This window comes from Isoptericola sp. NPDC057653, from assembly GCF_042799955.1.
Lineage (GTDB): Bacteria > Actinomycetota > Actinomycetes > Actinomycetales > Cellulomonadaceae > Isoptericola.
Genome location: NZ_JBHVHP010000001.1, coordinates 934,658 through 989,111 on the forward strand (window position 1 = coordinate 934,658; position 54,454 = coordinate 989,111).

Annotated in this window: 51 protein-coding genes (1 of these 51 only partly in view); 22 read left to right on the top strand and 29 right to left on the bottom strand. The window is 73.7% G+C overall.

All coding sequences use genetic code 11. The annotated features are described in order from the left end of the window. Window positions 1-213: the 3' portion of an RbsD/FucU domain-containing protein gene (locus ACFU9A_RS04210; RefSeq protein WP_430574011.1), read on the top strand. Its footprint begins 237 nt before the window's first position; 213 of the gene's 450 nt are visible here — the last part of the coding sequence; the start codon falls outside the window, past its left edge; it ends in the stop codon at window positions 211-213. 36 nt (window positions 214-249) lie between these two features. Here the strand turns inward: ACFU9A_RS04210 and ACFU9A_RS04215 are convergent, their stop codons facing one another. After that, the gene (locus ACFU9A_RS04215) at window positions 250-723 is read right to left on the bottom strand and encodes a DUF4188 domain-containing protein (RefSeq protein ID WP_430574012.1); all 474 of its coding nucleotides are present in this window, start codon (window positions 721-723) and stop codon (window positions 250-252) included. Window positions 724-809: 86 nt separating this feature from the next. Between ACFU9A_RS04215 and ACFU9A_RS04220 the strand changes: the two genes are divergently transcribed. Together ACFU9A_RS04220 and ACFU9A_RS04225 are read left to right on the top strand one after the other, a co-directional pair. Beyond that, window positions 810-1,472, top strand: a complete 663-nt coding sequence (locus tag ACFU9A_RS04220; protein ID WP_430574013.1) for a MerR family transcriptional regulator — start codon at window positions 810-812, stop codon at window positions 1,470-1,472. 64 nt (window positions 1,473-1,536) lie between these two features. Continuing rightward, the gene (locus ACFU9A_RS04225; protein WP_430575337.1) at window positions 1,537-2,397 is read left to right on the top strand and encodes a phosphotransferase enzyme family protein; all 861 of its coding nucleotides are present in this window, start codon (window positions 1,537-1,539) and stop codon (window positions 2,395-2,397) included. Between the two features lie 3 nt (window positions 2,398-2,400). Here ACFU9A_RS04225 and ACFU9A_RS04230 read toward each other — a convergent pair whose 3' ends face one another. From ACFU9A_RS04230 to ACFU9A_RS04245, 4 genes are all read right to left on the bottom strand, one after another. Next, window positions 2,401-3,117: a FadR/GntR family transcriptional regulator gene (locus tag ACFU9A_RS04230; protein ID WP_430574014.1), complete on the bottom strand. Its 717-nt coding sequence runs from the start codon at window positions 3,115-3,117 to the stop codon at window positions 2,401-2,403. Between the two features lie 86 nt (window positions 3,118-3,203). Continuing rightward, a complete protein-coding gene (locus ACFU9A_RS04235; RefSeq protein WP_430575338.1) occupies window positions 3,204-3,830 on the bottom strand; it encodes a superoxide dismutase in 627 nt (208 codons plus the stop codon). 93 nt (window positions 3,831-3,923) lie between these two features. After that, window positions 3,924-5,246 carry an L-fuconate dehydratase gene (locus ACFU9A_RS04240; protein WP_430574015.1) on the bottom strand — a complete coding sequence of 441 codons (1,323 nt, stop codon included), beginning with the start codon at window positions 5,244-5,246 and terminating at the stop codon, window positions 3,924-3,926. Window positions 5,247-5,448: 202 nt separating this feature from the next. Beyond that, a complete protein-coding gene (locus tag ACFU9A_RS04245; protein WP_430574016.1) occupies window positions 5,449-9,252 on the bottom strand; it encodes an Ig-like domain-containing protein in 3,804 nt (1,267 codons plus the stop codon). A gap of 170 nt (window positions 9,253-9,422) precedes the next feature. Here ACFU9A_RS04245 and ACFU9A_RS04250 point away from each other — a divergent pair, with 170 nt between their 5' ends. Next, window positions 9,423-10,067 (top strand): SGNH/GDSL hydrolase family protein, encoded by a 645-nt coding sequence (locus ACFU9A_RS04250; RefSeq protein ID WP_430574017.1) that lies wholly within the window; start codon window positions 9,423-9,425, stop codon window positions 10,065-10,067. Then, window positions 10,064-10,762 carry a GntR family transcriptional regulator gene (locus ACFU9A_RS04255; protein WP_430574018.1) on the top strand — a complete coding sequence of 233 codons (699 nt, stop codon included), beginning with the start codon at window positions 10,064-10,066 and terminating at the stop codon, window positions 10,760-10,762. Before ACFU9A_RS04250 ends, ACFU9A_RS04255 begins: the two co-directional genes overlap by 4 nt. Window positions 10,763-10,771: 9 nt before the next feature. Here the strand turns inward: ACFU9A_RS04255 and ACFU9A_RS04260 are convergent, their stop codons facing one another. The 10 genes from ACFU9A_RS04260 to ACFU9A_RS04305 all read right to left on the bottom strand — a co-directional run bounded on the left by ACFU9A_RS04260 (window position 10,772) and on the right by ACFU9A_RS04305 (window position 20,618). Further along, entirely contained in the window at window positions 10,772-11,329 is a 558-nt protein-coding gene (locus tag ACFU9A_RS04260; protein WP_430574019.1) for a GrpB family protein, read from the bottom strand. Then, entirely contained in the window at window positions 11,326-11,877 is a 552-nt protein-coding gene (locus ACFU9A_RS04265; protein WP_430574020.1) for a GNAT family N-acetyltransferase, read from the bottom strand. Before ACFU9A_RS04265 ends, ACFU9A_RS04260 begins: the two co-directional genes overlap by 4 nt. 114 nt (window positions 11,878-11,991) lie before the next feature. Then, complete coding sequence (locus ACFU9A_RS04270; protein ID WP_430574021.1) at window positions 11,992-12,576, bottom strand: hypothetical protein; 585 nt, start codon at window positions 12,574-12,576, stop codon at window positions 11,992-11,994. A gap of 36 nt (window positions 12,577-12,612) precedes the next feature. Continuing rightward, window positions 12,613-13,497: an amidohydrolase family protein gene (locus tag ACFU9A_RS04275; RefSeq protein WP_430574022.1), complete on the bottom strand. Its 885-nt coding sequence runs from the start codon at window positions 13,495-13,497 to the stop codon at window positions 12,613-12,615. A 53-nt stretch (window positions 13,498-13,550) separates the two neighbouring features. Further along, window positions 13,551-14,540: an aldo/keto reductase gene (locus tag ACFU9A_RS04280; RefSeq protein WP_430574023.1), complete on the bottom strand. Its 990-nt coding sequence runs from the start codon at window positions 14,538-14,540 to the stop codon at window positions 13,551-13,553. After that, the gene (locus ACFU9A_RS04285) at window positions 14,510-15,373 is read right to left on the bottom strand and encodes a ribonuclease activity regulator RraA (protein ID WP_430574024.1); all 864 of its coding nucleotides are present in this window, start codon (window positions 15,371-15,373) and stop codon (window positions 14,510-14,512) included. Before ACFU9A_RS04285 ends, ACFU9A_RS04280 begins: the two co-directional genes overlap by 31 nt. A 2-nt stretch (window positions 15,374-15,375) precedes the next feature. Next, window positions 15,376-17,370, bottom strand: a complete 1,995-nt coding sequence (locus ACFU9A_RS04290; protein WP_430574025.1) for a hypothetical protein — start codon at window positions 17,368-17,370, stop codon at window positions 15,376-15,378. 5 nt (window positions 17,371-17,375) lie between these two features. Continuing rightward, complete coding sequence (locus ACFU9A_RS04295; RefSeq protein WP_430574026.1) at window positions 17,376-18,329, bottom strand: carbohydrate ABC transporter permease; 954 nt, start codon at window positions 18,327-18,329, stop codon at window positions 17,376-17,378. Then, the gene (locus ACFU9A_RS04300; protein ID WP_430574027.1) at window positions 18,329-19,270 is read right to left on the bottom strand and encodes a carbohydrate ABC transporter permease; all 942 of its coding nucleotides are present in this window, start codon (window positions 19,268-19,270) and stop codon (window positions 18,329-18,331) included. Before ACFU9A_RS04300 ends, ACFU9A_RS04295 begins: the two co-directional genes overlap by 1 nt. A 79-nt stretch (window positions 19,271-19,349) precedes the next feature. Beyond that, the gene (locus tag ACFU9A_RS04305) at window positions 19,350-20,618 is read right to left on the bottom strand and encodes an ABC transporter substrate-binding protein (RefSeq protein WP_430574028.1); all 1,269 of its coding nucleotides are present in this window, start codon (window positions 20,616-20,618) and stop codon (window positions 19,350-19,352) included. 221 nt (window positions 20,619-20,839) lie between these two features. On the opposite strand from ACFU9A_RS04305, the gene ACFU9A_RS04310 reads away from it, so the two are divergent. Beyond that, complete coding sequence (locus tag ACFU9A_RS04310) at window positions 20,840-22,927, top strand: cytochrome c oxidase assembly protein (RefSeq protein ID WP_430574029.1); 2,088 nt, start codon at window positions 20,840-20,842, stop codon at window positions 22,925-22,927. Between the two features lie 33 nt (window positions 22,928-22,960). Here ACFU9A_RS04310 and ACFU9A_RS04315 read toward each other — a convergent pair whose 3' ends face one another. Beyond that, on the bottom strand, window positions 22,961-23,668 hold the full coding sequence (locus ACFU9A_RS04315) for a pyridoxamine 5'-phosphate oxidase family protein (RefSeq protein ID WP_430574030.1): 708 nt from the start codon (window positions 23,666-23,668) through the stop codon (window positions 22,961-22,963). A gap of 103 nt (window positions 23,669-23,771) precedes the next feature. Here ACFU9A_RS04315 and ACFU9A_RS04320 point away from each other — a divergent pair, with 103 nt between their 5' ends. After that, complete coding sequence (locus ACFU9A_RS04320; protein ID WP_430574031.1) at window positions 23,772-25,109, top strand: PLP-dependent aminotransferase family protein; 1,338 nt, start codon at window positions 23,772-23,774, stop codon at window positions 25,107-25,109. 68 nt (window positions 25,110-25,177) lie between these two features. Here the strand turns inward: ACFU9A_RS04320 and ACFU9A_RS04325 are convergent, their stop codons facing one another. Continuing rightward, window positions 25,178-26,395: an FAD-dependent oxidoreductase gene (locus ACFU9A_RS04325; RefSeq protein WP_430574032.1), complete on the bottom strand. Its 1,218-nt coding sequence runs from the start codon at window positions 26,393-26,395 to the stop codon at window positions 25,178-25,180. A gap of 192 nt (window positions 26,396-26,587) precedes the next feature. On the opposite strand from ACFU9A_RS04325, the gene ACFU9A_RS04330 reads away from it, so the two are divergent. Further along, window positions 26,588-28,690: a prolyl oligopeptidase family serine peptidase gene (locus tag ACFU9A_RS04330; protein ID WP_430574033.1), complete on the top strand. Its 2,103-nt coding sequence runs from the start codon at window positions 26,588-26,590 to the stop codon at window positions 28,688-28,690. A gap of 61 nt (window positions 28,691-28,751) precedes the next feature. Next, window positions 28,752-29,216 (top strand): SRPBCC family protein, encoded by a 465-nt coding sequence (locus ACFU9A_RS04335; protein WP_430574034.1) that lies wholly within the window; start codon window positions 28,752-28,754, stop codon window positions 29,214-29,216. 60 nt (window positions 29,217-29,276) lie between these two features. Here the strand turns inward: ACFU9A_RS04335 and ACFU9A_RS04340 are convergent, their stop codons facing one another. Continuing rightward, window positions 29,277-29,924, bottom strand: coding sequence for a TetR/AcrR family transcriptional regulator (locus ACFU9A_RS04340; protein ID WP_430574035.1), 648 nt, complete (start codon window positions 29,922-29,924; stop codon window positions 29,277-29,279). A 167-nt stretch (window positions 29,925-30,091) separates the two neighbouring features. Between ACFU9A_RS04340 and ACFU9A_RS04345 the strand changes: the two genes are divergently transcribed. After that, entirely contained in the window at window positions 30,092-32,995 is a 2,904-nt protein-coding gene (locus ACFU9A_RS04345) for an efflux RND transporter permease subunit (RefSeq protein ID WP_430574036.1), read from the top strand. After that, entirely contained in the window at window positions 32,992-35,211 is a 2,220-nt protein-coding gene (locus ACFU9A_RS04350; RefSeq protein ID WP_430574037.1) for a YhgE/Pip domain-containing protein, read from the top strand. The genes ACFU9A_RS04345 and ACFU9A_RS04350 overlap by 4 nt, the downstream gene beginning before the upstream one ends. Here the strand turns inward: ACFU9A_RS04350 and ACFU9A_RS04355 are convergent. Next, a complete protein-coding gene (locus ACFU9A_RS04355) occupies window positions 35,197-35,364 on the bottom strand; it encodes a hypothetical protein (protein WP_430574038.1) in 168 nt (55 codons plus the stop codon). The two genes, ACFU9A_RS04350 and ACFU9A_RS04355, sit on opposite strands and share 15 nt — an antisense overlap. A 101-nt stretch (window positions 35,365-35,465) precedes the next feature. On the opposite strand from ACFU9A_RS04355, the gene ACFU9A_RS04360 reads away from it, so the two are divergent. After that, window positions 35,466-36,494, top strand: coding sequence for a hypothetical protein (locus tag ACFU9A_RS04360; protein ID WP_430574039.1), 1,029 nt, complete (start codon window positions 35,466-35,468; stop codon window positions 36,492-36,494). 45 nt (window positions 36,495-36,539) lie between these two features. On the opposite strand, the gene ACFU9A_RS04365 is transcribed toward ACFU9A_RS04360, so the two are convergent. The 4 genes from ACFU9A_RS04365 to ACFU9A_RS04380 form a co-directional block, all read right to left on the bottom strand. After that, the gene (locus tag ACFU9A_RS04365) at window positions 36,540-37,001 is read right to left on the bottom strand and encodes a PTS glucose transporter subunit IIA (protein ID WP_430574040.1); all 462 of its coding nucleotides are present in this window, start codon (window positions 36,999-37,001) and stop codon (window positions 36,540-36,542) included. After that, window positions 37,001-37,231: a glucose PTS transporter subunit EIIB gene (locus ACFU9A_RS04370; protein ID WP_380326545.1), complete on the bottom strand. Its 231-nt coding sequence runs from the start codon at window positions 37,229-37,231 to the stop codon at window positions 37,001-37,003. Before ACFU9A_RS04370 ends, ACFU9A_RS04365 begins: the two co-directional genes overlap by 1 nt. Window positions 37,232-37,292: 61 nt before the next feature. After that, entirely contained in the window at window positions 37,293-37,544 is a 252-nt protein-coding gene (locus ACFU9A_RS04375) for a PTS transporter subunit EIIB (RefSeq protein ID WP_430574041.1), read from the bottom strand. Further along, on the bottom strand, window positions 37,541-38,350 hold the full coding sequence (locus ACFU9A_RS04380; RefSeq protein ID WP_430574042.1) for a GntR family transcriptional regulator: 810 nt from the start codon (window positions 38,348-38,350) through the stop codon (window positions 37,541-37,543). Before ACFU9A_RS04380 ends, ACFU9A_RS04375 begins: the two co-directional genes overlap by 4 nt. A 301-nt stretch (window positions 38,351-38,651) precedes the next feature. Here ACFU9A_RS04380 and ACFU9A_RS04385 point away from each other — a divergent pair, with 301 nt between their 5' ends. Beyond that, window positions 38,652-40,001 (top strand): PTS transporter subunit EIIC, encoded by a 1,350-nt coding sequence (locus tag ACFU9A_RS04385; protein ID WP_430574043.1) that lies wholly within the window; start codon window positions 38,652-38,654, stop codon window positions 39,999-40,001. Further along, window positions 40,001-41,674 (top strand): phosphoenolpyruvate--protein phosphotransferase, encoded by a 1,674-nt coding sequence (gene ptsP, locus ACFU9A_RS04390; RefSeq protein WP_430574044.1) that lies wholly within the window; start codon window positions 40,001-40,003, stop codon window positions 41,672-41,674. Before ACFU9A_RS04385 ends, ptsP begins: the two co-directional genes overlap by 1 nt. Window positions 41,675-41,728: 54 nt before the next feature. Here ptsP and ACFU9A_RS04395 read toward each other — a convergent pair whose 3' ends face one another. After that, window positions 41,729-42,937, bottom strand: coding sequence for an ROK family protein (locus tag ACFU9A_RS04395; RefSeq protein WP_430574045.1), 1,209 nt, complete (start codon window positions 42,935-42,937; stop codon window positions 41,729-41,731). A gap of 163 nt (window positions 42,938-43,100) precedes the next feature. Here ACFU9A_RS04395 and ACFU9A_RS04400 point away from each other — a divergent pair, with 163 nt between their 5' ends. Genes ACFU9A_RS04400 through ACFU9A_RS04420 form a run of 5 tightly spaced genes read left to right on the top strand, consistent with a single transcriptional unit; the run spans window position 43,101 to window position 48,474 of the window. Beyond that, window positions 43,101-44,096, top strand: a complete 996-nt coding sequence (locus tag ACFU9A_RS04400; protein ID WP_430574046.1) for a carbohydrate ABC transporter permease — start codon at window positions 43,101-43,103, stop codon at window positions 44,094-44,096. After that, complete coding sequence (locus tag ACFU9A_RS04405; RefSeq protein WP_430574047.1) at window positions 44,096-45,019, top strand: carbohydrate ABC transporter permease; 924 nt, start codon at window positions 44,096-44,098, stop codon at window positions 45,017-45,019. Before ACFU9A_RS04400 ends, ACFU9A_RS04405 begins: the two co-directional genes overlap by 1 nt. After that, window positions 45,016-46,389, top strand: a complete 1,374-nt coding sequence (locus tag ACFU9A_RS04410; protein ID WP_430574048.1) for a substrate-binding domain-containing protein — start codon at window positions 45,016-45,018, stop codon at window positions 46,387-46,389. Before ACFU9A_RS04405 ends, ACFU9A_RS04410 begins: the two co-directional genes overlap by 4 nt. A 57-nt stretch (window positions 46,390-46,446) precedes the next feature. Further along, entirely contained in the window at window positions 46,447-47,433 is a 987-nt protein-coding gene (locus ACFU9A_RS04415) for a Gfo/Idh/MocA family protein (protein ID WP_430574049.1), read from the top strand. A gap of 33 nt (window positions 47,434-47,466) precedes the next feature. Beyond that, window positions 47,467-48,474: a Gfo/Idh/MocA family protein gene (locus tag ACFU9A_RS04420; RefSeq protein WP_430574050.1), complete on the top strand. Its 1,008-nt coding sequence runs from the start codon at window positions 47,467-47,469 to the stop codon at window positions 48,472-48,474. Window positions 48,475-48,547: 73 nt separating this feature from the next. On the opposite strand, the gene ACFU9A_RS04425 is transcribed toward ACFU9A_RS04420, so the two are convergent. From ACFU9A_RS04425 to ACFU9A_RS04435, 3 genes are read right to left on the bottom strand one after another with little or no spacing between them, the layout of a single operon-like run. Beyond that, a complete protein-coding gene (locus ACFU9A_RS04425) occupies window positions 48,548-49,105 on the bottom strand; it encodes a vitamin K epoxide reductase family protein (protein WP_430574051.1) in 558 nt (185 codons plus the stop codon). A 59-nt stretch (window positions 49,106-49,164) separates the two neighbouring features. Next, the gene (locus ACFU9A_RS04430) at window positions 49,165-49,434 is read right to left on the bottom strand and encodes an HPr family phosphocarrier protein (RefSeq protein WP_430574052.1); all 270 of its coding nucleotides are present in this window, start codon (window positions 49,432-49,434) and stop codon (window positions 49,165-49,167) included. A gap of 32 nt (window positions 49,435-49,466) precedes the next feature. Beyond that, the gene (locus tag ACFU9A_RS04435; RefSeq protein ID WP_430574053.1) at window positions 49,467-50,267 is read right to left on the bottom strand and encodes a TetR/AcrR family transcriptional regulator C-terminal domain-containing protein; all 801 of its coding nucleotides are present in this window, start codon (window positions 50,265-50,267) and stop codon (window positions 49,467-49,469) included. 121 nt (window positions 50,268-50,388) lie between these two features. Here ACFU9A_RS04435 and ACFU9A_RS04440 point away from each other — a divergent pair, with 121 nt between their 5' ends. Together ACFU9A_RS04440 and ACFU9A_RS04445 are read left to right on the top strand one after the other, a co-directional pair. Next, entirely contained in the window at window positions 50,389-51,351 is a 963-nt protein-coding gene (locus ACFU9A_RS04440) for an ATP-binding cassette domain-containing protein (protein WP_430574054.1), read from the top strand. Further along, the gene (locus ACFU9A_RS04445; protein WP_430574055.1) at window positions 51,348-52,208 is read left to right on the top strand and encodes an ABC transporter permease; all 861 of its coding nucleotides are present in this window, start codon (window positions 51,348-51,350) and stop codon (window positions 52,206-52,208) included. Before ACFU9A_RS04440 ends, ACFU9A_RS04445 begins: the two co-directional genes overlap by 4 nt. Window positions 52,209-52,283: 75 nt before the next feature. On the opposite strand, the gene ACFU9A_RS04450 is transcribed toward ACFU9A_RS04445, so the two are convergent. Both ACFU9A_RS04450 and ACFU9A_RS04455 read right to left on the bottom strand, forming a co-directional pair. Next, window positions 52,284-53,123: an aldo/keto reductase gene (locus tag ACFU9A_RS04450; RefSeq protein WP_430574056.1), complete on the bottom strand. Its 840-nt coding sequence runs from the start codon at window positions 53,121-53,123 to the stop codon at window positions 52,284-52,286. A gap of 216 nt (window positions 53,124-53,339) precedes the next feature. Then, on the bottom strand, window positions 53,340-54,065 hold the full coding sequence (locus tag ACFU9A_RS04455; protein WP_430574057.1) for a cation diffusion facilitator family transporter: 726 nt from the start codon (window positions 54,063-54,065) through the stop codon (window positions 53,340-53,342). A gap of 78 nt (window positions 54,066-54,143) precedes the next feature. Between ACFU9A_RS04455 and ACFU9A_RS04460 the strand changes: the two genes are divergently transcribed. Further along, window positions 54,144-54,389, top strand: a complete 246-nt coding sequence (locus tag ACFU9A_RS04460; RefSeq protein WP_430574058.1) for a hypothetical protein — start codon at window positions 54,144-54,146, stop codon at window positions 54,387-54,389. Window positions 54,390-54,454 lie beyond the last annotated feature (65 nt).

A 54,454-nucleotide genomic window follows, 5' to 3' on the forward strand; every position in this document is an offset into this window, starting at 1 on the left:
GCGGGCGACGTCGTCGCCGCGGGCGAGGACATCCCCGCCCACACCGGCTACCGGGCGATGCTCGGGCCCGACGTCGGCTGGGACGAGCTGGACCGGTTCGCGTTCTACGACGCCGCCCGGTCCGACGACGTCGCCCTGCTCGTCGCCACCGGCGACCAGCGCGTGTACGCGAACCTGCTGCTCACCCTCGGGGTCCGCGCCCCGGAGGTGTAGCGCGCCGGGCCCGGTGGCGACGCCGTACCTCGGCCGCTACCGGGTCCGGTGCCGCAGACGCTCACGGGCGGTGCGTCCACGCCGCCCCGCGGCGACGACGCCGGTGGCCTTGGCCAGCCCGAACGGCGGCATGTCCGCGTAGAGGCTCTCGTGGCCGCCGGCGGGCACGGCGTACGTCTCGTGCCAGACCCCGACCGCGCCGGGGACGCGCCGGGCCTTGCGGTAGAAGGCGAGCCACGCCGGGCGGTGCCGGTGGTCGTCCGCGTTGGCGTAGCGGTAGATGTCCGCGACGCTGCGCCAGTACTGGACGACGGTGACCCCCCGGGTGCCCACCAGGGTGCGCGAGTGGAGGAGCCCCGAGGCGGGGTCGTCGTGGAGCTCCGCGAGCATCGGTCCCATGGCGGCCAGCGCCGGGACCCAGGCGTCGGGGCGCCAGGGCTTGTTGATCCGGGCGCCGATGAGGAAGACGGCGACGTCGTCCTCGTGCGCGTGCGTGGTCAGGGTGACCATGATGACTCCTTCGCATATTGGGGAGTCGAACTATCCAATATTGGATACTGCTACTCTCCAATGTCAAGAGGCGGAAGGGGTGCGGGATGCGGATCTCAGCGCTGGCCGACCGGACCGGGGTCGCGGTCGCGACGCTCAAGTACTACCTGCGGGAGGGGCTGCTGCACCCCGGCACGCCGACCTCGCGGACCCAGGCCGTGTACGACGACGAGCACGTGGAGCGGGTCCTCCTGGTGCGTGCGCTGATCGGGTCCGCGGGGCTGAGCCTGGCCGCCGTCCGCGAGGTGCTCGCGGTCCTCGACGACCCGCCCGGCTCGCGCCACGACCTGCTCGGCACCACCCAGCGGGCCCTGCTGCGGGAGGAGACGGGAGCCGGCGACGGCACAGGTGCGACACCCGCGGGCGAGGACGACGACGACCCCTGGACCGAGCAGGCGCTGGCGCTCGTCGCCGCCCAGGGATGGTTTCGCGACCCGATCCTGGTGCGGCGGCTCGCGAACCAGCTGCGCGCCGCCTCCGCCGCCGGGGTGGCGTGCGTCGACGAGCAGCTCGTCGCGCTGGCGGAGGCCGCCGACCTCATCGCGACGTCGGACCTGCGCACCGTGCCCGAGGACGCGGCCGGTGCGGCGCGCCAGGTGGTCGTCGGGACCCTGCTCACCGACCCGGTGATCCTCACGCTGCGGCGCTTCGCGCAGCAGCACGCGAGCGGGGGCGCCGCCGCCTCGGGCCGGGCGGGCGCCTCGCGCTGACGCGCGTCCACGACGAAAGAGCTGGGCGCCCGCGCGCCGCGATGCCAGGATCCTTCGTGTGGAGATGCCCGACCTGGCGCGTGCGACCGACGCCGCCATCGCGATCGCCGCGTCGCTGGGCCTGCCGGCCGACGACGCGATCGTGCTCCACAACTCCAACAAGCTCGCGCTGCGCCTGGAGCCGTGCGGGGTGATGGCGCGGGTCGCGCACGTGGGGGAGGAGGTCGCGGAGCTCGAGGTCGACGTCGCGCGACAGCTCGCCGACCGGGGGTCTCCCGTCGCAGCCCTGGCGCCGCCCCGGGACGGACCGGCGGTCCACGTCCGCGACGGGTTCGCGGTGACGCTGTGGGTGTACTACGAGCCGGCGGCGCCCGCCGTCGCGCCGGGCGCCTACGCCCGGGCGCTGGGGCGGCTGCACGCCGGGATGCGCGCCGTCGACGGGGCCTTTCCCCGGTTCACCGACCGGATCGCCGAGGCGGAACGGGTCGTCGCGGAGCCCGAGCTCTCCCCGGGGCTGCCCGACGACGAGCGCGCGTTCCTCGGCGGCAGGCTGCGGCGGCTGCACGAGGCGGTCGAGGGGACCGGGCGGGAGCAGCTGCTCCACGGCGAGCCCCATCCGGGCAACCTGCTGAGCACCCACGACGGCCCGCTGTTCATCGACCTCGAGACGTGCTGTCGCGGGCCCGTGGAGTTCGACCTCGCGCACGTCCCCACCCGGGTCGCCGAGCACTACCCGGGTGTCGACCGCGAGCTCCTCGACCGCTGCCGCGAGCTGGTGCTCGCGATGGTGGCGGCGTGGCGCTGGGAGAAGGGGGACCAGTTCCCCGACGGGCGGCGCTTCGGGGACGAGCTCCTCCGCGTGCTGCGGGCCGGCCCGCCGTGGCCCACCCTCGACGGGGTGGTCCCGCGGCCGGTCGGACCGTAGCGGTCAGTCCTCCGCGCCGTCCGCGTCGTCCGTGTCCTCCGCGCCCGGGAGCGTCTCCTCGACGTCCAGGAGGTGCGCGGCCATGCGGACCCGGGCGGCCTCGGCGTCGCCGGCGGCCAGCGCCCGCCAGATGGCCTCGTGGTCGCGCAGGGTGCGCTCCTCCACGCCGGCCTCGTGCCGGCTGCGCCAGCGGCGCTCGCGGACGGTGCGGCCCTCCAGCGCCTCGACGAGCGCCTCCAGCACGGGGTTGCCGGCCTGGGCGGCGACGATGCGGTGGAAGGCGACGTCGGCGGCCATGAACGCCTCGTGGTCCACGGTGCGCCGCGCGACGACGGCGGCCGTGTCGTCCAGCACGGCGCGGGCCTCGGCGACGGCCTCGGGGGTGATGCGGTGGGCCGCCAGGCCGGCGGCCTCGGTCTCGAGCACCCGCCGCACGGCGTGGAACGGGCGGGCGCTGGTGTCGCCGTGCAGGTCGACGACGAACTGCAGCGAGGACATCAGCCGCGCCGGGTCGAGGCTGGTGACGTAGGTGCCGTCGCCCTGCCGGGTGTCGAGGACGCCGAGCACGGTGAGCGCGCGCACGCCCTCCCGCAGGGACCCGCGGGAGACGCCGAGGCGGTCGGCGAGGTCCTTCTCCACGGGGAGCCGGTCGCCGGGGCCGAGCTCTCCGTCGACGATCATGCGGCGGACGCCGTCGACGACCTCATCGGTGCGGGACATGCCGTGGAGTATGGCGCAGTTCGCGCCGCGGCGCACCGATTCATCAGAGGAATCGGTGCGCCGCGGCGTCGAGCGACGGGCCTGCGTCAGGCGGGGACGATCAGGCCGGCGGTCTGGGTGCGGGCGCGCTGCAGGCGGGCGGCGACGTCCTGCCAGTTGGCGATGTTCCAGACGGCCTTGACGTAGTCGGCCTTGACGTTGAGGTAGTCGAGGTAGAAGGCGTGCTCCCACATGTCGAGCATGAACAGCGGGGTGATGCCGACGGGCACGTTGGCCTGCTGGTCGAAGAGCTGGAAGATCGCGAGGCGTCGGCCGATGGAGTCCCAGCCGAGGACGGCCCAGCCGGAGCCCTGGATGCCGGTGGCGACGGCGGCGAACTGGGCCTGGAAGGCGGCGAAGGTGCCGAAGGCGTCCTTGATGGCCTCGGCGAGCTCGCCCTCGGGCTCGCCGCCGCCCTCGGGGGACAGGTTGTGCCAGAAGACGGTGTGGTTGGTGTGGCCGCCGAGGTTGAACGCGAGGTTCTTCTCGTGCAGGTTCACCGCGGCGTTGTCGCCGGACTCGCGGGCCTCGGCGAGCTTGTCGAGGGCGGTGTTGGCGCCCGCGACGTAGGCCGCGTGGTGCTTGTCGTGGTGCAGCTCCATGATCTTGCCGCTGATGTGCGGCTCCAGGGCGCTGTAGTCGTACGGCAGGTCGGGCAGGGTGTAGACGGACATCTCGTTCCCTTCGGCGAAGCTGGTGTCGTTGCTGGTCACGCTACGACCTGAACCCTTGTTGAGGTCAACGTGTTCCTGCGGACGTGTCCCAGGTCACGACGCCCAGGCGGCGCCTTCCGGGTAGCGGAACTCGGCCACGGATCCCGGGTGCATCTGCGTGGAGTACCCCGGTGCGGTGGGCACGACGTACGACACGCCCTCGCCGAAGTCCCGCACCAGGCACGGGTCGGTGAAGTGCTCGTGCAGGTGGTCGACGAACTCGGTGATCCGCCCGTCCAGCGACCCGGAGACGGCCACGTAGTCGAGCACGGACACGTGCTGCACCATCTCGCACAGGCCGACTCCGCCGGCGTGCGGGCAGACGGGGACGCCGAACTTCGCGGCGAGCAGCAGCACCGAGACGATCTCGTTGACGCTGGCGAGGCGGCCGGTGTCGAGCTGGCAGTAGTCGGTGGCCCCGGCCTGGAAGAGCTGCTTGAACATCACGCGGTTGTGGCAGTGCTCGCCGGTGGCGACGCGCACGGGGGCGACGCCCTCGCGCACGGCGGCGTGGCCGAGGACGTCGTCGGGCGACGTGGGCTCCTCGATCCACAGCGGGTCGAACTGCTGGAGCGCCCGCACCCACTCGATCGCCTCCGGCACGTCCCACACCTGGTTGGCGTCGATCATCAGCGTGAGGTCCGGGCCGACGACCTCGCGCGCGATCCCGAGCCGGCGCACGTCGTCCTCGAGGCGGGCGCCGACCTTGAGCTTCACGTGCCGGTAGCCGGCGTCCACGGCCTCCTGGGTGAGGCGGCGCAGCTTGTCGTCGTCGTACCCGAGCCAGCCGGCCGACGTCGTGTACGCGGGGTAGCCGCGGCGCTCCAGGTGCGCGATCCGCTCGGCCTTGCCGGGCTCCGCGGCGCGCAGGATCTCCAGCGCCTCGTCGCGGGTGAGCGCGTCGGAGAGGTACCGCAGGTCGGCGACGTCGACCAGCTCCTCGGGCGTCATGTCCGCGAGCAGCCGCCACACGGGCTTGCCGGCGCGGCGCCCGGCGAGGTCCCACGCGGCGTTGAGGACGGCGGCGAGCGACAGGTGCACGACGCCCTTCTCCGGCCCGAGCCAGCGCAGCTGGCTGTCGGCGGTGAGCTCGCGGTACGTGGCGCCCATGTCGCCGACCACCTCGTCGACGTCGCGCCCGACGAGCAGGTCGGCCTGGTGGCGCGCGGCGAGGGCGACGACGTCGGTGCCGCGGCCGATGGTGAACGTCAGGCCGTGGCCGGCCAGCGGCGCGCCCTCGGTGTCCGTGCCGTCGGTGCGCAGGACGACGTACACGGCCGAGTAGTCGGCGTCGGCGTTCATGGCGTCCGAGCCGTCGGCGGTGCGGGACGTCGGGAAGCGGACGTCGGTGATCTCGACGTCGGTGATGGTGGGCATGCGCACCTCTTCGTGGCGACGGGAAACATCGGATGACTGATCGCCAAACTAGCGGGCGTACACGGGCACGGCAAGCCTCGTGCCATGCCGAAGGGGTCAGAGGTTGGAGGATTCAATCCGATCGCCCTCCCCTTCGAGCACGGGATCCGTACCGCCATCCGGGTGGTTGGCGGTACGGATCCCGTGCTCGAAGGGGACTCGGTCAGCTCGCGGGGGAGATGCTCATCTCGCCCGCGGGGCCCTGCCGGTAGACGGTGAAGTACCCGTCGGTGGCGAGGGCGTTGTCGGCCGTGTCGTCGAGGTAGCTCCACACCGGCTCGCCGTCGACGCGGAGCACCACGCGGATGCCGCCCTCCACGGCCACGGCACCGAACGTGACGTCGTGGGTCGAGTTGGGCTCGATCACCGTGTTGGGGAACGTGTCGATCATGAAGACGTCGGGCTTCCACCGCTGCATCTCGATGACGTCCTCCTTGATGACCACCAGGTAACCCGAGCTGCTGTTGGTCCACACCGGGGTGCCGGCGGTCTTGGACCGCACGGAGAACCCGAACCAGCCGCCGTTGTAGTCGCCCACGGAGGTCGTGAACCGCAGCAGCTCGTCGCCGAACTTCTTCGGCGCGAAGCCCCAGGCGCCGCGCGGCGCCAGGTGCGCGGCGCCGTCGGACACCGTCACGCCCTCGCCCGGTGCCCACGCCGCCGGGTCGAGGATCTCGGCGCCGAGGTCGGTCACCGGGTGCTCAGCCGCCTGCACCGTCACGGTGGACGTCGCGGCGAGCCCGGGCACCACGGTCGACGTGGCGGTGACGGTGGCCGTCCCCGCCGCGCGGCCGCGGACGGTGCCCTTGGCGTCGACGGTCGCGACGGACTCGTCGCTCGACGTCCACTCCAGGCCGGTGCGGGTGGCGTCCGCGGGCGTGAACGACGGGGCGATCACGCGGGTCTCGCCCGGCTCGATCGTCGCGGCCGACGGCGCCAGCGTCAGCCCGTCGGGGTCGACGCCCACCAGGGAGAACGACACGTCGTCGAAGTCCAGGGCGGTGAAGCCCTGCACGTAGAAGCCGACCTTGCCGGCTGCCTTCGGGGCCGGGTTGGCGCCCGCGACGACCTCCTCGCCGTCGACCAGCACGCGCACGCCGCCGGCCGTGACCACGACGCGCACGTCGTACTCGGTGGAGGGCTTCAGTCCCTCGCCCGCCGGGAGCTTCACCTCCTTGACCGTGCCCCACGCCGAGTCGAAGATCGTCCACGTGGACCCGGCCGCCGCGTGGCGGTACCGGACGAACCCGCCGGGCGTGGCGCCCGTGCGGTCGTAGACGAGCAGCTGCCCGCCCTCGGGCACGTCCGCCGGAGTCGTCACGGAGAAGTCGAGCGCGTACTCCGAGAGCTGGCGGTCGAGCTGGGAGTTCGCGCCGTTCTTGATGCGGTAGACGTGGTCGCCCGTGCCGTCGTCGACGATCGCGCGGTTCGGGTCCGTGGGCCAGCCGTTGCCGCCCGACTCGAAGTCCGTCGAGTGCAGCACGCCGTCGCCGGCCGCCACGGTGACGGCCATCTCGTCGCGGATGCCCGCGTCGGCCTTCGACTCGACCGTGACCGTGACCTCGCCCGGCGCGACGGCGGTGAGGATGCCGGTGGCGCTGACGGTCGCGACCTCGGGGTCGCTCGAGGTGTACGTGACGGCCTGCTGGGTGGCGTTCCACGGCACGGCCTGCGCGGCCACCGACACCTCGTCGCCGAGGGTCACGCCGAGCCGGTCGGTGGGCAGCACCAGCGACTCGAGCGCCACGGTGTCCGGCGTCTGCGACTGGCCGACGTGCCCGTCCGTGCCGATCTCGTCGAACGGGATGGCCTCGAAGCCCGGGACCTGGTCGAAGACGGGGGAGTCCGCGGTGAGCGTGTAGTCCCCGTTCGCCGCGTCGACGAACCCGGGGTCGGCGTCCGTGACCCAGTTGTCCCCGTAGTTGAGGAGCTTCTTGGTGTCCAGGGCCCCCTCGGCGTTGACGTCGGGGTTGCGGGTGCGGTTCGGGTTCCAGACGACGTTCTTGGCGAACGTGCTGTGGTCGGGGAAGTAGTGGTTGTCCTCGAAGAAGTGCCCCAGCTCGGGGTACTTGGTCAGGTACGGCGTGCCGACGAAGTCCTTGTTGTCGGCGAACACCTGCTTCCACTTCGGCATGTACACGCGGTCGACGGTGTTGCCCTCGCCGTCGCCCATCCACTGCGTGTAGTTGTCGTAGGGCACCTTGGTGTCGACGAACACGTTGTTCGTGGCGTCGATGTAGTCGGCCGAGCCGGACTTGATGGCGTCGTTGCCCATGTTCACGAAGACGTTCTGGCTGATCTCCAGGTCCCACGTGAAGTTGTCGGCGTAGATGCCCTCGATGCCGTCCTTGCCCACGCCGATGTCGTGGAAGTAGTTCTGCCGGAAGACGTGGCCGCGCTGCTGCGGCGTCTCGCCGGAGTTCATGTAGACGGCGCCCAGGTCCTGGAACGTCTTGCAGACGTCGTAGACCTCGTTCTGCTCGAACAGGTGGTCGTTGCCGTGCACGATGATGCCGGGGTGCGGCGCGTCGTTGATCTCGTTGCCGCGCGCGATGTTCCCGACGCCGTCGAACATGACGCCCGGGTTGTACGCCTTGTGGTAGTACGCGAAGTCGTGGATGTGGGAGTCCTCGACGCGGTTGCGGCCCGGGGAGAGCGTCGCCTTGTCGCCGCCCTGGAGCACGACGCCGACGCCGCCCACGTGGCGGATGTCGCTCGAGACGACGGCGTGGTCCGTGCCGCCGCGGTTCACCGGGATGCCGTCGTACGTGTACCGGCCGGGGGAGTTGATGAGCACGCCGCCGTCGGTGAAGTTCTGGACGTCGCTGTTCGAGACGGTCACGTGGCTGCCGCCGAGGATGACGGCGGCCGTGGCCCGCCCGTACTCCAGCACCAGGTCGTCGAACGTCACGTACGACGCCCCGTCCGTGCGGATCATCGGCTCGTCGAGCGTCGTGACGACGGGGGCGCCGCGCTGCGCGAGGAACGACGCGTTCGGCACCAGGTAGAGCATCCCGGCGTCGCGGTCGATGTAGTACTCGCCGGGCGCGTCGAGCTCCTCGAGCAGGTTCTGCGCGAAGTGGAAGTCCGGGTACCAGGTCTTCATCAGGCCGGACATCTCGCCGTAGCGCAGCGTGATGGTGCGCGCGTCCGTGTCGATCTTGTCGATCTTGTTGTAGGACCACTCCCAGCTCTGGCCGAAGATGCCGTCCAGCCAGACGTCCTTCGCCTGCGTCCAGTACTGGGGCCGGTCGTAGGAGTAGCTGAACGTGCCGCCACGCTCCTGCAGGTCGGCGTCGTTCTTGGTGGGGCCGGCGTCGACGATCTTGTTCATCTGGACGGTGTCCTTGGCCGCGCCGGCGTTGGGCCAGCGGGCCAGGGTCATGTCCTCGCCGTCCACGTACAGCTCCATGGGCGGCGTCGTGCTGACGTCGTTGGCCTTCCAGTAGCCGTGCCGGCTGAGCTGGCCGTAGTCGTCGATGCCGAGCGCGCCCAGGTCGATCTGCAGCACGTCGTCGCGGGCGGACGTCTCGATGATCCGGTCGAGCACGGCCTGGTCGGTGACGGCGGAGAAGCCGTCGTAGGGCAGCTCCTTGCCGCCCGTGATCGTGGCGGTCTCGCCCGGGTAGGAGGCGTAGGTGATGGGCGCGTCCTTGGTGCCCGAGTCCTCCGGGCCGAGGAGGAACGACTCCGAGCGCTCGTACGTGCCCTCGCGGAGGTACACGGTGACGCCCTTCTTGCGCTGTCCCTTCGACAGGTCGCGGATCGCGTCGCGCGCGCCCTCGAGGGTCGCCAGGGGGCGCTTCTGGTCGCCCTTGGCGCGGTCGTTCCCGCCGGGGGAGACGTAGAGGACGACGCCGGCCTTGGCCTGCGTGCCGGCGGTCGCGGGTGGGTCCGCGTGCGCCGTGGTCTGTGTCCCTGCGACGAGCAGGGACGTCAGCAGGAGTGCTGACAGGGGTCGCTTCATTGCGAGTGCTCCGACCTCTCGTGTGGTCACGGGTAGTCGGGGCGACGCGGGTGCGTCGGCCCGGATCGTCAAGCACCGGCAGGTTACATTAATCGATAATCGCTGACAATGATGTGGTGGCCGCCCCGAACCGCTACGGTCGGACCCGTCCGCCACTCGAAGGAGACCTCATGACCAGCAGCGGAACCCCCGGACGCCTCGTCTTCGTCGGGGACTCCATCACCGACGCCGGCCGCGACCGCGGCGACGCCACGTCGCTCGGCGACGGCTTCGTCGGCCTCGTCGCGCGCGCCCTGCCCGACGCCGAGGTGGTCAACGTCGGCATCGGCGGCGACCGCGCCGTCGACCTCGAGGCCCGGTGGGAGCGCGACGTCGCGCCGTCCGCCCCCGACGTCCTCACGGTGTACGTGGGGGTCAACGACACGTGGCGGCGCTTCGACGCCGGCGACCCGACGAGCGCCGAGTCGTTCGAGGCGACCTACCGGCGGCTGCTCGAGCGCGTGCCGGGCTCGCCGCGGCTCGTGCTGGTCGAGCCGTTCGTGCTGCCGGTGCGCGACGAGCAGCAGGCCTGGCTCGACGACCTGGCGGGCAAGCGGGACGTCGTGACGCGCCTGGCGGCCGAGACCGGGGCGGCCCTCGTGCCGCTGCACGGCCTGCTCACCCGGGCGGCCGAGGACGCCGGGGCGGCAGCGCTGGCACCCGACGGTGTCCACCCCACGCCCCCGGCGTCGCGGATCATCGCGGACGCCTGGCTGACCGCGTACGCTGGCGACGCACAAACGATTGTCGATAACCGGGTGGGGCAGCAGGGATGACGGACGCGCTCAGCTCGATCAGCGGCCTGGAGCGCGGGCTCCTGTCGGACCAGATCTACGACCTCGTGAAGTCGATGATCAAGACGTCGCAGCTGGCCCCGGGGGAGCAGCTCGTCGAGTCGCAGCTGGCCCGCCGCCTGCAGGTCAGCCAGGCGCCGGTGCGCGACGCCCTCAAGCGCCTCGCGCACGAGGGCCTGGTGACGCACGTGCGGCACCAGGGCAACTTCGTCGCGCAGTACTCCGAGGAGGAGGCGCAGCAGGCCAAGCAGGCCCGCGTGGCCGTCGAGGCGCTCGCCGGCCGGCTCGCCTGCGGACAGCTCGCCCCCGAGACCCGCTCCAGCCTGGAGAAGGTCATCGACGAGATGCACGGCGCGGTCGAGGCCCACGACCTGCCCGCGTTCCGCGAGCTCGACTTCGGCTTCCACCGCGCCGTCATCGAGGCCAGCGGCAACGGCTACCTGCCGCGCATGTGGGACATCATCGAGCCCAGCCTGCGGTCCATGCACCTGCTCGGCGACCCCGAGTTCACCGGCGACTGGCACCAGGTGGCCGACTGGCACCGCAGCCTGCTCGACGTGCTCGACGACGGCGACGCCGACGCCGCCTCCGCGCTCTTCGAGGCGCACGCGGCGGGCACGCTGCTCGACGCCGAGACCGGCGCGGACGCCGAGACCGCCGCCGACGAGGGTGCGTGACGGCCGACGCTAGACCCGCCAGCCCGTGGCGGAGGCCCACGCCTCCGCCCGGGCGGTGATCTCGGCGATCAGCTCGCCCTTCGCCTCGGCGTAGTGGTTCATGCTCGGCCACTCGCGGGCCGCGAGCTCGCGCTTGAGCGCGGCGTACGCGGCGCGGTCGCCGGCGTCGTGCCGCAGCCGGTCGCGGAACAGCAGGTGCAGCCGCTCCCAGTCGCTGCCCGCCGAGCAGACGTGGACGTGCACGCCCAGGTCGGGCGTGCGGACCAGGCGGTGGCCGGGCTCGCGCACGCGCAGCAGGTACCCCGCGGCGAGCAGGGCGGGGAGGTAGGCGTCCTCGTCCTCGACGTCCGGCACGCTGACGTCGATGTCGACGATCGGCTTCGCGGCGAGGCCGGGCACCGACGTCGAGCCCACGTGGTCGATCCGCACCGCGACCGGCCCGAGGGCGGCCGCGATGCGCTCGCGCTCCCGCGCGAACCGCGCGGGCCACGCGGGGTCCGGCTCGACGAGGACGATCTCGCGCCGCTCGACGCCGCCGACCAGCTCGACGTCCCGGTCGTCGCTCACGACCGCGCGAGCCACTCGGGCGCGAGCACGGACCAGATCTCGATGTCCTGCCGCACCCCGCGGTGCTCGTGGTGCTCGCGCAGCACGCCGTCGCGCTGCATCCCCAGCCGGCGGGCGACGGCGATGCTCGGCGCGTTGCCCGACGCCACCCACCACTCCACGCGGTGGATGTCGCGCTCCCGGACCGCCCAGTCGATGATGGCGGTGGCGGCCCGGGTCACCAGGCCGCGACCCGCGACGGCCGGCTCCAGCCAGCAGCCCGCCTCCGCCGTGCCCTGCGCGACGTCCATCGTGCGGAACAGGACGCCGCCCACCAGCGTGCCGTCCAGCCAGATCCCGTAGAGACGTCCGGTGTCGGTCGCCGCCTTCTGGGCGTACGCGGCGAGGAACGACCGGCTCGACTCGACGTCCGTGATCCGGTCGGGCAGGGGGACGAACCGACCCACGAACTCCCGGCCGCGGTCGATGGTCGCCAGCAGCTCCTCCGCGTGCCACGGCTCCAGCGGCCGCAGCTCCGCGCCGTCGTCCCCGAGGGACCTTGCGAACATCGTGCCTCCCTGGTCGCGGCCGGCCTCGCGCCGGCACGTCGGGATCCTCGCACGACCTCGTCCAGCACGACGTAACGATTTCTCGCCGTCCTGCCAGCACACGGCGATCAAGCGCTACGTCGACCGGCGCCTGCGTGCCAGCGGGACGAGGATCGCGTCCGCCAGCTCCGCGGCGGTCCGGTTCGACGCGTCGAGCGTGAGGTCGAACGGTTCCCCGTCGGCGACGTCGAGATGGCCGCGGGCGTTGCCCGGGTGGCGGCCGTGCGTCCGGCCTGCCTCGCGCGCCTCCACCACCGCGAGCGGGGCCGTGAGCCGCACCCACAGGACCGCGTAGCCGGCGAGGTCTCGGCGCCAGGCGGGCAGGATCGTCCGGTCGACCGGCATCTCGTCGAGGATGACGTCGTTCCCGGCGTCGAGCAGCGCCCGCACGGCTGCGCGCTGCCCGGCCAGCAGGTGTCGTCCGGCGTCGCCGTACCGGATCCGGGCGTGCGGGCTGCCGTCGTCGTCGACGGTGTCCTCGTACCAGAACCCGGGGCCGGGGCCTCGCGGGTGGCCGGTCCAGTGGTGGGGGAACATCGAGAAGAAGTGGTCGATCCCGACCACCAGGTGAGGGTCGGTCAGCCGTTCCTGGAGCTCGGCCGCCACCGCCGTCTTTCCGACGCTGGACGTGCCCACGAGCGCGACGACGTGACCCACCATGCTGCCGAGTGAACCACGCCGTAGGGGCACGAACCCCTAGGGCGCCCCGGTGCCGTAGAGCCGGTCGGCGGTACCGGACCAGACGGCGGCCGCGGCGTCGCCGTCGAGCGCGGGGAGCGCGCGGGCGGTGCGCTCGACGACGTCCGCGTACGGGGCGACGCGCGCGGACATCGGCCAGTCGCTGCCGAACAGCAGCCGGTCCGGGCCCAGCAGGTCGACGGCGGCGCGGGCGGCCGCGGCGACGCGCGCCGCCTCGTCGGGCGCGGCGCCCTCGGAGGTGGCCCGGTGCAGGCCGGACAGCTTGGCGTGCGCGCGGGGACGGGCGGCGAGGGCGGCGAGGCCGTCGCGCCAGGCCCGGTCGGGAGAGCCGGTGCCGAGGCCGAGGTGGCAGACGACGACGGCGAGGCCGGGGTGGCGGCCGGCGAGCGCCGCCACGGCGGGCAGCTGCTCCGGGCGGACGAGCGTCTCGAGCACCCGGCCGGACGCTGCCAGGCCCTCGCAGAGGGCGTCGAGCCCGTCGACGTCGGACAGGTCGGCCGCGCGGCCCGGGACGGCGAGCCGGACGCCGGCGACGGGGACGCCGCCGTCGATCACCGCCTGGGCCATGCCCGCCCAGGCGTCGGGGTCGTCGGGGCGGGCGTCGTACTGCAGCACCACCGGCCCGGGCAGCGGCCCGTGCGACGCGGCCTGCCGCGCGAGCCAGCGCGCCTCGCCCTCGGTGTCCGCGGCCTGCACGGCGACGGCGGCCCGCACCGGCACGGGGGAGGTGCCGACGGCGCGGGCGAGGTCGTCCGGGCCGACGCGCGCGGGCAGGCCGAGGTCGTCCCGGAACCACGAGATCCGCGTCTCCGTCGTGTCCCACAGGTGGACGTGCGCGTCGACGATCCCGCCCGCCGTCGTGCCGAACAGGCGGTGGTGCACGTTCTCAGGGTCGGGAACGTGCACCACCGCCTGTTCGGCGCCGGTCGGCGGGGTCACGGGCGGGTGGCGGGAGCGGGGGCGGCGATCGCGTCGAGCTCGGCCCACAGGGGGTCGGGCACGACGGCGTCGGCGGCGTCCGCGAAGACGTCCACCTCGGCGGGGGTGCGTGCGCCCACGACGACGGCCTCGACGCCGGGGACGCGCAGCGGGTAGCGGGCGGCGGCGGTCGGCAGGTCGACGCCGGCGGCCTCGCACGCGGCGGCCATGCGCAGCGCCCGGTCCACCTGGTCCGGGGACGCGGGGTGGTAGTCGAAGAACGGGGCGGCCACCGGGTCGGCGAGGACGCCGGAGTTGTAGACGCCGGCCGCGATCACCCCGACGCCGCGCTCACGGGCGGCGGGGAGGAGGTCGTCCAGGGCGGTGCGGTCCAGCAGGGTGACGCGCCCGGCGGGCATGACGACGTCCAGCACGCCGGCCGCCTCGCGCACGAACCGCGCGACGGGCTCCGTCCACACCATGCCCACGCCGACGGCGCGCACGACGCCCTGGTCGCGCAGCTCCAGCAGCGCGGGCAGCGCGCCGCGCAGGGCGGCGTCGACGTCCTCCGGGTCGTGCAGGTACAGCAGGTCGACGCGGTCGGTGCGCAGGCGCTCGAGGCTGCCCTCGAGCGACCGGAGCACGCCGTCGCGGCTGAGGTCGCCCACCGTGCCCGTGCCGGTGCCGCCGGTGGGGACGGGGACGCCGCCGGCGTCCACGATCGTCCGGCCGATCTTCGTCGCGAGGACGACGGAGTCGCGGTCGACGCCGGCCAGCGCGGCGCCGAGGCGCTGCTCGCTGACCCCGGCGCCGTAGTGCGGCGCGGTGTCGAAGAAGCGGACGCCGCGCTCGAGCGCGCGGCCGACCGTCGCCTCGGCGTCGCCCTGCGCGACCGGCGTGAACAGGTTGCCGATCGGCGCGCAGCCGAGGCCGAACGACGACGCGGCGACGGTGTCGGGCCCGTCGCCGGCCGGCGTCAGAGGGCGGAGCCCTGCGCGGAACGCCATGCCTCGAACTCCCCTCGCGTGTCGGGGGTCAGGGGGTAGTAGTCGCTCAGGCGGGCGCCCTCGTCGAGGCGCTGGCGGCTGAAGCCCTCCCACTCCTCGTGGTCCTGCGCGGAGGCGACCACCTGGTCCGCCATCGCGCGGGGCACGATGACGGGGCCGTCGTCGTCCGCGACCACGAGGTCGCCCGGCATGCAGAGCACGCCGCCGACGGCGACGGGCACGTCGAAGGCCCAGGGGAACAGCTCGGACTGCGACGCGTAGTGCGGGGTGACGCCGGTGGACCACACGGGCAGCCCGAGGTCGCGGATCTTGCCCGAGTCGCGGATGCGGCCGTCGACGACCATGCCCGCGCCGCCCTTGCGCTGGAAGTAGCGCGCGAGGATGTCGCCCACGCAGCCCGAGAACCGGCTGCCGTACGCCTGGATCACCAGCACGTCGCCGGGCTGCACCGTCTCGAGCACGTGCCAGAGGGCGGTGTGCCGCTCCACGTACTCCTGCTCGTCGCCGGCGGCGAGGTCCTCGCGCTGCGGCATGAACTGCAGGGTGAGCGCGGACCCGACAACCTGGTAGCCGGGCTTGAGCGGGCGCGGCCCCTCCACGAACGAGTGGCGGATGCCGAGGCCGTGCAGCTTGGCGCAGGCGGTCGCCGAGGACACCTGGCCCAGCCGCTCGACGGCCGCGGCGTCGGCCCGCTCGAAGGCGGGGCCGCGCACGGGCAGCGAGACGTCGGGCCGCACGAGCCCGGCGGCCGGATCGAGGCCCGTGCCGAGGCCGGCGAGGCCGGACGCGGCGGACAGGCCGTCCAGACCGGGTGTGGTCAGGGAGTCGGTCATGGTCAGGCTCCTTCGTGGTGCGGGGAGTGCGCAGTCGTGTGCTGGTGGCGCGGCGCGGCCGCGGCGGGGGCGGTGAGCAGGACGAGGTCGGCGCGGTGCGACGGCGGCAGCTCGACGAGCAGGTCGGGGGCGTCCAGGGGGACGGTCGCGGTGGTCCGCGCCCCGGCGACCCCGGCCGAGGCCGTGGACGGCCCGGGCCAGACGCCGCCGTCCTCGCCCCGCGTCACGACGCCCGTGAGCCGCTCCTCGCCGAACCGCGAGGGCCGCACCCGCACGCGCCGGGCGTGCGTGGGGGACAGGTTGACGAGGCTGAGCTCGACGCGGCCGGTGCCGTCGGCGTCGCGGTCGAGGCCGGAGACGAGCGCCGCGACGTCCGGCGGCAGCCCGGGGCGGCCCCGGTCGGCGTCGGTGTAGGCCACGGCGGCGAACGGCAGCCCGCCGTTGTACAGGGTCTGCGGGGTGCCGGTGATCAGTTGACCGAGCACCTCCGTGACGACCGGGTTGGCGCGCTGCCAGAAGTGCAGGTGCACGGTCTCGGGGTCCACGGGCTCGGCGTCCATCACGGCGACGCGGCGGGCCAGCTGGCCGAGCGCCATCGACAGCGCGCGCTCCGGGTAGTCCGGCAGCGAGCCGTCGAGGAACGCGAGCCACGGGCCCTCGTGCCCGGCCTCCACCTTGTCGCGGAACGGCCGCACCTCGTCGGAGCCGGGGATGCCGTCGAGCACGCGGTCCAGGCGCTTGCGGTCGGAGTCGTCGCGCGTCCACCACCACAGCCAGGTGGGCAGGTCGAGCTGGAGGGGGCCGTAGTCGAACCAGCCGTCGGCGCCGTACCGGTACGGGACCAGGGTGGCGGGCTCCGCGGCGTGCTCGCCGAGCCGCTCGATCCAGCTGCCGCGCAGGCTGAACGGCGTCTCGGTGACCGGCGCGGTGATCGCGTGGTCCAGCACCGTGTCGAGCATGGTGCGTACGAGGTCGAGCGGCCCGTCGTCCCTGCTGCCCGACAGGGTGCCGGACACGAACGACGCGTTGATCGCGCCGATCAGCGTGCTCATCGCCACCGAGTGCAGGCCGTGGGGCCAGGTCCAGCCGTAGTGGCCGCCGTACCAGGCGCCGTCGTGCAGGCCGCCGACGGTGCCGTCGGGCGCCACGTTGTCGGGCATGAGGCCCCCCGCCGCGGCGGCGCGCTCGCGCCAGCCGTCGACGTACCGCGCCACCCACGCGGCCGACGGGGCGTCGCCGTCGTACAGCCAGCGGTTGACCACGAGCGACGTCGCCGCGAGGTTGACGGCGGTGTCGCCGGCCGCGCGGCGCTGGAGCTCGTCGCCCATGAGCCGCGCGTGCGCCGGGTCCTCCAGGTCGGACCACCGCGTGATCCCGGGCAGCCCGTGCAGGGGGAGGCCGTACGCCTCCATGTAGTCCAGAGACGCCGGGTAGGTGAGCCACTCGGTGCCCAGGCCCGGCAGGGGCCCGCGCGCCCCGTTGTGCGGCGCGGTGACGATGTTGCGCGCGGGGTCGTAGTTGCCGTGCGCCGGGTCGGTGTACAGCGCCGCGAACCGGCGGGCGCGCCCGGCGAACCGCTCGTCGCCCGGGTCGGCGGCGCACAGCGCGTAGAAGAACAGCAGCGACTCGCCCTGGTGGAACCAGTCGTACCCGTTCTCGTACTCGCCCGTGAGCATGCCGCCCTCGGTGAGCTGCGCCGTCACGCCCTCGAAGTGGTGCTTCGCGGCGGCGAGGACCTCGTCGCTGCCGCCGAGGGCGTAGAACGCCGGCCAGTTGAAGAACGGCTCGTACAGGTCGTCCACGCCGTCGCGGTGCTCGAAGCCGCCCGCGTGCAGGATGCGCCCGTCGGGCCCGGTGTATCGGTCGGAGAACAGGCGCCAGGCGTCCTCCGTCGCGTCGAACAGGCGCCGCTCGAGCACGGCCCAGGCGGGGACCTCGTGCAGGGGGGTGGTGGGGACCCGGGGGTCGGTCGTGCGGTCGGTCGTGCTGTCGGTCATGGTGCTCAGCCCTTCGTCGCCCCGGCCACGAGGCCGCCGATGATGTGCCGCTGCATGAGCACGAAGAAGAGGATCGCGGGGCTCACCGCCAGCAGCAGGGTCGGGAAGACGGTCGTGTAGTCGGTGGAGAACTCGCCGACGGCCGCGTACACGCCCGTCGTGACGGTGTAGATGCCGGAGCTCGGGCCCAGGATGATCTGCGGGCTGACGAAGTCGTTCCAGACGCTGATCGAGTTCAGCACGACGATCGTCGCGACCACCGGCCTCATGATCGGGAAGATGCACGACCAGAACGCCCGGATCTTGCTCGCGCCGTCCAGGGCGGCGGCCTCGTCGATGTCGCGGGGCACGGTGCGCAGGTAGGCGGAGAACAGGAAGATCGTCACCGGCAGCGTCGCCGCCGTCTCGAACAGGATGAAGCCCGGGATGGTGTTGATGAGGCCCAGCACCCGCAGCACGAAGACGACGGGGATCAGCGTCACCTGGCCGGGGATGAACAGCCCGGACACGAACAGCAGCAGCAGGCCCAGGTGCCACTTGGAGCGGCCGCGCGCGATGACGTACGCGACCGGCGCGGCGAGCGCGATGCCGCACACGTTGACCAGCGCGACGAACAGGAGCGTGATGCCGTACGCCTTCACCACGTTGAACTTCTCGCTGGTGAGGGCGGCCTGCAGGTACTCGAGGCTGAAGGTGTCCGGGGTGATCGCCAGCGGCGACGCGATGATCGCGTCCTGCGGCTTGAAGGCGTTGATCACCATGATGTACAGCGGCACCAGCATGACCAGCGCGCCGAGGCCGAGCACCACCCACTTGAGGACGGTGCCCGCACCGGGGCGCTCGCGGCGCCGGCGGCGCGCCGTGCGGTGCGTTCCGGCCGAGGTCGTGCCGGGGGGCGTCGCGGTGTCCTGCGGAGCGTCGTGCGTCGTCATCTGCGTCGCCTGTGTCGTCGTCGCCATCAGTCGGCCACCTTCTTCTCCGCGCCGCGCCGGGCGACCGTCACCGCGAGCCCCAGCACCGCCGTCGCGAGCAGCAGGACGACGGACTGCGCCGCGCCGAAGCCGAGCTCGGACTGGGCGAACGAGTCGCGCAGGATCTGGTAGACGATCGTCTGGGTGGACGCGGCGGGGCCGCCGTCCGTCAGGGCCAGCACGATGTCGTAGACCTTGAGGAGCCCCACCAGCGTGAGCACGAGGTTCACGGTGAACACGGGGGCGATGAGCGGCATCGTCACGTTGCGGAACTGCTGCCACTTGGAGGCGCCGTCCACGGTGGCGGCCTCGTAGAACTCGGTGGGCACCGACTTGATGCCCGCGAGGAACAGGATCATGTTGAAGCCGAAGTGCGACCACACGATCGTGAGGATCACGCTCGCCTTCGCGAACGCGACCTCGGTGAGGAACGGCACCGGCGCGATGCCGAGGTGCCCCAGCAGGCCGTTGACGGCGCCCTCGGGGGAGAGCATCGCCGACCACAGGAACCCGATGATCAGCGCGCTGATGATGTACGGGTAGAAGAAGATCGTGCGCAGCAGCGTGTTCGCGCGGCTGTTGCCGGCGATCAGCGCCGCGATGAAGAGGCCGACGCCGTTGCACAGGATCGTGCCGAAGAACGCGACGACGGCGGTGAAGATCGCCGCGTCCACGGTGCGCGGGTTGCGGAAGGCCTCCGCGTAGTTGTCGAACCCGATGAACGTGAAGTTCAGGCTGTAGCCGTTCCAGTCGGTGAGGCTGAGCACGAACGCCAGGATCATCGGCACGATGAACATCGCGAGGAACACCAGGACGGCGGGGCCGCCCATGACGATCCCGGGGACGCGGTCGCGCCACACGCGCGCCGCGGAGCGTCGGCGCGCGGGCGCGGCCAGGCCCGTGCGCGGTGCGGTCGTGAGGGTTGCCATCGCAAGGGTCTCCGTCGTCGGTGCGGGCCCGGGCGCGGCGGCTGCGCCGCGCCCGGGCGGGTGGGGTGTGCGGGCTGGGTCAGCCGGCGGTGGAGGCGAACCAGGCGTCCATCGCGGAGTCGACCTTGGCGGGCGCGGTGCCGCCGATCAGCGCCTGCGTCTGCGCGTTGATCTCGTCCGAGTAGCCGGTGGGCAGCGTGCGCTCGCCGTAGCCCTGGCCGGTCGGGGTGTACGACTCGGCGGGGGTGTCCGCCACGATCTGCAGCAGCTCCTTGCCCAGGTCGTCCATCTCGTACTCGTAGCCGTCGCGGAAGTTGCCGTCGACCTCGAGCTGGTCCGCGACCGCGGTCTTGTCGGTCACGAGGAACTCGACGAGCTTGGCCGCCGCGTCCTGGTCCTTGCTCGCCTTGAGGATCGAGTACGGGCTCGCGATGTTCGCGCCCATCGCCGGGTCGGCGACACCGTCGACGGCGGGGGCCCGGAAGACGCCGATGTCGGCCTTGTCCTCGGCCTTGACCTCGGAGCCGACGAACCAGCTGCCCATCGGGTAGACGGCGCTCTTGCCGGACAGGAACGCCTGCTCGGCGTCGGGGTACTTGATGCCCAGCGCGTCCTTGGGGATGTAGCCCTTCGCTACCCAGTCGGCGTAGGTGGCGACCGTGTCGCCGTACGTGTCGGAGAAGGTGACGTCGCCCGAGCTCATCTGCGCGAACCAGTCGGGGTTCTCGGCGATGATCGTCGGCAGGCCGAGGGCCTGGATCGAGTGGCTGGTCATCCAGTCGCCGCCGGTCTGCAGCGGCGTCCAGCCCGCGTCCTTCAGCTTGCCCAGGTCGGCGGTGAGCTCCTCGACCGTGGTCGGCACCTCGGTGATGCCGGCCTCCTCGAACGCCGTCTTGTTGTAGAAGAAGAGGCTCTGCAGCTGGAAGCCGATGCCGGCCATGTAGTACTTGCCGTCGATCGAGTACTGGTCCGCCAGCGGGCCGGTCTTCGCCCAGTCGTACTGGGACAGGTCGACGAGCTCGGGGGCGAGGTCGGTGGTCGGGGGCAGCGACTGGACGACGTCGGGCGCGTCGCCCGCGGTGAGCAGGCGGGGGAGGGCGGCGGTCACGCCCTCGGCGCCCGGGTTCTGGACGACGACGTCGATGTCCGGGTTGGCGTCCTCGAACGGCTTCACGAGGTCGTTCCAGAACTCCTCGGTGAGGTTCGGGGTCACGTTGACGAGGAGGCTGACCTCGGTGGTGCCGCCGGCGTCGCCGCTGCCGCCGTCGTCGGAGCCGGCGCAGCCGGTGAGCGCGAGGGCGGCCACCGTGAGGGTGCCCACGCTCGCGAGGGTGCGGTGCTTGATCATCGTTGATCCTCTCGGGTCGCCGCCTGGCGCGGCCCGCTGCTGTGCGGGTGTCCGCGCCGTCCGGCCTACGTGTGGGGCGGACGCCTGTGGGGGTGGCATCCGGTGTCGAACGAACGCCACGGACACTAATCGATAATCGTTGGATTGGGAAGATCGCTCGGCGGGGCAGTCTCACACCACGGGCGTTCCGGGGCACCGCCCGTCGCCCATAGGCTGGACGGGTGACCTCCGCAGCTCCCGCCGTCCAGCGGTCGGGCGGTACCCCGAGCGCGCCGCAGCGCCCCTGGTGGCTCGTCGCCGCCGGGCCCGCCGCCGTCCTCGTCGCCGTGCTCGCCGTGCTCGCGGGCGGGGCCTACTCGGGCGCGTTCGAGGCGCTGAGCGGGTTCACCGACCCCGGTGCCGCCGTCCGCTTCGGGCTGCCCGTGGTCACCGTGCTCACCGAGGTGAGCGTCTCGGTGACGCTCGGCGCGCTGGTCGTCGCCGCGTGCCTGCTCCCGCCCGGGCGTGCCCAGACGCGGGTGCTCACCACCGCGGGCGCCGCGAGCGCCGTGTGGGCCGTCGCCGCCGTCCTGCAGCTCGTGCTGCGGTACTCCAACATCTCCGGCACGTCGCCCGCGTCGCCCGCGTTCGGGCAGGGCCTCGCGCAGTTCGTCACCGACCTCGACCTCGGCAGGCTCTACCTCGCGATCATCGTCGTCGCGGCCGTGACGTCCGCCCTCGCGATGGCGGTGCGCGGGCCGGTCGGCGCCCTGTGGACCACGGTGCTGCCCGTCGCGGCCCTGGCCATGCAGTCCACCACCGGGCACGCCGCCGGCGCCGCGGACCACGAGCTCGCGGTCGGCGCGATGCTGCTGCACCTCGTCGGCGCGGCCGTGTGGGTGGGCGGCCTGGGCGCGCTGCTCGTGGTCGTGCTGACCCGGGGCGAGGGGCGCGACGACGGTCGCACCGCCGCGTCGGCGGTCGCGCGGTTCTCGCCCGTCGCGGGGTGGTGCTTCGCGGCCGTCGGCCTCTCCGGCATCCTCAACGCGCTGCTGCGCATGGGCTCGTTCGGCGACCTCCTCACCCCCTACGGCGTGCTGCTGCTGACCAAGGCCGTGCTCATGGTCGGCCTCGGCGCGTTCGGGTTCGCGCACCGGATGTGGGTCGTGGGCCGGCTCGGCCGGGCGGACTCGCGAGGCGCGGTGCGGCGCCTGTTCTGGCGGCTGCTCGCCGTCGAGGTGCTCGTCATCGGCGCCGTCTCCGGGGTGGCCGTGGCGCTCGGGTCCACCGCGCCGCCCGTGCCCGACGAGGTCCCCGTGGACGTCTCGCCCGCCTTCCAGCTCACCGGCCGGGCGCTGCCGCCCGAGCCGACGATGGCGCGCTGGTTCACCGAGTGGAGCCTCGACCCGCTGCTGGCGTTCGCCTGCGTGGCCGGGCTGGTCGTCTACCTGCGGTGGGCCGTGCGGCTCGCGCGGCGCGGGGACAGGTGGCCGGTGGGGCGCACGGTGTCGTGGTGCCTGGGCATGGTCGTGATGTTCTGGGTGACCAGCGGCGGCCCGGCGGTGTACGGGCGCGTGATCTTCAGCGGCCACATGGTGCAGCACATGATCCTGGCGATGCTGGTGCCGCTGTTCCTGGTGCTCGCCGCCCCCGTGACCCTGCTGCTGCGAGCCATCCCGGCCCGCAAGGACGGCAGCCGCGGCCCGCGCGAGTGGGTGCTCGGTCTGGTGCACTCCCGGTTCGGCCAGTTCCTGGCCCGTCCGGTGGTGGCCGCGGTGCTCTTCGCGGGCGGCATGATCGCGTTCTACTACACGCCCGCGTTCGAGTTCGCGCTGCGCAACCACGCGGGCCACGTGTGGATGATCGTGCACTTCACGCTGGTCGGGTACCTGTTCGCCAACGCGCTCGTCGGGATCGACCCCGGACCCAAGCGCCCGGGCTACCCCCAGCGCCTGCTGCTCCTGTTCGCGACGATGGCGTTCCACGCGTTCTTCGGCGTCGTGCTCACCACCGGCACGTCGCTGCTCGTGGCCGACTGGTTCGGCAACATGGGCCGGCCGTGGGGCCTGCCCGCGATCGACGACCAGCAGCGCGGCGGCGGCGTCGCGTGGGGCATCGGCGAGCTGCCGACGCTGGCGCTCGCCATCGCCGTCGCGCTGCAGTGGACGAACTCCGACGAGCGCGAGGCGCGTCGCCGCGACCGCAAGGCGGACCGCGACGGCGACGCCGAGCTGGACGAGTACAACGCCATGCTCGCCAAGATGGCCGACCGCGACGCCGACCGCGCCACGGGCGGCGCCTCGGACCGGGACCAGGCGGGCCCCGCGTAGGTCCGGGCTCCCGCGAGGTGGTCCACCTCGCGGTCAGGCGGGCCGGGGCAGCGTGAGCGTCCGCGGGGACAGCCCCGCCAGCGCGGCGACGTGCGCCGGCACCGGTGCGCGGGAGTCGGCGTCGGAGATCGCGGCGCCGACGATGCGCCGCACCGGCACGTGCCCGCCCCACCCGCCGGCGGCGACGTCGGCCGGGTCGTCGACCGGGCCGCCGGCGCGGGCCTTCATGGACGCCTCCCGCAGGGGGACGGCGAGCACCGCGGTCGCGGCGAGCTCCTTGCGGGTCGCGGGGCGCAGGGTCGCGGACCGGCCCGGCGCCAGGTGGTCGACGATGGCGTCCAGCGCGCGGACCCGCTCGCCCTCGTCGGTGACGAGCCGCGCGGCGCCGATGACGACGGCGGAGCGGTAGTTCACGGAGTGGTGGAAGCCGGACCGGGCCAGCACCAGCCCGTCGAGCTCGGTCACCGTGACGCACACGGTCGCGTCCGTCGCCCCGACCAGCCAGCGCGCCGCGACCGACCCGTGGACGTAGAGCGTGCCGCCGTCGTCGGGGCCGTCGAGGTCGACGGCGTAGGCGCAGGGCAGCACCACGGGATGCCGGTCCGGGCCCTCGCCGACGTCGACGCCGAGGTGCGCGACGAGCCCGTCGGCCAGCAGGGCGTGCAGCGCCGCGCGGTCGGGCACGGCGCGGTCCCGGCCGCGCCGCACGGTGGTCCTCGGGGTGGGGGAGAGAGCGTCCATGCCGCTAGCGTGGCTCCTGGTTGGCCTGCCGTCACGAGCCATTTCCCGCCGGATCCGACAGGCCACTTCGCGATCGACATCGACGCCCGACGACAGGAGCCCCGTGGCCGCCCTCCCTGTCCGCCTGGACCGTGACGGCCGCGAGCCGCTCGGCGCACAGCTGTCCGGGCAGGTCCGCGACCTCGTCTCCCGCGGCACGCTGCGGCGCGGCGACCGGCTGCCCAGCACGAGGGCGCTCGCCGCCGACCTCGGCGTCGCGCGCTCGGTGGCCGAGCAGGCCTACGACCAGCTCGTGGCCGAGGGCTGGCTGTCCGCCCGCCGGGGCGCGGGCACGTTCGTCGCGTCGGAGGCGGTGCCGCGCGCCGAGGTGCGGCGGCGCCGGCCGGCCGGGCCGGGCCCGGGCCTGGTGCGCCTGAGCACCGGGGAGCCGTGGATCGACCCGCGGCACCGCGCCGCCTGGCGGCGGGCGTGGCGGGAGGTCTCCGCCGCGACGCCGCCGCGCGGCTACGACGACCCCTGCGGCCTGCCCGCGCTGCGCGAGGCGCTCGCCGAGCGCCTCGGCCGCACCCGCGGCCTGGTGGTGGACCCCGACGAGGTGGTCGTCACCGCGGGCACGACGGCGGGGTTGCGCGACGTGCTCTCCGTGCTGCCGTCGGGGCCGGTGGGCATCGAGGACCCGGGCTACCGCGCCGCCGTCGCGACCGCGCGCGCCGCGGGTCGCGACGTCGTCGACCTGCCCGCCGAGGCCCGGCACGACGAGGCGGCGCTGCGCGGCCTCGCCGCGGCGTACGTGACCCCGGCGCACCAGCACCCGCTGGGCCGCGTGATGCCCGCCGACGACCGTCTGACGCTGCTCGCCGCGTCGCGGGCCACGGGCGCCGTCGTCGTCGAGGACGACTACGACTCCGAGCTCCGCTACGACGTGGCGCCCGTGCCGGCCCTCGCCACCCTCGGCCGGGACCGGGTCGCGTACCTGGGGACGGCGTCGAAGTCGGCGCCGCCCGGGCTGCGGGTCGGGTGGATGGTGCCGCCGCCGGCGCTGCTCGACGACGTGGCCCGGCACCGCGAGCTCGTGCACGACGTCGCCGCGTGGCCCGTGCAGCGCGCCCTGCTGACGCTGCTGCGCGACGGCTGGCTGGACAGCGTGGTCCGCACCGCGCGCCGCGTGTACGCCGAGCGGGCGGCGCGCGTCGCGGCCGTGCTGGGTCCGCACGCCGCCCCGGCGGCGACGTCCGCCGGCATGTACTCGACGTGGCTGCTGCCGCAGGACGCGGCGCTGCGCGCCCACGCCGCCGCCCGGGAGGCGGGCTTCGACCTGCCGCTCCTGTCCGACGTGTGCCGCACCGCCCGGCACACCGGCGTCGTGGTCGGCTTCGGCGGTGTGAGCGACGGGGAGCTCGACCGCGCGCTGGGCGCGATCCGGGCGGGTCTCGGCGGGTGACGTAGCGATCCGTCGCCGTCAGCGCCCGGTACGGCGACGAATCGCTACGTCACCGGCGCGGCCACCGGTCAGAGCAGGCCGTCGACCACCTTCGCGGCCAGGCCGAGCGCGGTGGTCGTGCCGAGCCCGTCCGCGACGGTCACGGTGGTGACGCCCGGCGCTGGGTCGGTGACGACGAAGGGCGTGCCCGCGAACGGGCCGCGGCGCGGGCGCGGCACGACGACGTCGGGCACGGACCAGCGCCGGCGCACCTCCACCGGTCGGCCGAGCAGCGCGCCGGCCTCCCGCAGCAGCAGCGCGTCGGCGACGTCGGAGCGCTCCGGGTCGCGGTCGAGCCCGCCGTCCGCGCGCCGCTCGGCGTCCGTGCGGCGGGCCTCGCCGAGCAGCAGGGAGCCGTCGCCGGCGAGCGGGGTGAACGTCAGGTGGACGGCGGCGTCGAGCAGCTCGGGGGCCTCGGTGCGCAGGCGCTCGCGCACGTCCGCCAGCGCCGGGCTGTGGGCGTAGGCGGCGTCGCGCAGGAGGGTGCTGCCGCCCAGCACGGCGGGGCCGGCCGGGTCGTGCGCGCGCCCCGGGGCGACGACGCGGAGCACCTGCCGCACGTCGTGCCGCAGGCCCGTGCGCGCGGCCTCCTCGGGGAAGAAGCGGTCGAGGTCGGGGCCCACCGCCACCAGCACGCGCCGGGCCACGACCTCGCCGCGCGACGTGCGCACCAGCGTGCGCCCGGTGCCCGCCTCGAACGTCAGCGCCGTCGTCGACCAGGCCACGTCGGCCCGCGGCCGGGCGTCGAGGGCGGTGGCGAGCGCCCGGAGCGCGTCGCGCGGGTCCACGCGCAGGTCGAGGGGGAGGAACGCCCCGCCGACCACCCCGTCCTCGGTCACGCGCGCCCGGTCGGCGGCCTGCGCGGCGTCGAGGAGCTGGGCGTCGCCGTCGCGCGCGGCGACCAGGTCGTCCAGGACGGCGAGCTCGTCCGCCGAGCGCGCGACGACCACGGCGCCCGTGTCCTTGACCCAGAACCCGGCCTCGCGGCCCAGCTTCAGCCAGCGCTCCCGCGACGCGAGCGCGCAGGAGAGGGTGGCGGCGTCCTGCGTCGTGACGGCCACGTGCCCGCCGCGGCGGGCGGAGGCGCCGTCGGGCCGCGGGTCGCGCTCCACCACCAGCACCGAGTGCCCCCGCGCGTGCGCCTCGAGCGCGTGCGCGAGACCCACGATCCCCGCCCCGACGACGACCAGGTCGGCGGTGGCGGGCAGCGGCGGCAGGTGGGTGGCGCGGGGCGACGGTGGTCTCACGACCAGACCGTGCCCGATGTCGACGGGCCCTCTCAACCGCACGGGCCGCCGGGGCGGACAAGTTCAGCGAACGTTCATCCGGCGTTCCCCGTGGCCCCGCTGAGGGGGGCCGAACAGGCGGTTGCGCAGGGAATGAGCGGTCAGTCCGTGCGCAACCGCCTGTTCGGCCGGCGCTGTGGTAGACCGGGGCGCGTGACCCAGGACAACGTCGCCCCCACGCCCTTCCACGACCTCGACCGCTACGTCGAGCTGCCACGCGTCGGCGGGCTCTCGCTGAGCCCCGACGGCACGCGCCTCGTCACCACCGTCCAGACGCTCGACGCGAAGCGCACCGGCTGGACGACGGCCGTGTGGGAGGTCGACCCGACGGGCACGGCCCCGGCGCGGCGGCTGACGCGGAGCCGCAAGGGCGAGTCGTCGGCGGTGTTCGCGGCGTCGGGCGACGTGCTCTTCACGTCCGCCCGGCCGGACCCGGAGGCGGAGAAGGACGACGAGGAGCCGAAGGCCGCCCTGTGGCTGCTGCCGGCCGGCGGCGGGGAGGCGCGCGTCGTGGCCACGGCGCCCGGCGGCCTGGGCGGCGTGCTCGCGGCCCGGGCCGCCGACGTCGTGTCCGTGTCCGCCCCGGTGCTGCCGCGGGCCGCCGGCCTCACCGAGGACGAGGAGCTGCGCAAGCAGCGCACGGACCGCAAGATCTCCGCGATCCTGCACTCCGGCTACCCGGTGCGGCACTGGGACCACGACCTCGGGCCGGACGAGGACCGCCGGTTCGTGGCGCACCTCGCGGCCGACGAGGCCCGCCTGGAGCTGCGGCAGGTCACCGGCGCCGGCCGCCAGCTGTTCGAGCACGGGGCCGACCTGTCCTCCGACGGCGGCACGCTCGTCACGACGTGGGCCGTCGCGGACCCGGGGGCGGCCCAGCGCAGCACGCTCGCCGTGGTCGACACGGCGTCGGGCGAGCGCCGCGCCCTCGTGGACGACCCGGACGCCGACGCGTTCGCCCCCGCGGTCTCCCCGGACGGGCAGTGGGTCGCCTTCGTGTCGGAGTCGGTGACGACGCCCGAGGACGCCCCGGTCGTCCGCCTGGGCCTCGTGCGCCTGGACGGCTCGGGCGAGCCCGAGGTCCTCGCGGACGACTGGGACCGCTGGCCGACCTCCGCCACCTGGCTGCCCGACGGCTCCGGCCTGGTCGTCACGGCCGACGAGGACGGGCGCGGCCCGCTGTTCCTGCTGACCTTCGGCGCGGGCGGCCCCGGCGCGGGGGAGCCCGTGACCGTGGAGCGCGTGACGGCCGACGACGCCGCGCTCTCCGACGTGCGGGTCGCGCCCGACGGGTCGGCGCTCTACGCGCTGCGCACCAGCTACGCCGCGCCGTCGGAGCCGGTGCGGGTGGACCTCGCCGCGTTCGTCGCGTCGGGCGCCGCGGGGGAGCGGGCGCCGGTCGCGGCCGCCGCGCTGCGCGGGCCGGTGCCCGCTCCGGCGCTGCCCGGCACCCTCACGGAGGTCGAGACGACGGTCGCCGACGGGTCGCGCGTCCGCGCCTGGCTCGCGCTGCCCGACGGCGCCGCCGCGGACGCCCCGGCGCCGCTGCTGCTGTGGATCCACGGCGGGCCGCTCGGCTCGTGGAACGCGTGGAGCTGGCGCTGGAACCCGTGGCTGATGGTGGCGCGCGGGTACGCCGTCCTGCTGCCCGACCCGGCCCTGTCCACCGGCTACGGCCAGCGCTTCGTGCAGCGGGGCTGGGGCACCTGGGGCGACGCGACGTTCACCGACCTCATGGCGATCACCGACGCCGTCGAGGCGCTGCCCGAGGTGGACGCGACGCGCACCGCCGCCATGGGCGGGTCCTTCGGCGGGTACATGGCGAACTGGGTGGCCGGGCACACCGACCGGTTCCGCGCGATCGTCACGCACGCCAGCCTGTGGGCGCTCGACCAGTTCGGCCCCACCACCGACCACGGCTACTACTGGAAGCGCGAGATGACGCCGGAGATGGCGGAGGCCTACAGCCCGCACCGGTTCGTCGCCGACATCCGCACCCCGATGCTGGTCGTCCACGGCGACAAGGACTACCGCGTCCCGATCGGCGAGGGCCTGCGCCTGTGGCAGGAGCTGCTCACGGAGTCCGGCCTGCCCGCCGCCGACGACGGCAGCACCGTGCACCGCTTCCTGTACTTCCCCGACGAGGGCCACTGGGTGCTCGCGCCGCAGCACGCGAAGGTCTGGTACCAGGCGGTGCTGGCGTACCTGGCCGAGCACGTGCTGGACGCCGAGCAGGAGCTGCCCGACTACCTCTGACGTCGCCCTCCGAGGTCGCGTCCCCGAGGCCCACGGCACCCACCTGGGTACCGTGGGCCTCATGGGTCCGGGACGCAGCGACCGGCACGGGTACACCGTCACCGCTCCGGTGGCGGCGCCCGCCGCGGTGGTGTGGCAGGTGCTCGCCGACGTCGAGGCGATGCCGACGTGGACGGCGTCGATGGACGCCGTGCGCCGGCTCGACGGGGGACCGTTCGGCCTCGGCTCGCGGGCGCGGGTGCGCCAGCCGGGCCTGCCGCCCGCCACGTGGGTGGTCGACGAGTGGCGGCCGCCGGAGGTGTTCGCCTGGACCAGCCGCGCGCCGGGGGTGCGCACGACGGGCCGCCACGAGGTGCGGGCGCGGGGCGAGCGGCGGAGCGAGGTGACCCTTTCGGTCCGGCAGGACGGCGTCCTCGCGGGCCTCATGTGGCGCTGGACCGGGGCGACGGCGCGCCGGTACGTGGACCTCGAGATCGCGGGCCTCGCCGCGGCGGCGGCCGGGCGGGCCGAGCAGCCGGACCCCTGAGCCCGTGGTGGGCCCAGGTGAGCCCGCCGTGAGCCCGCGGTGAGCCCGGTGCCGAGCCGGTCAGGCGGGGGCGACGATGAGGTCCACGAGGACCTCGAGCATCGTGGTGGCGTCCTTGCGGGCGCCCGCGGCGGGGAGCATCGCGGCGCGCTGACCGGCCTCGTGGGCGCCGAGGAGCAGGTCGATGGCGACGTGCTCGTCGATCGCGAACCGGAGGCCGAGGGCGGTGATGACCCGGTTCAGCGCGGCGATCATCTCCTCGCGCAGCACCTGCTGCTGGTCCACGTAGCGCTGGGCGACCTGCGGGTCGCGCAGCGCGAGCAGCTCGAACTCGAGCTCCATGACGCACCACGACGTCTTGGCGGCCGGGTCGGGCAGCACGGACGCGATGACCTCGCGCACCGTGGAACGGAACCCGTCCGGGGTCTGCAGCGCGGCGGGGTCGACCGTCGCGACGGCGCGCTCGAGCGCCCCGAGGTGGCTGCGGGCCTCGCGCTCCGTGAGCGCGAGGAACAGCTCCTCCTTGCTCGCGAAGTTCGAGTAGAAGGCGCCGCGGGTGAATCCGGCGGCCTCGCAGACGGCCTCGATCGACGCGGCCTGGACACCGACCTGCGCGAACACCTCGAAGGCGGCGTCGAGCAGGCGTTCGCGGGTGCGCTCGCGCCGGGGCGAGCGGCCGGTGACGGCCGTAGCGTCGTCGGGGGCCACGCTCTCGGTGGTCAGGGCTCCTCCTCGGGTTCTGCCGGGCACCGGCCCGGCGCGGGCAGTCTGCCCGGACCGGGCCCACTGTAGCCAATACAGGGATGTATCCGATACGTTCGTGCATCGGATACAGTGCCGTATCGAATCCCTGCTCCGTCGTCCCGGGAGAGCCTGTGTCCTCCGTCCTGTACTCCCTCGGTCGTTGGGCCGCCCGGGCCCGGCGGCTCGTCGTCATCGGCTGGGTGCTCGTGCTCGCCGTCGTCGGCGGTGCGGCCGGCGTGCTCTACCAGGGGTTCGACAACTCCGTGACCATCCCGGGCACCGAGTCGCAGGACGCGCTCGACAGCCTCGCCGCCACGTTCCCGCAGGTCAGCGGCGCGTCCGCGCAGATCATCGTGGTCGCTCCCGACGGGTCCACCATCGACGACGCGGCCGTGCGCGGCCCCGTCACGGACGCCGTCGACGCGATCGGCGAGATCGACCAGGTCGCCGCCGTCACCTCGCCCTACGACGACGAGATGGCCGCGTCCGTCAACGACGACAAGACGGCCACGCTGCTGACCGTCCAGCTCGACGGCGACCAGTCCGTCATCACGGACGCGACGAAGGACGCGCTGCACGACGCGAGCGACGACCTCGCCGCCGCGCTGCCGGACGGCGCGCAGGCCAGCCTGGGCGGCGAGCTGTTCAGCGTCGAGTTCCCGGCGCTGAGCATCATCGAGGCGATCGGCGTCGTCGTCGCCCTGGTCGTCCTCATCATCACGCTCGGCTCGTTCGTCGCCGCGGGCCTGCCGCTGGTCAACGCCCTCATGGGCGTGGGCGTGTCGATGCTGCTGCTGCTCGCCGCGACGGTGTTCGGGCCGATCAACTCGACGACGCCGATGCTGGGCCTGATGCTCGGCCTCGCCGTCGGCATCGACTACGCGCTGTTCATCGTGTCCCGGCACCGGGAACAGCTGGCCCAGGGGCTCGACGTCGACGAGTCGATCGCGCGCGCCGTCGCGACGGCCGGCTCGGCCGTCATCTTCGCCGGCCTCACCGTGATGATCGCGCTGGTGGGCCTCGGCGTCGCCGGCATCCCCTTCCTCACCGTCATGGGCATCGCGGCGGCCGTGGCGGTCGGCGTCGCCGTCCTGGTCTCCCTCACGCTGCTGCCGGCGCTGCTGTCGTTCTCGGGCGAGCGGCTGCGGCCCCGCGCCCCCCGCGCCGCCCGCAAGCCGAAGGGGAAGGCCAGGCGTGCCGCGGCGCCGGCGGACGGGGTCCGCCACAACCGCTTCTTCGACGGCTGGGTGCGCGGCGCCACCCGGTTCCCCGTCCTGACGATCGTGCTGGTCGTGGGCGCCATCGCGGCTCTCGCCTGGCCGGCCACGAACCTCCGCCTCGCGCTGCCGGACGCCGGCTCGCTGCCCGAGGACAACAGCGCCCGGGTCACCTACGACCTCGTGGGCGAGGAGTTCGGCGAGGGCTTCAACGGCCCGCTCATCGTCACCGGGTCGATCGTCACCAGCAACGACCCCGTGAAGCTCATGGACGAGCTCGGCGACGAGATCGGGGCGCTCGACGGCGTCGCCGACGTGCCGCTGTCCACGCCCAACCCGACCGCCGACACCGGCATCGTCCAGGTGATCCCCGAGGGCGGGCCCACGTCCGAGGAGACGAAGGCGCTCGTCAACGAGATCCGCGACCAGCACGACCACTACCTGGAGAAGTACGGTGTCGACCTGTCCGTCACCGGGTTCACGGCCGTCGGCATCGACGTCTCCGACAAGCTCGGCGCGGCGCTGCTGCCGTTCGGCCTCGTCGTCGTGGGCCTGTCGCTGGTGCTGCTCACCATGGTGTTCCGCTCGGTCTGGGTGCCGATCAAGGCGTCGCTCGGCTACCTCCTGTCGGTCGGGGCGGCCTTCGGCACGGTGGCGCTCGTCTTCGAGGAGGGCGTGTTCGCCGACGCGCTCAACGTCACCACGCTGGGCCCCGTCATCAGCTTCATGCCGATCATCCTCATGGGCGTGCTGTTCGGCCTCGCGATGGACTACGAGGTCTTCCTCGTCTCCCGCATCCGCGAGGACTACGTGCACGGCGGTGACGCCCGCCGCGCGGTCCGCACCGGGTTCCTCGGCTCCGCGAAGGTGGTCACCGCCGCGGCCGTCATCATGTTCGCCGTCTTCGTCGCGTTCGTGCCCGAGGGGGACATGACGCTCAAGCCGATCGCCCTCGGCCTCGCCGTCGGCGTCGTGGTCGACGCGTTCATCGTGCGGATGACGCTCGTGCCGGCCGTGCTGGCGCTGCTCGGCGAGCGGGCGTGGCACATGCCGCGCTGGCTCGACCGCATCCTGCCCACGTTCGACGTCGAGGGCGAGGGCCTCGCCAAGGAGCTGCGGCTCGCGTCCTGGCCGGAGCCGGACGCCACCGACGCCGTCGCCGCGCGCGACCTCGTGGTCGCGGGCCCCGACGACGACGGCGGGGAGCCGGTCGTCGGGCCCGTCAGCATGCGGGTGCCGGCGGGCGGTGCGCTGTGCGTGCACGGCGACGCGGCCGCCCCGGTGTCCGCGGTGCTCCTCGCCCTCGCGGGCCGCATGGCGCCCGACGCCGGCGCGGTCAAGGTCACCGGCCTGGTGCTGCCCGAGCGCGCGATGACGGTGCGCGGCCGTGTCGCCGTCGTCGACGCCCTGGCCGAGCGCGGCCGCCCCGCCCCCGCGGTGGACGCCGCGGTGCGCGACGGCGCGCGGGTCGTGGTCGTGGACCGCACGGACGCCGTCGTCGACCGCCCGGCGCGCGAGGCGCTCGCCGGCGCGCTCGCCCGGGCGCAGCACGGCGGCACCGCGGTGCTCCTGGGGGCCAGCGGCGTCGCCGCGACCGACCTGCTCGACGCCGACGGCACGGGCCGCGAGGTCGCCGTGCTGGACGTCGGCGCCGGGTTCGGCGCGCCGAGCGTGCTCACCGGGGCCGACGTGCCCCCGCCCCCGCCGTCCCCCGAGCCGGGCCAGGAGCCGGGCGAGGACCGCCCGGCCGGCGACCCGGCCGCCGGGGGCTCCGCCGAGATCGACGAGGACACCCACGTGCAGGAGGTGCAGGCATGACCGCCGCGACCTCGACCCCGACGAGCGTCGCCGCCGCGCGCCACAACCCGTGGAGCGTCGCCGCCGTCGCGCTGCTGCCGCTGATGATCCTCGGGCTGCTGCTCGCCGCCCTGTGGAACCCGCAGGACCGGCTCGACCAGGTGCCCGCCGCGATCGTCAACCTCGACGAGCCGGTCGAGGTGCAGGGGCAGACCGTCCCGCTCGGCCGCCAGTTCGCGTCCGGCCTGGTCAGCGGCGGCGAGACGGCCGACGGCGCCAAGGCCGCGCAGCCCGCACCCGACGCGACCAACTTCGACTGGACCATCACCGACGAGGAGACCGCGGCCGACGGCCTCGCGAACGGCACCTACGCCGCCGTCGTGACGATCCCCAAGAACTTCTCCGCCGCGGCGACGTCGATGGGCAACGACGACCCGTCGTCCGCCGAGCAGGCCACCATCGACGTCAGCACGCCGCCCGGCGGCCGGGTCGCCGACGACGCGCTGGCCCGCGTCGTCGCCGCGACCGCGACGTCGGTCATGTCCAGCACGCTCACCGAGACCTACGTGGACAACGTCCTCGTCGGCTTCAACGACCTGTCCGACGGCATCGGCCAGGCGCAGGACGGCGCGAACCAGCTCCAGGACGGCGCGGACCAGCTCGCGGACGGCGCGGACCAGGCGTCGGACGGGGCCGGGCAGCTCGCGGACGGCGCGGACCAGCTCGCGGACGGCGCGTCCAGCGCCGCCTCGGGCGCGTCCGGCGTCGCCTCGGGCGCGTCGGGCATCGCCGACGGCGCCGGGCAGCTCGCCTCCGGTGCCTCCCAGGTGGCCGGCGGCGCGCGCGGCATCGCCGGGGGGATCGGCGAGAGCGCCCAGGGCGCGGACGACCTGGCCGAGAGCGGCGAGAAGCTCGCCGGCGGCGCCACCCAGGTGGCCGAGGGCAACCGCGCCCTGGCCGACCAGGTCGCGGCCATCAACGACGAGGTCCCCGACGTCACGGCGATCACGAAGTCGCTGGCGGACGCCCAGAAGAGGGCCGACGAGTTCGCGGCCGCCGCGAGCGCCGCGCTCGGGTGCGACGTCAACCCGTCGACCGACGCCTGCGCGGCGCTCGCGGACACGCTGGCGCAGCTGCAGACGAACTCGGCGGGCGTCGAGGAGACGATCCAGGACGTCGTGGACGCGCGCGGGCAGCTCGACGCCCTCGCCACCCAGACGGACAAGCTCGCGACCGGGGCCGAGGGCGTCGCGACCGGCGTCGAGGGCATCGCCGGCGGCAACCGGGACCTGGCCAAGGGGCTGCGCAAGCTCCAGGGCGGGGCGTCGCAGGTGGCCGACGGCGCCGACGGCGTGGCGTCGGGGGCGGGCACGCTCTCGGGCGGCGCGAACCAGCTCGCGACGGGGGCGTCGCAGCTCTCGACGGGCGTCGGCCAGCTCGCCACGGGGGCGACCGGGGTGGCCTCCGGCGCGACGGACCTGTCGTCCGGCGTCGGTCAGCTGGCGTCCGGGAGCACCGACCTCGCGTCGGGCGCGGGCGACCTCTCCGAGGGCCTCGGCGACGCGAAGGGCCAGATCCCGACGACCACGGACGCGGAGCGCCAGACGCTGTCGTCGGTGGTCGCGGAGCCCGTGAAGGCGCCGACGGCGAACGGCATCAGCACCGGCGCGTCGGGGCCGCTGTTCGCGGTCGTGGCGCTGTGGCTCGGGGCGCTGGCGCTGCTGACGATCTTCCCGCCGGTGCTGGCGGGGGCGCTCGGCTCGACGCGCGACTCGGTGCGGCTGGCGCTGCGCGCGTTCGCGCTGCCCGCCGCGGTGGGCGCGGTCACGGGTGCCGCCGTGGGGGTGATCCTCGCGGCGGTCGAGAGCCTCGACCTCGCCGGCTGGGTCGGCGCGATCATCGTCGGCGCGGTGGCGTCGGTGGCGTTCGTCGCGGTGCACCAGGGCTTCGTGGGCCTGCTGGGCAACCTGGGCCGGGGGATCAGCCTGCTGATCGCGGTGCTGCTCATCGCCACCGGCATCGTCGCGACCGTCCCCTCGCTGCTGCAGGGCCTGGTCGACGCGCTGCCGGTCGGTGCCGCCCGCGACGCCCTGACGGCGGTGGTCGTGCCCGCGGCCGGCGGGCTGGGGATGGGCGTCACGCTGCTCGTGCTCTGGGGCCTGGGCGGCCTCGCGCTCGCCACGCTGGTCACCGCGCGCGGCCGCCGGCTGGGCGTGCGGCGGCTACTGCGCGCCTGACCGCGCCGCGGCGCGCTGCCAGCGCAGCACGAGCAGGGCGTCGGCGCGCCGCCGCGCGGCGACGCCGAGGTGGGCCACCTGACGGTGCTCCATCAGGGCGTGCAGGTCGTGGTCGAGGGCCCAGGTGAGGGCCCGGCAGACGTCGTCGGACAAGGGCGCGAGCGTGGATGGTGCGGGTCTCACGGCTACGAGAGATGTCCGACTCGCCGGTTTGTGACATCTGGTGTGTCAGCGGCCTGCAGCAGACTCTCGGCATGGATCTGACGACGGCGCGCGAGACCAAGGCACAGCTCACCGACTTCGCTCGTGACCTGGCCGAGCGTCATGGCGTGCCCGCCAGCCCGTACGCCGTCGGCGACGACGCGACGCCCGCCGACGTGGTGCGCGCGCCGACCCTGTCGCTCGGCCTCGCGCCGCAGGGGGAGGGCGCCTTCGCCATCGCCGTGCGGTATCGGCTCGGGGTGCCGACGGCGCGCTCGTTCGTGCGACGCCTGGCCGCGGAGGCCGGCGACTCGGTCGACGTGCGCCGTACCGGCCGCATCCGCACCCTCGGCGCGCAGACCCGCCCGCCGGTCGTGACGGCGCGGGCGCTCGGCGAGACCGACCGCGTGCGGCCGCTTCGGCCGGGGGCGTCGATCGCGCACGTGGACGTCACCGCGGGCACGCTCGGCGCGTTCGTCGTGAAGGGGGACGGCTCCGGCGACGGCGCACGCTACGTGCTGTCCAACTACCACGTGCTGGCGGGGTCACCGTCGGCGCAGGTCGGGGACGTCGTCGTGCAGCCGGGCCCGGCCGACGGCGGTCGTGCGCCGCAGGACCGGGTCGGCACGCTCGCGCAGGTGGTGCCGCTGACGCCCGGGCAGCCGGCCACCGTGGACGCCGCGCTCGCGCTGCTCGACGACGGGATCGGGACCGACCCGACGTATCCCGTCGGCGCGGTCACGACCACCGCCGTCGCGGCGGGCGGCGAGGCGGTCGCGAAGATCGGCCGCACCACCGCGCTCACGCAGGGCCGGGTGACGGCGATCGAGATGGACGACGTGGTGGTCGGGTACGGCGAGGAGCTGGGCGCCCTGTCCTTCGACGACCAGATCGAGGTGGAGGGCGTGGGCGGTGCGTTCTCGCGCGGCGGCGACTCCGGGTCGCTCGTCTACCGCGAGGACGGCGTCGCGCTGGGCCTGCTCTTCGCCGGCTCCGAGACCGGCGGCGCCGACGGCACCGGGCTGACGTACTGCAACCCGGTCGACGCCGTCCTGCAGGCCCTGGGCGTCACCCTCGCCTGACCACCGGGGTGGTCCGGATCCCGCCGGACCACCCCGGCGCGGGGCTCAGCCCCAGGTGAGCAGGTCCTCGCCGTGCTCGACCAGCGTGCCGACCTGCGCGAGGCGGTCGACGGCGTCGGGCGTGGCCTCGAGCGCGACGACGGGGCACACGGCGGACCTGCCGCCGGCGCGGACGGCGGCGGGGTCCCAGGAGACGAGGACGGCGCCGCGCTCGACGACGTCGCCCTCGGACGCGTGGGTGGTGAAGCCCTCGCCGCCGAGCTTGACCGTGTCGATGCCGAGGTGCACCAGCACCGCGCGGCCGTCCGCGTGCTGCAGGACGAACGCGTGCGGGTGCAGCTTGACGATCGTGCCGGCGATGGGCGCGACCGCCTCGCCGCCGCGGACGTCGTCAGGCTCGATCGCGAGGCCCGGGCCGACGAGGCCGGCGGAGAACACCGGGTCGTCCACCTCGGACACGTCCACGACGGTGCCGGTGACGGGCGCGAGGACGGTCAGCGCCGTCATCAGCGGAGGTCCTCGATGTCGGAGGCGAGCGTGTCGGCCTCGGGCCCGACGATCACCTGGATCGCGATGCCGGAGCGCACGACGGCGATGGCGCCGGCCTTGGTGAGGGCGGCGTCGTTCACCTTGTCCGGGTCCTCGACCTCGACGCGCAGCCGGGTGATGCAGGGCTCGAGATCGACGATGTTGTCGTCGCCGCCGAGCGCGTCGAGGATCTGCTGTGCCTTGCTCATGGTGCTCCTTGGTGGTTCCTGGTGGAGGAGGTTCGTGGGGGCGGTCGGGCTCAGGCGGAGGTCACATGAGCTCGGCGAGGTCGGAGGCGATCGTGTCGACGCGCGGGCCGACCACCACCTGCACGACCCGCCCGTTGACCATCACGCCGAACGCCCCGGCGCGCTTCAGCAGCGCTGCGTCGACGAGCGCGGGATCCTTGACCAGCGACCGCAGCCGCGTGGTGCAGGGGTCGATCTCCTCGATGTTCGCGACCCCGCCGAGACCGGCGAGGATCGACGCCGCGAGCCGCGCGTCGTTGTCGGAGGTGCTCATCGGGGGCTCCCTTCGGGGATGCGTCCGGGCTGGACGGGGGCTGTGCCGGCGCTCTCGGCGGGTCGGCTGCGGGGGACCAGCGTGGGCCGTGCCTCGCGCAGCGGGACGAAGACGCTGTACCGGTCGCCGCGGTAGCAGGCGCGGGAGTACATGACGGGGGCGTCACCCCCGAAGGTCCGGCGGGCGGTGCGCATGACGGCGCGGGAGCCTTGCATCTGCAACGACTCGAGCTCCTCGGGGGTGGCGTCGGCGGCCGTGATGACCTCCTCGCCCCACGTCGGGTTCAGGCCGCGCTCGCGCAGGGCGGCGTAGAGGCTCTCGGGGACGCCGTCGGCCAGCAGGTCGGGGGCGAGGTCGACGGGGATCCACGACTCCTCGACGCTCATCGGGTTGCCGTCCGCGGTGCGCAGCCGCACGACGTGGTGCACGGGGGTGCCGGCCTCGCGGTCGAGCGCCTCCGCGACGACGGCGGGCGCGGGCAGCTCCTCGCGGGTGAGCACGGTGGCGCCGGGCTTGAGGCCGCGGCGTCGGGCCTCCTCGCCGAACGTCGTCAGGCGCATCTCGAAGTCGGCGCGGGGCGGCGCGACGAACGTGCCGCGGCCCTGTGCGCGCTCGAGCACGCCCTCGGTGACCAGCGCGTCGATCGCCTGGCGCACGGTCATGCGCGAGACGCCGAACTTCTCGGTGAGGCTGCGTTCGGAGGGGACCGCGTCCCCGACGGCGAGCTCGGTCGTGACGAGGTCCGCGAGGTACGCGCGCACCGCGAGGTACTTGTGCTCACCGCCGCGAGCTGCGCCCCTGACCATCGTCGTGTCCCGTCCTGCCCTGTGATCGGCATCGATCAGCGTCGTTTTCGACATCGGGACCAGTATCGCGGGCGGCGCGTCGTGCGGCCCGTGTGCTGCTCCCGGCCCCGCCGTGAACGCGGGGTTGACACATCATGAGGTCTAGACCAGTCTTCGTGCAAGTGGTCCAGACAACCTGCCCGTGGCAGCGTGGTGGATCACCGGCAATGACGCCCGCACGCCGTCGCGACACTGCCGCCGGACGACGCAGGCCCGGACCTGCAGGACACGCCCGCCCCGGGCCATCCATCGGAGGAGAACCATGACCACGGTCGCTGAGACCAAGCAGAAGCGGGGATTCCCCGGCCTGGCGCAGCTGCAGCGCGTCGGCCGCTCGCTGATGCTGCCCATCGCCTCGCTGCCCGCCGCCGCGCTGCTGCTGCGCCTGGGCCAGCCCGACATGCTGGGCGCCGACGGCGTGGCCGGCACGCTCTCGTGGATGCAGCCCGTGGCGGACGTCCTCGGCGCCGCGGGGAACGCGCTGTTCAACAACCTCCCGATGATCTTCGCCCTGGGTGTCGCGGTGGGCTACGCGCGCAAGTCGGACGGCTCGACCGCGCTCGCCGCCCTCATCGGGTACCTCGTCTTCAGCGGCGTCAGCGACGCCCTCTCGCCGTACGTCCTCGGGATGGACGAGGCGGGCGAGCAGATGATGATCAACTACGGCGTGCTCGGTGGCATCGTCATCGGTCTCACGGCTGCGCTGCTGTACCAGAAGTACTACCGGATCAAGCTGCCGGCCTATCTCGCCTTCTTCGGCGGGCGCCGCTTCGTGCCGATCGTGACGGCGGGCGCCGCCGTGGTCATCGCCGTCATCGGCGCCCTGATCTACCCGGGCTTCAACTGGCTCTTCAACGACCAGATCGGTGGCTTCGTCACCGGGTCGACGGTGCTCGGCGCGTTCGTGTTCGGCACGCTCAACCGCCTGCTGCTGCCGTTCGGCCTGCACCACCTGCTCAACTCGCTGCCCTGGTTCCAGTTCGGCTCGTACACCGACGCCAACGGCGCGGTGTGGAACGGCGACATCGCCCGCTTCCTGCACGGCGACCCGACCGCCGGCACGTTCATGACCGGCTTCTTCCCGATCATGATGTTCGCCCTCCCGGCCGCCGCGCTGGCCATGATCCACACCGCCAAGCCGAAGAACCGCAAGGTCATCGCGGGCGTGCTCGGCTCCGCGGCCCTCGTCGCCTTCGTGACCGGCGTGACGGAGCCCCTCGAGTACTCCTTCGTGTACGTGGCCTACCCGCTGTACGCGATCCACGCCGTCCTCACGGGTGTGTCCATGGCCCTCGTGAACTGGCTCGGCATCCACTCCGGCTTCGGGTTCTCCGCCGGCGCGATCGACTACGTGCTCAACCTCGGCATCGCGCAGAAGCCGCTGCTGCTCCTCCCGATCGGCCTCGCCTACGGCGTCATCTACTACTTCCTGTTCCGCTGGGTCATCACCAGGTGGAACCTGCGCACCCCGGGCCGCGAGGATGATCCTGAGGAGGAGGCCGCGGTCGAGGGCGACCAGGCCGTCACGGACCAGAAGGAGGCCGCCACGGTGTCCGCCGGCGTCGCCGCCGACGGCGGCGCGGGGGCCGCGAAGGAGAAGGGCTCGGACTGATGAGCACCACCCTCACCGGTGCCCCGGTGAGCCCCGGGCGGGCGGCCGGCGTCGTCGTGACGATGCCGGCCCCCGTCCCGGAGCCCCCGGCGGAGACGATCGACGCATCCGCTGCCGACGACGCGGTGTCCCGCCTGGGCGCCGCGACGTCGGCCGTCCGGGACCGCCTCGCCGCGCAGGCGGCCCAGGCCACGGGGACGGCGGCCGACGTGCTCGCCGTCACCGCGGCGATGGCGGCCGACCCGACGCTCGCCCGCGACGCCGAGCGCCGCGTGCGCGAGGGCTCGCTCACGCCCGGGCGGGCGGTGTGGGACGCCGCGAACGCGCTCGCCGCGCAGCTCGAGCCGCTCGGCCCGCCGCTGAGCGAGCGTGCCCGCGACGTGCGCGACGTGCGCGACCGCATCGTCGCCGAGCTCACCGGGGAGCGACCGCCGGGCGTGCCGTCGCCGGGGCACCCGTTCGTGCTCGTCGCCGAGGACCTGGCGCCCGCCGACACGGCGACCCTCGACCCGGAGGCGGTCGTCGCGATCGCCACGAGCGCGGGCGGCCCCACGTCGCACACCGCGATCCTCGCGCGGGCGCTCGGCATCCCCGCCGTGGTCGCCGTGCGCGGGGCCGACGAGCTCGCCGACGGCGAGACCGTCGTCGTCGACGGCGGCGCGGGCACCGTGCTGCGCGACCCGTCGGAGGCCGAGGTCGCGGCCGCGCGGGACGCCGTGCGCGTCGAGCGCGAGTTCGACGGCCACGGCCGCACCGCCGACGGGCACCGGGTGGAGCTGCTCGCCAACGTGGCCGACCCCCAGGCCGCGCAGGCGGCCGTCGCCGCGCACGCCGAGGGGGTGGGCCTGTTCCGCACCGAGTTCTGCTTCCTCGGGCGCGACGTCGAGCCGAGCGTCGAGGAGCAGGTCGCCGCCTACCGCGGCGTCCTGTCCGCCTTCGGCGGCCGCAAGGTCGTGGTCCGCACCCTCGACGCCGGGGCGGACAAGCCGCTGCCCTTCGTCACGGCCGACGACGAGCCCAACCCGGCGCTCGGCGTCCGCGGGCTGCGCACCGCCGTCGCCCACCCCGAGGTGCTGGACCGGCAGCTGGAGGCGATCGCCCGGGCGGCGGCCGCCGAGTCCGCGGACGTGTGGGTCATGGCGCCGATGGTGGCCACGACCGACGAGGCGCGGTCGTTCGTCGCCGCGTGCGAGGCGCACGGCCTGGGCCGGGCCGGCGCGATGATCGAGGTGCCCGCGGCGGCGCTGCGCTCGCGCTGGGTGTTCGAGCACGCCACGTTCGGCAGCATCGGCACCAACGACCTCACGCAGTACGCGATGGCCGCCGACCGCCTGCTCGGCGACCTCGCGACGCTGTCCACGTCGTGGCAGCCCGCGGTGCTCGAGCTGGTGCGGGCCACCTGCGAGGGCGCGCACGCGCACGGCCGCCCGGTGGGCGTCTGCGGGGAGGCGGCGGCCGACGCCGTGCTGGCCCCGGTGCTCGTCGGGCTGGGCGTGCGGTCGCTGTCCATGACGCCGCGCGCGCTCGCGGACGTCGCGGCGGTGCTGGCGGAGGTGTCGTTCGCGCGCTGCCGCGACCTCGCCCGCGTGGCGCTGGAGCAGCCCGACGCCGACGCCGCGCGTGCCGCCGTCCGGCGCGAGCTGTCCGACGTGCTGGAGGCCCTGGTCCTCTAGCCGGGCCGTCGTCGGGGCCGTCCGCGGAAGGGGCGCGGGCGGCCCCGGCGCGCGCTAGGCCGCGACGGGCGAGAGCTTCCGCTCGAGGAAGAGCGTGGCCGCCCCGATCGCGCCCACGTCGTCGCCGAACGTCGACGACGTCACCGGGACCTCCTGCGTGCCGTCCCGGGCGCGTCGCGCCACGAGCTGCACCTGGGGCATGGCGTGCTCGGCCAGGTACCCCCAGTACGGGCCGCCGACGATGACGCGGTGCGGGTCGTGGATGCTGATCAGGGTGCGCACGGCCTCGCCCAGCGCGGCCCCGTACTCCTCGACCAGCGCGCGTGCGGCGGCGTCGCCGGGCGTCCGCTGCTGCAGGGCGGCGAGAGCGGCCGCGTCGGGGGCGTGCGGGTCGAGGGGCACGCCGGCGCGACGCGCCTTGTCGAGGAAGCGGTTCATGTCCGTGTGGAGCGCGAGGCACGACAGGCGGCCGCAGCGGCACCGGGTGGAGTCGACGCCGGTCGGGAGGTGCCCGATCTCCCCGGCCTGGACCGTCGCCCCGCGGTGGATGGTGCCGTCGCCCGCCACGGCCGACCCGACGCCGGCGCCGACGTACAGGTACAGCACCGTCTCTTGTACGGCGAAGCGACCGGGCCAGCACTCGGCGGTCAGCGCGGCGTTGGTGTCCTTGTCCATCACGGCGGGCAGGCCGGTCCGGGTGCGGATCATGTCGAGCAGCGGAACGTCGCGCCAGCCCGGGAGCCACGGGGGAGCCACCACCGTGCCGTGCGCGGCGTCCAGGCCGCCCGGCACGGCGACGCCGATCCCCTGGACGCCCTTCTCGATCGCGCCGTCGTGGCCTCCGGTCGGCGCGGCCCCGAGCTCCCCGAGCATGTCGTCGAGGGCCGCGCCGATGCGTTCGACGTCGGCCGCCGGGTCGTCGCCGGGACGCTCGAGCGATCTCTTGGCGATCGGGCGGGCGAGCATGTCGACCAGGGTGACCGTGATGTGCGCCGGGTCGAGGTGCGCCCCGGCGGCGACCATGGCGCGCGGCTCGACCTGCATCGACATCGCGGGCTTCCCGCGCCGGTTCGTGTGCACGGGTGCCGCCCGCACCAGCCCGCGGTCGATCAGCCGCCGCGTGATCTGCGAGACCGCCTGGCGCGAGAGCCCGCAGAGCTCCATGAGGTCGGACTGGTCCACCCCGTCCGACGACAGCCGGATCGCCCGCAGCACGACCAGCTCGTTCCGGGCTCCCACCTGGGGCATCGTCGTCGCGCGCATGGCCCTCCCTCCGCCGGGAACATGATGCACCATTGAATATATCCATCGGTATGAGTAATGTCCTGAGGCGTCGGACACAGAGGTCCACGACGCCGCTTCGGCGCCAGCGGCCCACGTCCAGGCCACGACGGACGTGCTCCGTCGCCGAAGCGGAGGGAGAACGATGACTGCGACCGGACTGACGGCCAGAACGCCCCTGGGGACGGCACCGCCGGATGCGGCGGACGCCGCCACCGGCCCGCCGCCCGCGCGCACGCGCCACCGGCTCTCGCGCACGGACCGGCGCGACCTCGCCCTGGGGCTGAAGTACATCTCGCCGTGGATCGTCGGCGTCCTGGTCTTCGTCGTCTACCCCGTGGGGTACTCGATCTACCTGAGCTTCACCCGCTACTCCGGCATGGGCGCCCCGACCTGGGTGGGAGCGTCCAACTACAGCGCCGCGTTCGCCGACCCGCTCGTCGGCAAGGCGGCCGGCAACACGATCTTCTACGCCTTGATCGCCGTCCCGGTCGGGCTCCTCGTCGCGCTGACGCTCGCGCTCGCGATGAACCAGAACGTCCGCGAGGTCGCCTGGTACCGCACCATCTTCTACGCCCCGTCGCTGGTCCCCGCCTTCGCGATGTCGTTCATCTTCATCGTGTTCCTCAACCCCCAGTTCGGGGCGTTCAACCAGGTGCTCAACGTGTTCGGCGGGTCCAACGTCAACCTGCTCGGCGACCCGACGGGCGTGAAGATCGCGATCATCCTCATGGCCCAGCTCGGCGCCGGGAACGCGGCGCTGATCTTCCTGGCCGGGCTGCGGAACGTCCCGAAGACGGTCTACGAGGCCGCCCGGGTGGACGGTGCGGGCCCGGTGCGGCAGTTCCTGTCGATCACGCTGCCCCTGCTCAGCCCGGTGCTGCTGTTCAACCTCATCACCGGCGTCTCGGGCGCGCTGCAGGTCTTCACCGAGGCCTACATCGTCACCAACGGCACCGGCGACCCCGACGCGGGCGCGCTGTTCTACATGATGTACCTCTACAAGAACGCCTTCGGCTTCGCGGAGCTCGGCTACGCCTCGGCCCTGGCGGTCCTCCTCTTCCTGGCCGGCCTCAGCCTGGCCCTGCTGATCTTCTGGTGCTCGCGCCGCTTCGTGAACTACGACGTGGAGGCCTCCTGATGAGCACGACGACCCGCACGGACTCCCCGCGCAAGCGCCGGTCCCAGGTCCGCGCCGCGGACCTCGATCAGCTGAACCGGCGGGCCGACGGGACGCGGCGCCCCTGGTACTCCACCGTGATCGCGCGCGTGGTGATGATCGTCCTGTCCCTCGTCTTCCTGCTGCCGCTGTACTGGATGATCATCTCGTCGCTGAAGTCCGACGAGGAGCTCGCCCAGTTCCCGCCCACGTTCTGGCCCCACTCGTGGCAGCTCGGCAACTTCGTCGACGCGGTGGCGGCCATGCCGTTCCTGCACTTCTTCGCGAACTCCACGATCATCACGCTCTCGGTGGTGATCCTGTCGGTGCTCTCGAACCTCGTCGTCGCCTACGGCTTCGCCTGCCTGCGGTGGCCCGGCCGCGACGTCGTGTTCTACGTGGTGATCGCGACGCTGTTCCTGCCGTTCCCGGTGACCCTGATCCCGATGTTCGACATGTGGGCCCGCCTCGGCGCCGTCAACACCTTCGTCCCGCTGATCCTGCCGGCGATGTTCGGGTCCGCGTTCTACGTGTTCCTGCTGCGGCAGTTCCTCCTGCAGATCCCCAGGGACATGCTCGACGCCGCGCGGATCGACGGGGCGCGCGAGTGGACCATCCTGTGGCGCCTCGTGTTCCCCACGGCCAAGCCGGCCCTGACGACCGTCGCCATCTTCGCGGCCGTCGCCTCCTGGAACGACTTCATGGGACCGCTGATCTACCTGCAGGACGAGAGCGTGCAGACGCTCTCGATCGGCCTGCAGTCGTTCCGCTCCGTGCACGCGCAGGACGTCTCGTTCAACCAGCTGATGGCCGCGTCGTTCCTGGTCATCCTGCCTCTGCTGATCCTCTTCTTCGTGTTCCAGCGCTACTTCATCCGGGGCATCACCATCGGAGGCTTCAAGTGATCACACGCCGCACCTTCCTGAGCGCCGGGGCGGCGTCCGTCGCCGCCCTCTCCCTCGGGGCGTGCGCGCCCCGCGGGTCGTCGAGCGACGCCGTCATCCGGTACTGGGGCATGGGCGCCGCCGACGCCGACAAGGACCTCAAGGTCATCGACGCGTTCAACGCCACGAGGGCCGGCTCGGGCATCACGCTCGACGTCAACCAGGTGCCGAGCAACGGCGTGGCGGACATGAGCCAGATCATCACCGCCGTCCGGGGCGGCACCGCCCCGGACGTCTGGCAGATGGACCGCTTCAACGCCGTCCAGAACGCGTCCATCGGGCTGCTCGAGCCGATCGACGGCCTCATCGAGAAGTACGAGGACGCCTCCGTCGACGACTTCACGAAGCAGTGGATCCAGTTCGCCGTCGACGAGCTCACGTACGACGGCCGGCTGTACGGGCTGCCGATCAATACGGACGCGCGCGGGATCATGTACAACGAGAGCCTCCTGCGCGATGCCGGCGTCGACCTCGACATGTTCGACCCGCAGCAGCACGTGCTCACGTGGGACGAGCTGCGCGAGGTCGCGCGCAAGCTCACCAGGACGGACTCCCGCGGGAACTTCACGAATCTCGGGTTCGTGCCCTGGGACGGCGAGGGCTGGCCGTACACCTGGGGGTTCGGCCTCGATGCGGCGGTCTACGCGAACGAGTCCTCCTCGGTCACGCTGGACTCCCCGCAGTGGAGGTCGGTGTTCGACCTGTACGCGGACTGGGCCGAGGAGTTCCCCTACGCCAAGGCTGACGCGTTCTTCGCGACCTACCAGCCGCCGAACGCCCCACCCAGCCAGACCGCCATGTTCTCCCAGCGGCTGGCGATGTCCACCACCGGGCCGTTCTCCATCCGCAGCAACGAGAAGTACGCCCCGGACCTGCCGCTGAAGTTCACGTGGCTGCCGGTCGCGACGGAGGGCGACGAGACGTACTCGTGGTCCGGTGGGGCCTCGCTCGTGGTGCCCAAGGGCGCCCGGATGACGCGCAACCTCTGGGAGTTCATGAAGTTCTACACGGGTCATCAGGGCCAGAGCATCGTGCAGCCGTTGCTCGGCGACCTGCCGACCAACCTCGAGACGATCGAGGCCCGGAAGTACAACCCGAAGGCCGAGCTGTTCCGCCAGATGCTGCCGACCTCGACGTCCCGCCCCCCGCTGCCCGTGGGCTCGGTGGCGTGGGACACGCTGCAGCGCTCCCGGAGCTCGGTGATCATCGGCTCGGCGACGCCGCAGCAGGTCATCGCCAACAACCAGCAGAGCGTGGCCCCCAAGATGGCGCTCTTCGAGGGGTACCAGATGCCCGCGACGTACGGGCAGAACAGCGTGATCCCGGGCTAGGCCGGGACCGCCGGACGCACCACCCGACACGACACGACACGAGGAGCAGACCCCCCCATGACCACACCCCTGCGGATCGCCGTGCTCAGCGCATGGCACGTGCACGCCGAGGAGTACGGGCGCGCCGCCGTCGACCATCCCGGCACCGAGCTCGTCGCCGTCTGGGACGACGACGCCGAGCGCGGCCGCGACCTCGCGGAGCGCCTCGGCGTCGAGGCCACGACCGACCTCGACGCGCTGCTGGGCCGCGAGGACCTCGACGGCGTCACCGTCACCGCCGCCACGAGCGACCATCTCGAGGTGATCGGCAGGGCCGTCGCCGCCGGCAAGCACGTCTTCACCGAGAAGCTGCTCGCCCCGACCGTCGAGGCGTGCGACACGCTCGTCGACGCCGCCCGGGCCGCGGACGTCCGGCTCACGGTCTCCCTGCCGCGCCTCACGCACGGCTACACGGCGGCCCTGCGCGCGATCCTCGACGAGGGGGCGCTGGGCAGGATCACGTACTCGCGGGTCCGGCTGGCCCACGACGGCTCGACGGCCGACTGGCTGCCGGCACGGTTCTACGACGCGTCCGAGGCGCTCGGCGGCGCCTTCTCCGACCTCGGCGCGCACCCCGTCTACCTCACCCAGCTGATCCTGGGCGACGAGCTCGTCTCTGTGCGGTCGACCTACACCGACCAGACGGGACGGGGGGTCGAGGACAACGCGTCGGTGACGGTCGCCACCCCCGACGGCGCGATCGGCGTGATCGAGACCGGCTTCGTGACGCCGGCCAGCCCGTTCTCGATCGAGGTCCACGGCACCGAGGGGTCCCTGCTCTACGGGTTCGAGGCCGACGAGGCAGGGGCGCCCGTGATGCGTCTGGCGACCCGTGCGGGCTCGTCGCGCGTGGACCTGCCCGCCGACCAGCCGATCCTCTTCGCGCAGTGGGTGGACTCGATCCGCGCGGGCAGGGCGCTCGAGGACACCCTCCCGCGGGCCCGGTCCCTGACCGCGCTCGTCGACGCCGCGAACTCCGCCGCGAACTCCGCCGCGCACGTCTGACCGTCCCGCACCCCGACAGAACAGGGCTCAGCCATGACCGTGACCTCTCCCGTCCGAATCGGCCTGATCGGCGCCGGCGGCATCGCCGGTGCCCACCTCGCGGGCTACGCGAGGATCCCCGACCGCGTCCGGGTCACCGCGATCGCCGACGCGGTGCCGGAGACCCTCGCGCGCCGCGCCGAGGAGACCGGGGCCCGCGCCTACGCCGACTTCACCGAGCTGGTGCACGACCCGGAGGTCGACGCCGTCGACATCTGCCTCCCGCACCACCTCCACAAGGCCGCGATCGTCGCCGCGGCGAAGGCGGGCAAGCACATCCTCTGCGAGAAGCCCCTGTGCCTGACGGCCGAGGAGGCGGCCGAGGTGCGCGCCGCGGTGCAGGCCGCCGGCGTCACCCTCATGTGCGCGCACAACCAGCTGTTCATGCCCGCCGTGGCGAAGGCGAAGGAGGTCATCGACTCCGGCGCCCTCGGCGACGTGTACGAGGTGCGCACCACCGACTCGTTCTACAACGACTTCGATCCCTCGACCATGGGGTGGCGCGCCCACGCCGCGACCAGCGGTGGCGGCGAGTTCATCGACACCGGCTACCACCCGACCTACCTGCTGATGCACCTCGCGGGGGCGCGGCCCGTCAAGGCGTTCGCCATGATGTCGACCCACCGGCTGACGTTCATGGAGGGCGAGGACTCGGCCCAGGTGCTCGTGCGCTTCGACAACGGCAGCGTCGGTCAGCTCGTCACCTCCTGGGCGTACGACGCCGCTCCCGGCACCGACCGGTTCAGCGTGGTCGGGGAGAAGGGCTCGCTCAGCTCGGACGGCACGACGCTGCGCGTCCGGCTGCGGGGCGAGGACGAGCAGGTCTTCGAGCACGAGGCCGTGGACACCTTCGCGGCCGAGATCGTGGACTTCGTCGACTGCCTGGGGAGCGGCCGTCGCCCGCTGAACACCGAGGTCGAGGGGATCGCCGTCCTGGGCATCATCCTCGCCGCCTACGAGAGCGCGCGGACCGGCGAGGCCGTCGACGTGATCGGCGCCTGACGGCGGGCGACCCCGCGAAGGGCGGAGGGCCGGGCCGCACCAGGTGCGGCCCGGCCCTCGCGGCGTCCGGCGCTCAGGCGAAGAGGGCCGAGCCGTACTTGAGCAGGACGGCGGCGGCCAGCAGCAGGAACCACGCGGCGGTGAGGATGCCGAACGCGCCGGAGCGCACCAGCGACATGGCCCACGACTGCACCCGCGCGGGCCAGTAGAGGTTGTCCTCCAGGATGTTCCAGTGCAGCATCGACGCGAACACGAGCGTCGTGGAGACGGTGATCGTCAGGCACCACGGGCACAGGGCGCCGATGACGAACATGGACTCGTAGAAGAGCCAGTACGCGAACAGGAAGCCCAGCAGGTAGACGGTCTGGGCGGCCGTCATGAACCAGCGGGGGAAGCGGACGCCCGCGAGCCCGGCGACGGCGACGGTGATCACCACGGACTCGGCGATCAGGCCGAGGAACGCGTTCGGGAAGCCGAAGAGGCTGGCCTGCGGTGACGTGCCGACGGTGCCGCAGGAGACCACGGCGTTGATGTCGCACGACAGCGCCGCCGTGGGGTCCGCCGCCAGGTGCACGGCGTCGACCGACAGCACGAACGCGGCCACCAGGCCGACCAGCGCCCCGACGAGCATCTCGCCGAAGAGCCAGCCGGCCGAGTGGAAGAACCCGCTCGGGCGGGCGGGCCGGTCCGTCAGGCCACCGCTTCCTGCGACAGGAACTCGGCGAGGTCGTCGAGCGCGGCGGCGGCGTCGTCGCCGTCGGTCTCGGTGCGGAGCACCACCTCGTCGCCGGCTCCGGCGCCGAGCGTCATGATCCCGAGGACGGACGCCGCGTCCACGGCGTCGCCGCCGGTCTTCGCGATCTGCACGGGGACGGGCTGCCGGCCCGCCCTCTGGGCGAAGAGCGCGGCGGGGCGGGCGTGCAGGCCCTCGGTGATGGCGACGACGACGGTGCGTTCCATGGGGTCCTCCGGGGACGGTGGTCTGGACCAGTTCATCGTAGGGCGGCGGGCCCGTCCGGGGAAGTCCGGTGCGCGCGGTCGATCGCCATCCCGACGGAGTCGAGCAGCCGCTCCAGCGACGCGTCGAACGGCGTGGCCTCGGCGTCGAAGCCGCCCGCCTCCCAGATGCGCAGCATCGTGGGGTAGCGCTCGCGGTCGAACCAGTCGGCCCAGAAGCTGCTCATCGACGTCCAGTACTCGTCGTTGCTCTGGCCCGACGCGTCCTTCTCCGCCGACTCCGCGACGGTCGAGCGGGCGAGGCCGCGCACGAACGCGTCGAGGAGGCCGACGATCTCGACCACCTGCCGCTCCGGCAGCCCGGTGTCGACGAGGGTGCGCAGGCCGCACTCCTGCGCGTCGAGCACGGCGGGCGTCAGGGGCAGTCGCCACATGTTGGTCTGGAGGATCCACGGGTGGCGCTGGAACAGCTCCCAGTGCGCGCGGGCGTAGGTGGCCAGGCCCTCCCGCCAGCCGGCGTCGGCGGGCGGCAGGTCGAGCTCGGCGAACGCCCGGTCGATCATGAGGTCCTGGAGCTCCGCGCGGCCGGGCACGTAGGTGTAGAGCGACATCGCGCCGACGCCGAGGTGGGCGGCGACGCGCCGCATCGAGAGGGCGTCGAGCCCGTCCGCGTCGGCGATGGCCGTGCCGGCGCGGACCACGTCCTCCAGGGTCAGGCGGGCCTTGCGGCCCCGCCCGGAGGGCTGCGGCGGGTCCCACAGGAGGGCCAGGCGGCGGACGACCTCGGGCGGGCGGGGGACCCCGTCGTCCGGAGGTCTGGGCGAAGTGCTCGACATGGCTCGTCATCCTCCCACCCTTGCTGTCCGACGGGCCGCGAGGTCTTGTCGGACCCCCTCGTTACGCTCGAGACTAGTTCCAGTACAGCGTACGAGAGATGATGGCGGGAGAGGTGCGGAGATGATTCGAGCACGCGGGCTGACCAAGACGTTCAGCCGTCGCAAGGAGACCGTCGAGGCGGTCAAGGGGATCGACGTCGACGTCGCGGAGGGCGAGCTCGTCGCCTTCCTGGGGCCCAACGGCGCGGGGAAGTCCACCACCCTGCGCATGCTGACGTCGCTCCTGGCGCCCACGGCGGGGGAGGCGACCGTCGCCGGGTACGACGTCGTCAGGAGCCCCGCGCAGGTCCGGGCCCGGCTCGGCTTCATCGGGCAGGGCAACGGCGGCGGGTTCAGCTACAAGGTGGTGGACGAGCTGCACAACCAGGGCCGCTTCTACGGACTCCCCCCGGAGGTCTACCGGGAGCGGGCGGCCGACCTCCTGGCCGCCCTCGAGCTCACCGGGCTCGAGAAGCGGTCGGTGCAGTCGCTGTCCGGCGGCCAGCGCCGCCGGCTCGACGTCGCCCTCGGTCTGATGAACCACCCGCCGCTGCTGTTCCTCGACGAGCCCACCACCGGCCTCGACCCGCACTCGAGGGCCAACCTGTGGGGCCACATCGCGGCGATGCGCGAGCGGTACGGGATGACGGTCGTGCTCACCACGCACTACCTCGACGAGGCGGACAGCATGGCCGAGCGCGTCGTCGTCATCGACCACGGCGAGATCATCGCCGACGCCGCGCCCGACGTCCTCAAGCGCCGGCACGCCGACGACTCCCTCTCCCTCGTCGTCGCGACCGACGACGGCGCGGCCGTCCGTGCCGCCCTGCCCGCGGCGCTCGGCGACGTCGAGCTCGCCGAGCACGACGCCGGGCTGCGGGTGCGGGTGGCCACCGCGCAGGGCGCGGACACCCTGCCGGGCGTCATCGAGGCGCTGCGGGTCGCGGGCATCACCACCACGTCGGCGAGCGCCCGCCAGGCCAGCCTCGACGACGTGTTCCTCAACCTCACCGGCCGGAGCCTGCGCGAGGAGGCGGCAGCATGACCGAGCAGACCCGCACCACCACCCCGGCCGCCGCGACCCACGAGGCGCCGCGGATCGTCACGCGGACCGGGCCGGGCAAGTTCTTCTCCGACACGGCGGCCGTGTTCACCCGCGAGATCCTGCTGGTGCTGCGCGACCCGTTCACGCTGATCTTCTCGCTGCTGCAGCCGCTGATCTTCCTCGGGCTGTTCGGGCCGCTGCTCACGGGCACGTTCGGCGGCGGCTTCGGCGGCCCGTCCGGCGGGGGCGCCAGCACGGCCGAGACGCTGCAGTGGTTCGTCCCCGGCGTCATCGTGATGATCTCGCTGTTCGGCACCTCGATGACCGGCTCGAACCTGCTGTACGAGATCATGACCGGCTCCTACGAGCGGGTGCTCGCGACCCCGCTCGACCGCTCGTCGATCCTCGTGGGCCGTGCGCTCAAGGAGTTCGCCCCGCTGCTGGTGCAGGGGCTGATCATCGCGGCCGTCTGCATCCCGTTCGGGTTCACGTTCCACGTGCTGCCCGCGCTCACCGGCCTGGTGCTGCTGGGCGTCTTCGGCGTGGGGATCGGCGCGCTGTCGCACGCCCTCGCGCTGGCGTCCAAGGGGCGCGAGTGGCTGTTCTGGGGGGTGCAGCAGTCGCTGCTGTTCCCGCTGCTCATCCTGTCCGGGATGATGCTGCCGCTCGAGGCGGGCCCGTCGTGGATGCAGACGGCGGCGAAGTTCAACCCGCTCACCTACATGGTCGACGCCGAGCGTGTGCTCTTCGGCGGCACGTTCGCCGACCCGGCCGTCCTGTGGGGCACCGTCGCCGCGGTGGCCACCTGTGCCGTCGGCCTCGTCGTCGGTATCCGCGCCACCCGCCGGTCCGTCTGACCGGAGCGTCGGGGGTGCGGCCGTGGCCCTGTCCTCCACCGGGACAGGGCCACGGCCGCGCCCGCGACGCCCACCTCAGCGGCCGGTGTCGTTCATCTGGTCCGGGTGGGAGCCGATGCGCTCGCCGCGGTCGAGGCCCGTGATGGCGGCCATGTCCTCGCCGGACAGCTCGAAGTCGAAGATCTCGAGGTTCTCGCGGATGCGGGACGGCGTGGCCGACTTGGGGAACACGACGTCGCCGCGCTGCACGTGCCAGCGCAGCACCACCTGGGCGGGGGTGCGCTCGTGCTCGGCGGCGATGCGGGCGAGGGTCGGGTCGTCGAGGACGCGGCCGCGGCCCAGCGGGGACCACGCCTCGGTGACGATGCCGTGCTCGGCGTCGAAGGCGCGCACGTCCTCGTTGCCGAACCACGGGTGGATCTCCACCTGGTTCACGGCGGGCACCACGGTGCCCTCCTCGAGGATGCGGCGCAGGTGGTGCGGCTGGAAGTTCGACGTGCCGATGGCGCGGGCGCGGCCCGAGCGGTACAGCTCCTCGAGCGCCCCCCACGCCTCCGCGAACCGGCCGACGGCGGGCAGCGGCCAGTGGATGAGGAACAGGTCCACGTGGTCGAGGCCGAGCTCCTCCAGGGACCGGTCGAAGGCCTCCAGCGCGGCGTCGTGCTCGTGGAACGCGTTGTTCAGCTTTGTGGTCACGAACAGCTCGTCGCGTGGCAGGCCGGCCGCCGCGATGGCCTCCCCGACGCCGCGCTCGTTGCGGTACATCTGCGCCGTGTCGATGTGTCGGTAGCCCGCCTCGAGGGCGGTCAGCACCAGCTCGCGGGTCTCCTCCGGCGGGACCTTGAAGACGCCGTAGCCGAGCTGCGGGATCGACGTGCCGTTGTTCAGGGGCAGGGACGGGATCTCGGTGCTCATGTCACCCATCCTGTCCCGCCAGGGCTCTGCCCGCAGCGAGCGGACGCCGTGTCGCCATCGAGATGACCGTGCCGCGTGATCCATCCCATCGTCCTCCGGGTCGCCCCGCGGCCCCCGTCGGGAGCACGCTGGAGGGGTCGTCCCCGGCCGACCCGCACGGTGGTCCGATGCGGTCGACCCGGCGGGGTGGCCCGGCGTCGACGACGCCGCCGGGGATCAGTGTCGACCGGCCGCCCCGCCGTCGCCGGTCCCGTCGACCGGCGTGCAGCAGCCGTCGTCGCACCCGTCGTCGTCGCCCGCGAGGAGCGCCCCCACGGGCGTGCAGCAGGCGTCGCCGCGCCACGCCTCGACGCCCTCCTTCACGGCGAACCCGGCGATGACCAGGGCGGCGAGGGGGTCGGCCCACGACCAGCCGAGGGTGGCGTTGAGGACGAGCCCCAGCAGCAGCACGGCGGACAGGTAGGTGCAGATCAGGGTCTGCCTCGAGTCCGCGACCGCCGACGCCGAGCCGAGCTCGCGGCCGGTGCGGCGCTCGACCCACGAGAGGAAGGGCATGACGGCGAGGCTGACCGCCGCAAGGACGATGCCCACGGGGGAGTGGTCGGGCTCGGCGGCGCCGAGCAGGGTGCGGGCGGAGTCGACCGTGACGAACAGCGCCAGCCCGAAGAACGACATCGCGATGACCCGCAGGGCGGCGCGCTCGCGGCGGTGCGGGTCGGGGGCGGCGAACTGCCACGCCACCGCGGCGGCGGACAGCACCTCGACCACGGAGTCCAGGCCGAACCCGACCAGGGCGGCCGACGACGCGGCCCGGCCCGCGGCGATCGCCACCGCCGCCTCGACGACGTTGTACGTGATCGTGGCGGCGACGATCCAGCGCACGCGGCGCTCGAGCAGGGCGCGGCGCGCGGGCGGCACGGGGCGGAGCGGCAGCGTCGTCACGGGTTCGACGGTACACGGATGCCTGTACCCTCGACCAGGGGTGGCGGACGGTGTCCGGACGGCAGGCATGCTGGACCCATGTCGAAGAGTCTTCCTCTGGGCCCCACGGTGATCGACGACGACCGCGACGTGCGGTTCGTCGCGGGGTCGAACCAGTTCGCGATCCGTCTCAAGGACGGTCATCTGCACGTGCGCGCCATCGACGCGGGCGAGGGCGAGGCGCAGATCTCGGTCTCCCCGACGTCTCGGAGCACCCTCGACCTGCGGATCCGGCGCCGGTCGCCGCAGGGCCCCGTGGACGTCGAGGGCCCGACCGTGCGATAGCCGGATGCCGCGGGGGCGCAGGTCACGGTGCCCGGACTGCGACCCTGTCGTCGGGTGGCGCACAA

What these genes read in the sequence shown, in the direction of transcription:
- ACFU9A_RS04285 (WP_430574024.1), bottom strand. Translation starts at nt 15,373, where the DNA reads ATGACCGACTCCCTGACCACACCCGGTCTGGACGGCCTGTCCGCCGCG.
- ACFU9A_RS04255 (WP_430574018.1), top strand. Translation starts at nt 10,064, where the DNA reads ATGACGGACGCGCTCAGCTCGATCAGCGGCCTGGAGCGCGGGCTCCTG.
- ACFU9A_RS04450 (WP_430574056.1), bottom strand. Translation starts at nt 53,123, where the DNA reads ATGAGCACCGAGATCCCGTCCCTGCCCCTGAACAACGGCACGTCGATC.
- ACFU9A_RS04220 (WP_430574013.1), top strand. Translation starts at nt 810, where the DNA reads ATGCGGATCTCAGCGCTGGCCGACCGGACCGGGGTCGCGGTCGCGACG.
- ACFU9A_RS04425 (WP_430574051.1), bottom strand. Translation starts at nt 49,105, where the DNA reads ATGCTCGTCGGGGCGCTGGTCGGCCTGGTGGCCGCGTTCGTGCTGTCG.
- ACFU9A_RS04375 (WP_430574041.1), bottom strand. Translation starts at nt 37,544, where the DNA reads ATGAGCACCTCCGACAACGACGCGCGGCTCGCGGCGTCGATCCTCGCC.
- ACFU9A_RS04315 (WP_430574030.1), bottom strand. Translation starts at nt 23,668, where the DNA reads ATGGACGCTCTCTCCCCCACCCCGAGGACCACCGTGCGGCGCGGCCGG.
- ACFU9A_RS04360 (WP_430574039.1), top strand. Translation starts at nt 35,466, where the DNA reads ATGGATCTGACGACGGCGCGCGAGACCAAGGCACAGCTCACCGACTTC.
- ACFU9A_RS04235 (WP_430575338.1), bottom strand. Translation starts at nt 3,830, where the DNA reads ATGTCCGTCTACACCCTGCCCGACCTGCCGTACGACTACAGCGCCCTG.
- ACFU9A_RS04420 (WP_430574050.1), top strand. Translation starts at nt 47,467, where the DNA reads ATGACCGTGACCTCTCCCGTCCGAATCGGCCTGATCGGCGCCGGCGGC.
- ptsP (WP_430574044.1), top strand. Translation starts at nt 40,001, where the DNA reads ATGAGCACCACCCTCACCGGTGCCCCGGTGAGCCCCGGGCGGGCGGCC.
- ACFU9A_RS04380 (WP_430574042.1), bottom strand. Translation starts at nt 38,350, where the DNA reads ATGGTCAGGGGCGCAGCTCGCGGCGGTGAGCACAAGTACCTCGCGGTG.
- ACFU9A_RS04245 (WP_430574016.1), bottom strand. Translation starts at nt 9,252, where the DNA reads ATGAAGCGACCCCTGTCAGCACTCCTGCTGACGTCCCTGCTCGTCGCA.
- ACFU9A_RS04460 (WP_430574058.1), top strand. Translation starts at nt 54,144, where the DNA reads ATGTCGAAGAGTCTTCCTCTGGGCCCCACGGTGATCGACGACGACCGC.
- ACFU9A_RS04385 (WP_430574043.1), top strand. Translation starts at nt 38,652, where the DNA reads ATGACCACGGTCGCTGAGACCAAGCAGAAGCGGGGATTCCCCGGCCTG.
- ACFU9A_RS04400 (WP_430574046.1), top strand. Translation starts at nt 43,101, where the DNA reads ATGACTGCGACCGGACTGACGGCCAGAACGCCCCTGGGGACGGCACCG.
- ACFU9A_RS04265 (WP_430574020.1), bottom strand. Translation starts at nt 11,877, where the DNA reads ATGTTCGCAAGGTCCCTCGGGGACGACGGCGCGGAGCTGCGGCCGCTG.
- ACFU9A_RS04240 (WP_430574015.1), bottom strand. Translation starts at nt 5,246, where the DNA reads ATGCCCACCATCACCGACGTCGAGATCACCGACGTCCGCTTCCCGACG.
- ACFU9A_RS04365 (WP_430574040.1), bottom strand. Translation starts at nt 37,001, where the DNA reads ATGACGGCGCTGACCGTCCTCGCGCCCGTCACCGGCACCGTCGTGGAC.
- ACFU9A_RS04225 (WP_430575337.1), top strand. Translation starts at nt 1,537, where the DNA reads ATGCCCGACCTGGCGCGTGCGACCGACGCCGCCATCGCGATCGCCGCG.
- ACFU9A_RS04415 (WP_430574049.1), top strand. Translation starts at nt 46,447, where the DNA reads ATGACCACACCCCTGCGGATCGCCGTGCTCAGCGCATGGCACGTGCAC.
- ACFU9A_RS04230 (WP_430574014.1), bottom strand. Translation starts at nt 3,117, where the DNA reads ATGTCCCGCACCGATGAGGTCGTCGACGGCGTCCGCCGCATGATCGTC.
- ACFU9A_RS04250 (WP_430574017.1), top strand. Translation starts at nt 9,423, where the DNA reads ATGACCAGCAGCGGAACCCCCGGACGCCTCGTCTTCGTCGGGGACTCC.
- ACFU9A_RS04215 (WP_430574012.1), bottom strand. Translation starts at nt 723, where the DNA reads ATGGTCACCCTGACCACGCACGCGCACGAGGACGACGTCGCCGTCTTC.
- ACFU9A_RS04445 (WP_430574055.1), top strand. Translation starts at nt 51,348, where the DNA reads ATGACCGAGCAGACCCGCACCACCACCCCGGCCGCCGCGACCCACGAG.
- ACFU9A_RS04435 (WP_430574053.1), bottom strand. Translation starts at nt 50,267, where the DNA reads ATGTCGAGCACTTCGCCCAGACCTCCGGACGACGGGGTCCCCCGCCCG.
- ACFU9A_RS04350 (WP_430574037.1), top strand. Translation starts at nt 32,992, where the DNA reads ATGACCGCCGCGACCTCGACCCCGACGAGCGTCGCCGCCGCGCGCCAC.
- ACFU9A_RS04300 (WP_430574027.1), bottom strand. Translation starts at nt 19,270, where the DNA reads ATGGCAACCCTCACGACCGCACCGCGCACGGGCCTGGCCGCGCCCGCG.
- ACFU9A_RS04335 (WP_430574034.1), top strand. Translation starts at nt 28,752, where the DNA reads ATGGGTCCGGGACGCAGCGACCGGCACGGGTACACCGTCACCGCTCCG.
- ACFU9A_RS04270 (WP_430574021.1), bottom strand. Translation starts at nt 12,576, where the DNA reads ATGGTGGGTCACGTCGTCGCGCTCGTGGGCACGTCCAGCGTCGGAAAG.
- ACFU9A_RS04280 (WP_430574023.1), bottom strand. Translation starts at nt 14,540, where the DNA reads ATGGCGTTCCGCGCAGGGCTCCGCCCTCTGACGCCGGCCGGCGACGGG.
- ACFU9A_RS04430 (WP_430574052.1), bottom strand. Translation starts at nt 49,434, where the DNA reads ATGGAACGCACCGTCGTCGTCGCCATCACCGAGGGCCTGCACGCCCGC.
- ACFU9A_RS04395 (WP_430574045.1), bottom strand. Translation starts at nt 42,937, where the DNA reads ATGCGCGCGACGACGATGCCCCAGGTGGGAGCCCGGAACGAGCTGGTC.
- ACFU9A_RS04290 (WP_430574025.1), bottom strand. Translation starts at nt 17,370, where the DNA reads ATGACCGACAGCACGACCGACCGCACGACCGACCCCCGGGTCCCCACC.
- ACFU9A_RS04295 (WP_430574026.1), bottom strand. Translation starts at nt 18,329, where the DNA reads ATGGCGACGACGACACAGGCGACGCAGATGACGACGCACGACGCTCCG.
- ACFU9A_RS04305 (WP_430574028.1), bottom strand. Translation starts at nt 20,618, where the DNA reads ATGATCAAGCACCGCACCCTCGCGAGCGTGGGCACCCTCACGGTGGCC.
- ACFU9A_RS04370 (WP_380326545.1), bottom strand. Translation starts at nt 37,231, where the DNA reads ATGAGCAAGGCACAGCAGATCCTCGACGCGCTCGGCGGCGACGACAAC.
- ACFU9A_RS04405 (WP_430574047.1), top strand. Translation starts at nt 44,096, where the DNA reads ATGAGCACGACGACCCGCACGGACTCCCCGCGCAAGCGCCGGTCCCAG.
- ACFU9A_RS04440 (WP_430574054.1), top strand. Translation starts at nt 50,389, where the DNA reads ATGATTCGAGCACGCGGGCTGACCAAGACGTTCAGCCGTCGCAAGGAG.